The 57,671-nt window shown below is 49.1% G+C and carries 38 protein-coding genes (1 of these 38 running past the window's edge); 24 read left to right on the plus strand and 14 right to left on the minus strand.

Annotated elements, in window-relative coordinates:
• Positions 1 to 207: 207 nt before the first annotated feature.
• Positions 208 to 1,134 (plus strand): LysR family transcriptional regulator, encoded by a 927-nt coding sequence (locus O59_RS20095; RefSeq protein WP_007646085.1) that lies wholly within the window; start codon positions 208 to 210, stop codon positions 1,132 to 1,134.
• Between the two features lie 20 nt (positions 1,135 to 1,154).
• Here the strand turns inward: O59_RS20095 and O59_RS21585 are convergent, their stop codons facing one another.
• Entirely contained in the window at positions 1,155 to 1,319 is a 165-nt protein-coding gene (locus O59_RS21585; protein WP_007646087.1) for a hypothetical protein, read from the minus strand.
• A 261-nt stretch (positions 1,320 to 1,580) separates the two neighbouring features.
• On the opposite strand from O59_RS21585, the gene O59_RS20100 reads away from it, so the two are divergent.
• Together O59_RS20100 and O59_RS20105 are read left to right on the plus strand one after the other, a co-directional pair.
• A complete protein-coding gene (locus O59_RS20100) occupies positions 1,581 to 2,096 on the plus strand; it encodes a DUF6795 domain-containing protein (RefSeq protein ID WP_007646091.1) in 516 nt (171 codons plus the stop codon).
• Between the two features lie 26 nt (positions 2,097 to 2,122).
• The gene (locus O59_RS20105; RefSeq protein ID WP_007646097.1) at positions 2,123 to 3,301 is read left to right on the plus strand and encodes a lipase family protein; all 1,179 of its coding nucleotides are present in this window, start codon (positions 2,123 to 2,125) and stop codon (positions 3,299 to 3,301) included.
• Positions 3,302 to 3,405: 104 nt separating this feature from the next.
• Here O59_RS20105 and O59_RS20110 read toward each other — a convergent pair whose 3' ends face one another.
• Complete coding sequence (locus O59_RS20110; protein WP_007646098.1) at positions 3,406 to 4,623, minus strand: MFS transporter; 1,218 nt, start codon at positions 4,621 to 4,623, stop codon at positions 3,406 to 3,408.
• A 142-nt stretch (positions 4,624 to 4,765) separates the two neighbouring features.
• Between O59_RS20110 and O59_RS20115 the strand changes: the two genes are divergently transcribed.
• Positions 4,766 to 5,554 (plus strand): helix-turn-helix domain-containing protein, encoded by a 789-nt coding sequence (locus tag O59_RS20115; RefSeq protein ID WP_007646100.1) that lies wholly within the window; start codon positions 4,766 to 4,768, stop codon positions 5,552 to 5,554.
• A 29-nt stretch (positions 5,555 to 5,583) separates the two neighbouring features.
• Here the strand turns inward: O59_RS20115 and O59_RS20120 are convergent, their stop codons facing one another.
• The 7 genes from O59_RS20120 to O59_RS20150 all read right to left on the minus strand — a co-directional run bounded on the left by O59_RS20120 (position 5,584) and on the right by O59_RS20150 (position 13,942).
• Positions 5,584 to 6,348: an EAL domain-containing protein gene (locus O59_RS20120; RefSeq protein ID WP_007646102.1), complete on the minus strand. Its 765-nt coding sequence runs from the start codon at positions 6,346 to 6,348 to the stop codon at positions 5,584 to 5,586.
• A 241-nt stretch (positions 6,349 to 6,589) separates the two neighbouring features.
• Positions 6,590 to 7,546: a galactofuranose ABC transporter, permease protein YjfF gene (gene yjfF, locus O59_RS20125; protein ID WP_007646104.1), complete on the minus strand. Its 957-nt coding sequence runs from the start codon at positions 7,544 to 7,546 to the stop codon at positions 6,590 to 6,592.
• Positions 7,539 to 8,561 carry an ABC transporter permease gene (locus tag O59_RS20130; protein WP_007646106.1) on the minus strand — a complete coding sequence of 341 codons (1,023 nt, stop codon included), beginning with the start codon at positions 8,559 to 8,561 and terminating at the stop codon, positions 7,539 to 7,541. Before O59_RS20130 ends, yjfF begins: the two co-directional genes overlap by 8 nt.
• Before the next feature lie 15 nt (positions 8,562 to 8,576).
• The gene (locus O59_RS20135; protein WP_007646108.1) at positions 8,577 to 10,073 is read right to left on the minus strand and encodes a sugar ABC transporter ATP-binding protein; all 1,497 of its coding nucleotides are present in this window, start codon (positions 10,071 to 10,073) and stop codon (positions 8,577 to 8,579) included.
• A gap of 303 nt (positions 10,074 to 10,376) precedes the next feature.
• On the minus strand, positions 10,377 to 11,321 hold the full coding sequence (locus tag O59_RS20140) for an ABC transporter substrate-binding protein (protein ID WP_007646111.1): 945 nt from the start codon (positions 11,319 to 11,321) through the stop codon (positions 10,377 to 10,379).
• A gap of 75 nt (positions 11,322 to 11,396) precedes the next feature.
• Positions 11,397 to 12,167 carry an SDR family NAD(P)-dependent oxidoreductase gene (locus O59_RS20145; RefSeq protein WP_007646113.1) on the minus strand — a complete coding sequence of 257 codons (771 nt, stop codon included), beginning with the start codon at positions 12,165 to 12,167 and terminating at the stop codon, positions 11,397 to 11,399.
• 23 nt (positions 12,168 to 12,190) lie between these two features.
• Positions 12,191 to 13,942, minus strand: coding sequence for an IlvD/Edd family dehydratase (locus O59_RS20150; protein WP_007646115.1), 1,752 nt, complete (start codon positions 13,940 to 13,942; stop codon positions 12,191 to 12,193).
• Between the two features lie 356 nt (positions 13,943 to 14,298).
• Between O59_RS20150 and O59_RS20160 the strand changes: the two genes are divergently transcribed.
• From O59_RS20160 to O59_RS20195, 8 genes are all read left to right on the plus strand, one after another.
• Positions 14,299 to 15,273 carry a glycoside hydrolase family 43 protein gene (locus O59_RS20160; RefSeq protein ID WP_040393811.1) on the plus strand — a complete coding sequence of 325 codons (975 nt, stop codon included), beginning with the start codon at positions 14,299 to 14,301 and terminating at the stop codon, positions 15,271 to 15,273.
• A gap of 132 nt (positions 15,274 to 15,405) precedes the next feature.
• Complete coding sequence (locus O59_RS20165) at positions 15,406 to 17,085, plus strand: ribulokinase (protein WP_007646121.1); 1,680 nt, start codon at positions 15,406 to 15,408, stop codon at positions 17,083 to 17,085.
• The gene (locus tag O59_RS20170; protein ID WP_007646122.1) at positions 17,085 to 17,777 is read left to right on the plus strand and encodes an L-ribulose-5-phosphate 4-epimerase; all 693 of its coding nucleotides are present in this window, start codon (positions 17,085 to 17,087) and stop codon (positions 17,775 to 17,777) included. The genes O59_RS20165 and O59_RS20170 overlap by 1 nt, the downstream gene beginning before the upstream one ends.
• 108 nt (positions 17,778 to 17,885) lie before the next feature.
• A complete protein-coding gene (gene araA / locus O59_RS20175) occupies positions 17,886 to 19,388 on the plus strand; it encodes an L-arabinose isomerase (protein WP_040393840.1) in 1,503 nt (500 codons plus the stop codon).
• A 213-nt stretch (positions 19,389 to 19,601) separates the two neighbouring features.
• Positions 19,602 to 20,204 carry a beta-phosphoglucomutase family hydrolase gene (locus tag O59_RS20180; protein ID WP_007646124.1) on the plus strand — a complete coding sequence of 201 codons (603 nt, stop codon included), beginning with the start codon at positions 19,602 to 19,604 and terminating at the stop codon, positions 20,202 to 20,204.
• Positions 20,205 to 20,360: 156 nt separating this feature from the next.
• Positions 20,361 to 21,734: an MFS transporter gene (locus O59_RS20185; protein WP_007646125.1), complete on the plus strand. Its 1,374-nt coding sequence runs from the start codon at positions 20,361 to 20,363 to the stop codon at positions 21,732 to 21,734.
• Between the two features lie 39 nt (positions 21,735 to 21,773).
• Positions 21,774 to 22,742 carry a family 43 glycosylhydrolase gene (locus O59_RS20190; protein WP_040393842.1) on the plus strand — a complete coding sequence of 323 codons (969 nt, stop codon included), beginning with the start codon at positions 21,774 to 21,776 and terminating at the stop codon, positions 22,740 to 22,742.
• 362 nt (positions 22,743 to 23,104) lie between these two features.
• Positions 23,105 to 23,401 carry a hypothetical protein gene (locus tag O59_RS20195; RefSeq protein ID WP_007646130.1) on the plus strand — a complete coding sequence of 99 codons (297 nt, stop codon included), beginning with the start codon at positions 23,105 to 23,107 and terminating at the stop codon, positions 23,399 to 23,401.
• 78 nt (positions 23,402 to 23,479) lie between these two features.
• Here the strand turns inward: O59_RS20195 and O59_RS20200 are convergent, their stop codons facing one another.
• Positions 23,480 to 26,257, minus strand: a complete 2,778-nt coding sequence (locus O59_RS20200; RefSeq protein WP_007646132.1) for a TonB-dependent receptor — start codon at positions 26,255 to 26,257, stop codon at positions 23,480 to 23,482.
• A 341-nt stretch (positions 26,258 to 26,598) separates the two neighbouring features.
• Between O59_RS20200 and O59_RS20205 the strand changes: the two genes are divergently transcribed.
• Together O59_RS20205 and O59_RS20210 are read left to right on the plus strand one after the other, a co-directional pair.
• Positions 26,599 to 29,982: a LamG-like jellyroll fold domain-containing protein gene (locus O59_RS20205; protein WP_040393817.1), complete on the plus strand. Its 3,384-nt coding sequence runs from the start codon at positions 26,599 to 26,601 to the stop codon at positions 29,980 to 29,982.
• A gap of 275 nt (positions 29,983 to 30,257) precedes the next feature.
• Positions 30,258 to 31,448, plus strand: a complete 1,191-nt coding sequence (locus O59_RS20210) for an RICIN domain-containing protein (protein WP_007646136.1) — start codon at positions 30,258 to 30,260, stop codon at positions 31,446 to 31,448.
• A gap of 119 nt (positions 31,449 to 31,567) precedes the next feature.
• Here O59_RS20210 and O59_RS20215 read toward each other — a convergent pair whose 3' ends face one another.
• The gene (locus O59_RS20215) at positions 31,568 to 33,145 is read right to left on the minus strand and encodes a glycoside hydrolase family 43 protein (protein WP_050977147.1); all 1,578 of its coding nucleotides are present in this window, start codon (positions 33,143 to 33,145) and stop codon (positions 31,568 to 31,570) included.
• Positions 33,146 to 33,669: 524 nt separating this feature from the next.
• Here O59_RS20215 and O59_RS20220 point away from each other — a divergent pair.
• Both O59_RS20220 and O59_RS20225 read left to right on the plus strand, forming a co-directional pair.
• Positions 33,670 to 35,208 (plus strand): methyl-accepting chemotaxis protein, encoded by a 1,539-nt coding sequence (locus tag O59_RS20220; protein WP_007646141.1) that lies wholly within the window; start codon positions 33,670 to 33,672, stop codon positions 35,206 to 35,208.
• A 17-nt stretch (positions 35,209 to 35,225) separates the two neighbouring features.
• The gene (locus O59_RS20225; protein ID WP_007646143.1) at positions 35,226 to 35,513 is read left to right on the plus strand and encodes a hypothetical protein; all 288 of its coding nucleotides are present in this window, start codon (positions 35,226 to 35,228) and stop codon (positions 35,511 to 35,513) included.
• Between the two features lie 73 nt (positions 35,514 to 35,586).
• Here the strand turns inward: O59_RS20225 and O59_RS20230 are convergent, their stop codons facing one another.
• Positions 35,587 to 37,218 carry a sodium:solute symporter gene (locus O59_RS20230; protein ID WP_007646146.1) on the minus strand — a complete coding sequence of 544 codons (1,632 nt, stop codon included), beginning with the start codon at positions 37,216 to 37,218 and terminating at the stop codon, positions 35,587 to 35,589.
• 496 nt (positions 37,219 to 37,714) lie between these two features.
• Here O59_RS20230 and O59_RS20235 point away from each other — a divergent pair, with 496 nt between their 5' ends.
• On the plus strand, positions 37,715 to 40,360 hold the full coding sequence (locus O59_RS20235; RefSeq protein ID WP_007646147.1) for a TonB-dependent receptor: 2,646 nt from the start codon (positions 37,715 to 37,717) through the stop codon (positions 40,358 to 40,360).
• A gap of 117 nt (positions 40,361 to 40,477) precedes the next feature.
• On the opposite strand, the gene O59_RS20240 is transcribed toward O59_RS20235, so the two are convergent.
• Positions 40,478 to 41,983 carry a tryptophan halogenase family protein gene (locus O59_RS20240; RefSeq protein WP_007646149.1) on the minus strand — a complete coding sequence of 502 codons (1,506 nt, stop codon included), beginning with the start codon at positions 41,981 to 41,983 and terminating at the stop codon, positions 40,478 to 40,480.
• Positions 41,984 to 42,081: 98 nt separating this feature from the next.
• On the opposite strand from O59_RS20240, the gene O59_RS20245 reads away from it, so the two are divergent.
• Positions 42,082 to 44,493 carry a glycoside hydrolase family 127 protein gene (locus tag O59_RS20245; protein ID WP_007646154.1) on the plus strand — a complete coding sequence of 804 codons (2,412 nt, stop codon included), beginning with the start codon at positions 42,082 to 42,084 and terminating at the stop codon, positions 44,491 to 44,493.
• 111 nt (positions 44,494 to 44,604) lie between these two features.
• Here the strand turns inward: O59_RS20245 and O59_RS20250 are convergent, their stop codons facing one another.
• Positions 44,605 to 46,662, minus strand: a complete 2,058-nt coding sequence (locus tag O59_RS20250; RefSeq protein ID WP_007646155.1) for a glycoside hydrolase family 97 protein — start codon at positions 46,660 to 46,662, stop codon at positions 44,605 to 44,607.
• 240 nt (positions 46,663 to 46,902) lie between these two features.
• Between O59_RS20250 and O59_RS20255 the strand changes: the two genes are divergently transcribed.
• The 6 genes from O59_RS20255 to O59_RS22265 form a co-directional block, all read left to right on the plus strand.
• The gene (locus O59_RS20255; RefSeq protein WP_007646156.1) at positions 46,903 to 47,937 is read left to right on the plus strand and encodes a LacI family DNA-binding transcriptional regulator; all 1,035 of its coding nucleotides are present in this window, start codon (positions 46,903 to 46,905) and stop codon (positions 47,935 to 47,937) included.
• 415 nt (positions 47,938 to 48,352) lie between these two features.
• Positions 48,353 to 51,247, plus strand: a complete 2,895-nt coding sequence (locus O59_RS20260) for a TonB-dependent receptor (RefSeq protein ID WP_007646158.1) — start codon at positions 48,353 to 48,355, stop codon at positions 51,245 to 51,247.
• A 230-nt stretch (positions 51,248 to 51,477) separates the two neighbouring features.
• The gene (locus O59_RS20265) at positions 51,478 to 52,992 is read left to right on the plus strand and encodes a tryptophan halogenase family protein (RefSeq protein WP_007646160.1); all 1,515 of its coding nucleotides are present in this window, start codon (positions 51,478 to 51,480) and stop codon (positions 52,990 to 52,992) included.
• Positions 52,985 to 54,502, plus strand: a complete 1,518-nt coding sequence (locus tag O59_RS20270) for a tryptophan halogenase family protein (RefSeq protein ID WP_007646161.1) — start codon at positions 52,985 to 52,987, stop codon at positions 54,500 to 54,502. The genes O59_RS20265 and O59_RS20270 overlap by 8 nt, the downstream gene beginning before the upstream one ends.
• 297 nt (positions 54,503 to 54,799) lie before the next feature.
• Complete coding sequence (locus tag O59_RS20275) at positions 54,800 to 55,177, plus strand: hypothetical protein (RefSeq protein ID WP_040393819.1); 378 nt, start codon at positions 54,800 to 54,802, stop codon at positions 55,175 to 55,177.
• Between the two features lie 367 nt (positions 55,178 to 55,544).
• Positions 55,545 to 57,671, plus strand: partial view of a LamG-like jellyroll fold domain-containing protein gene (locus tag O59_RS22265; RefSeq protein ID WP_040393820.1) — the 5' portion only. It continues 243 nt past the right edge of the window; 2,127 of the gene's 2,370 nt are visible here — the first part of the coding sequence; its start codon is at positions 55,545 to 55,547; the stop codon falls past the right edge of the window.

The following is a 57,671-nucleotide window of genomic DNA, read 5'->3' on the forward strand; positions in this document are numbered from 1 at the left end:
TGGCTGTACTCCGTTTTATTGACTCCTATCCTGAGTGGATCAGGCATTGGTTGCTTTTTCTGTTGAATAAGCGGCGGCGATTTTAGCATTGGTTATCCATGCCGGTTTGAGATGTGGGGCATAAATCTATCTAGGGTGGATAAATAGGGGCACTTATTGTATTAAGTAAAGCTTATTAATTGATTTGCAAATTCGGAAGCGAAAACTATGGATACCCTGCGTGGGATTGAATGTTTTGTGCGGGCGGTTGAAGGCGGCAGTATTGCGGCTGCGGCGCGGCGGGTGGGGATTAGCGCCGCGGCGACCAGCCAGAATATCGCTCGCCTGGAGTCTTATCTCGGTGTGCGCTTGCTGACGCGGACTACGCGAAGCCTTGCGACAACTGACGCAGGGCAAGTCTATTACGACAAAGTCTCGCTGCTGATTCACGAGTTGGAGTTGGCGAGATCAGCGGTCACCGACACGCAGCAAGAGTTACAAGGGCGCTTGTGCATCGCCTCCACCGCCGCATTCAGTCGTCATGTATTAGCGCCGCTAATTCCCGCGTTTAACCAGCGGTATCCCCGTTTGGAAATTGAACTTACATCGACTGACCGGCGTGTGGATCACGTGCAGGAATCGGTTGATGTGAGCATCCGCATCAAACAACAGTTGGATGATGGAATGGTCGCACGCAAGATCGCAACGGTTCCCTCTATTTTTTGTGCATCACCGGCATACCTTGAGCGGGCAGGGCGACCATCAACCCCTGCCGATTTGCGCGAGCATGATTGTTTAGTCTTTCGTCTCGCTGTTGATGGGCGATTGCTGCGTTGGGGATTTGTTGAAAACGGGCTGCGTTTTGACGCAGACGTGCGTGCAGCAATCATCAGTGACGATATCGATGTGCTTGCGCGTCTTGCGGCGGCGGGTGGCGGAATTACGCGTTTGGCCTCGTTTGTCGCCAATGATTATTTGCGCAGAGGCGAATTAAAAGAATTATTTACCTGCGACGAATGCACCGGTTTTAATGCGGAAATTGAACCACTGGATTTTTACGCCTGCGTGCGCGACCGCCACCAATTAACACCGAAAGTGCGCGTGTTTATGGATTATTTGGTAGAAGCACTGCCCGCTGAGTGGCGGGCAGTCTAGTCAATAATAGGCGTAAAGTTTTAGGTGTGTTTCATGCGCGGCAGCAAAATAGTGATGATACCGAGCAGTGGTAAAAAGGCGCACCAGTTAAACACATGTTCAATTGAGGTCGCATCCGCTAATGCGCCCAAACCTGCCGCCGCTATACCGCTAATACCAAATATCAAGCCGATTTTAGTGGGCACCAATTTTTGTGCTGGCTCTACAATCGACGAAAATCCCGGAAATTAAAATCGCTAGTAGTTCAGTTGTGATGCCTATCACATTGTCGGGCTAATTCCGTAAACAGAACCCATATTTATTTTTTGGTGGTCTGCGCTTTTAGGACTTTTGTAATATGCTGCTGCGCTACAGATTAGTAGAAGCATGTGCTATCTGTGTGTTACTGATAAATAATGAGGCTTCCGGGGTGTTCCTGCTTAAGTCTACTGTAGAGTCAACGTTTCATGAAAAAACAGATTTTTATCAAATTGACTGTCATTTTTTGCAGTCTTTTTTTTGTTGCTGTTGGAGTTTTTGCCATGAGTTTAGGTGATGTTGGAAAAGTATGTTTGTTTTCAGCGATGTCGGGAACTATTACCTTGGATGGTAAGCCAGTTGCCGATGCCCGCTTGGTGCGTACAGGGGATCGTGATGGCCCCATTGTTGATGAGACTGTCACTGATAAAAATGGCTATTTTGAATTTCCGGCCATGTTTGAACGCACAATCACAAAATTTTTGCCGCAAGAATTTGTAGCTTCCCAGAAGATTGTGGTGTCCCACAATAATAAGGATTACAAAGTATGGAGCTCGGTGAAAAGAAGCCCTAAGGAAAATACAGAGTCAAGGGGTAAGCGATTAATAGTCATTTGCGAATTAAATAGCGAAGAAAAAAGTATTGTGGTGGATCGGGTACCTATTCACAGCTTGTGTGTTTGGGATGTGGCGCCAGACGCTCCGGAAAACTGGGATGAGTTGTAAAAATTAATTAAATAAAGGAGATTTATATGGCTGAACTTACACCAAGACTTTCTGCATCTCTTGCCGAAGGCGTTTATGGATTAACAAAAAATGAGTCAATCGAGGAGGCAGTAAAGGATTTAAATATTCGCTTTAAGGATGTTGCCGGTTTTTCGGATGATGCTATGTTAAAAGCCAAGACTGGCGGCCCCTGGTTCATAAAATGTAGAACGGCTTTTGGGTTTACGTTGATCGGGAAAGGGAAGTTTAGCGGTCAGGCATTTATTCTATTCAGGGGTACACAATATCTTGCAGATTGGTTGACTAATTTTAATATTACTGTTTCCCGTGGCGCATCGGGTCAACCAGTGCATGATGGATTTAATCTTACCTTTAAAACAATGGAACCAAAGCTCAAAGAATTTATGGGTACTTTGGTCAAAAATAAAATAACGCAGATTCATTGTATTGGTCATAGCCTTGGCGGCGCGTTAGCTACTATTTGTGCGGATTGGATTCGTACCTCCTATAAAATAAAACCTTACCTTTATACTTTTGGTAGCCCCCGTGTTGGGTTAATGGGGTTTGCTGACAGCTGCACTACGAATATAGGAGCTGAGCGCATTTTTCGTGCTTACCATAAAACGGATATAGTGCCTTGTATTCCAACCTGGCCTTTTATTCACACACCTAATTCCGGCACTGATTATTATTTGCCTTCCCCGGGGGTTGTTCCCGGTCCAACTTATCATGGGATGGATAAATATATAGAGTCAGTAAGTGGAAAAAATTGGGCTACGCTCGCGGCATTGGATATTGAAAAGAAATCGGAAAGTGGGATTGTTCTTTGGTTGAAGTCTCCCTCTCCTGTTGGATTAACGATTACGGCTTTGGAATGGTTAAATCAGGCATTAGTTTATGTGTTGAAAAAATGTTTAAATGGTGCTGCTTGGGTTATCTCTGGTGCTATGGGAACATCTTTTACATTAATGGACCAGCTTGCCTATGTTTTGCAAAAAGGGATCGATTTATCCGAAAATGTATCATCTTTGATTTTGCATTTGATTCGTAAAATAATGGAAATACTTGGTATGAAGCGAACATTAAAAGCGGTCGATTTGACGCGTGAGTTTATTCGCAATATTTTCATGAGATTGCATGCTAAAGCGAATGAATATGCTAAAGCGGCGTTAAGTGATGCTATGGTTAAAGGGCGTGCTATTTAATCATTAGACGTTGTAAGCAAAAAGGAGCACACAACTGTGCTCCTTTTTTGTTTACAGGTCAGGCATCATAAATGCAGTTAGTATGCTGCATACGACTAAATGAATTACTCGCGCTTCATTGCAGGCAATAAAATAGTAATAATCCCCAGCAATGGTAAAAAGGCGCACCAGTTAAACACATGTTCAATTGAGGTCGCATCCGCTAATGCGCCCAAACCTGCCGCCGCTATACCGCTAATACCAAACATCAACCCAAAAAATACGCCGGAAATCATGCCGATTTTGCTGGGTACTAATTCCTGCGCGAGCACCACAATCGCTGAAAACGCGGAGGATAAAACCAAACCAATTACCACCGACAGCACCGCCGTCCAGAATAAATTGCAGTAGGGAAATAGCAGGGTAAAAGGCGCGGCACCGAGAATGGATATCCAGATGACCGCTTTGCGCCCGACCTTATCGCCAATAGGCCCACCGGCAAATGTGCCGAGTGCCACTGCTGCTAAAAACAGAAACAAAAATAATTGCGCATTGGCGACGGAAGTGGAAAATTTCTCGATCAAATAAAAAGTGTAGTAATTGGTAAACGCCGCCATGTAAATGTATTTGGAGAAAACCAATAGCGCCAATACGGTGAGTGCACCGATCACTTGCTGGCGGGTTAAATGCGCAAAATGCGCGTGTTTTTTTACACTCTTAATGCAAGCGCCGGAGCGAATCGTCCAGCGGCTCACACCAAACAATACCGTCACACCCAGAATTGCAAATAGGGTAAACCAGCCAATGGCACCTTGCCCCTGCGGAATAATAATTGCCGCTGCGAGCAGTGGGCCAAACGCCGAACCCGCATTGCCCCCCACTTGGAAAAACGATTGTGCAAAACCAAAACGTCCGCCTGAGGCCATGCGTGCCACGCGCGAGGCTTCCGGGTGAAAAGTGGATGAACCCAAACCAATCATCGCGGAGGCAATCAGCAACCAGGTGAAACTATCGGCCAGCGCCAGCATCACCAAACCGCACAGGGTAAACAGCATGCCGGTCGGCAGCAGATAAGGTTTGGGGTTTTTATCGGTATACAACCCAATCGCCGGTTGCAACAAGGATGCAGTCATTTGGAAGGCGAGGGTGATCATGCCGATTTGGGTAAAACTCAACTCATAGTTGGTTTTTAGCATGGGGTAGATGGACGGCAAAATCGCCTGAATCAAATCATTCAGCAGGTGCACAAAACTCACTGCACCCACGACGGGCAGAATGGTTTTGGTCGCGTCAAATTCCATAGGTTTAAGGCGCTGGGCGGGAATTGGTTCCAGTTGGGTCATGTCGGTAGCTATCTCCGGGAGTTCTGGGCGCGCACAGTATAAAGTGCTGTAAAAAGCAGATATGACATAAACTGTCGAATAAGTGACATGTTGAGCTATTTTGGGGCATGAATATGTTTTTGCTGGGAAGGGGGATTCGAGCATGAAAATCGTAGAGCAGCGTAGCCCGGAAGGTTTACAGCATGTGCCCCGCCCGATTGTGGCTTGGGGCGGGCGTTATGCCAATGGCGATGAAATTCCCCCGCACACCCATCCGCGTGCGCAGCTGCTTTATGCCGTTGAGGGGGTTATGCGTGTGCTTACCCCCAATAGTGTGTGGACTATTCCCTCCCATCGCGCGCTCTGGGTACCACCGAATGTTGAACATCACTCGTTCATGATGAGTGATCTGGAAATGCGCACACTCTACGTGAGTGAGGATATTTCCCGCGCGCTCGGTACTGAATGCCGGGCGATTTCGGTCTCGAGTTTATTGCGCGAGTTGATTTTGGGGCTGCTGCAAGAACCGGCGGAATATCCTATTCCGGGGCGGGGAGAGCATTTAGTGGCCTTGATACTAATGGAAATTAGTGGTGCCGCCGCCCAAGCCGTGGAGATTCCCTGGCCGCAGGATCGACGTTTACAGCGGGTGTGCCAATTTGTGATGAATGCCCCCGGTGTCAGCCATACGATTGACGATTTGGCTGCGATGGTAGGTGCGAGCGCGCGCACCTTAATCCGTTTGTTTCCCAAAGAAACTGGTTTGAAATATCGGCAATGGGTACAGCAGGTACAACTGGCGGAAGCGATTTGTCGGTTGGAGCGCGGTGAAGCCATCGCACGCATCGCCAATTTTTTAGGTTACAGCAGCCCAAGCGCGTTTACCGCGATGTTTAAACGCAGTTTTGGTGTGGCGCCGAATCAGTATTTATTAAAACAAGTTCCGGGTTGATTGGTTGTTAATTGGTTGTTGAAAGGATTTTAAAAAACCTCGGCAGGCACTTGGGCCAGGCTTTGAAACGCGGGGCGCGCAAAATAATAACCCTGGAATAAGTCGATCCCCATATCGCGCAGCACGGCATATTCTTCGTAGGTTTCTATGCCCTCGGCAACCACAGTCATACCCAAATCGGTACAGACCTGCACAATGCCGCGCACAATAATCTGGCTGGATTTGCGCGTATCAATATTGCGCAGCAACGCCATATCCAATTTCATAATATCGGTTTGGATCTCGGCGAGCAGATTCAAGCCTGCATAACCTGCACCAAAGTCATCGATTGCGGTTTTAAAACCACGCTGGCGATAGTAATCAACAATATTGCGCACATGCGCCAAGTCATCGACCTTTTCACTTTCGGTAATTTCAAAAATAATTTGCTCGATGGGGAAATTGTATTTTTCCGCCGCGGCTAAAGTGGTGCGAATACACAGCTCGGGTCGGTACACGGCATTGGGCATAAAATTAATGCTGAGCAAGCTTTTCATGCCCAGCTCTGCGGCGAGCTTGATGGCTTTGGTGCGACAGGCCTGATCAAAACGGTAGCGATTACTGTCGTTCACATGCTCAAAAATTTGCCCGGCACCTTCATTGTTTAAGCCGCGCACCAGCGCTTCATGCGCAAAAATCTCGCGTGTACGGCAATTCACAATTGGCTGAAACGCCATGGTGAAGTCAAAATCCAGGCCTTCGCCGTTTTTGCATTCTTCGCACCCGGTTGGGCCGCAGTGTTCGTCTTTGCTCATGGTCGATTCATTTATTCACTAATGTGGGTAGCTAACTCGCGGAGGGGACAATCTCTATTGAGCCACTTTTAGGGCAAGCCTGAAGCCCAGTATAGGCGATGAATGTCTATTCGCCCATGTGTGAGATTTTTTGAGGGTGGAGGCGGGTAGGGAGAAAAACAAAGCCCGGAGTGGTTGACGCCGGGCTTTTGAAACAATCTGTCGGAAGTCGCTGTGCCCTTCTGTTACACAGAAAGGCAATCTATTTAGGTCTTGCGCGCACCAAGAGTTGTTGCAGGGCGATGAAACAGAAGAGTAGCAGGCCAATCACGATCTTTGTCCACCAGCTGCTTAAGGTGCCATCAAACGAAATGTAGGTTTGCACTACGCCCATGATGAGTACACCAATCAGGGTGCCGAACATGTAGCCGTAACCGCCGGTGAGCAGGGTGCCACCGATAACGACCGCGGCAATTGCATCCAGCTCTACACCGACTGCGGCGAGGGAATAACCGGAGAAGGTATAGAAGGAATAGACAATGCCGGACAGCGTCGCGAGGAATGCGCTGATGGCATAGATGCGGATGGTCGTGTGTGCCAGCGGAATACCCATGAGTGCTGCGGAGTTCATATCGCCACCCACGGCGTAAACGCGGCCGCCAAAGCGGGTGTAGTGGGCCACAATAATCGCGGCGATTAATACCGCTACCGCAATCAGGGTAGAGGTTCCCACCCAGGCATCACCCGGCAACATAAAACCAAACTCGGCGACTTGATTATAAAATTCATGTTCAATCGGAATGGACTCTTCGCTAATTACACTCGCCAAACCGCGCGCAAAAAACATTCCTGCGAGCGTGACAATAAACGGCTGCATTTTGTAGTAGTGGATAATTGCACCCATGATCGCGCCGAAGGCGGTGCCGCCCACCAGAACGATGGGAAATACCACCAGCGGATGCATGTTGTATTTGCTAATTAATACACTGCACACCACCCCGGTGAGTGCGATAACCGCGCCTACCGATAAATCGATACCGCCCGATAAAATCACGAAGGTCATGCCGACAGCGGCAATAATTAAAAACGCATTGTCGCTCAGTAAATTAAAAAATACCCGAGAGCTGCCAAAACCTTCAAATTGCACCGAACCTATTCCGAACAATACAAAAAATAAAATGCAGGTGACGGCGAGGGGAATAAATTTGGGATTAAGCACGGTTAATCTCCTTGTTGTTTTTCTTAAAGAAGTTCAACTGACTTAATTGCTGTTGGAAGCGCGGCGATTGCATCAGCAGCACTAAAATGATGGCGCTGGCTTTAATCAGCAGATTAAATTTGGGTTCAATGCCGCTCAAAATAATAGTGACGGTCAGGGTTTGAATAATCAGCGCGCCGATGATCGCGAGGAAAATAGAAAAGCGCCCGCCCATCAGCGATGCACCGCCAATCACTACCGCGAGAATGGCATCCAGCTCCAACCACAAACCGGCGTTGTTAGCATCGGAACCGCGAATATCGGCCGCTGCAATCATGCCTGCCAGCGCTGCACATAAACCGGCAACAGTGTAGACGGATAATTTAATCGCTTTGGCATTCAGCCCCATGTAATGACTGGCCGATGGGTTGGCACCCACAGCTTCAATATATAAACCCAGTGCCGTGCGGCGCGTGAGCAATTGCACTAGCGCAAAAGTGATAATTACCAACACCACAGGGAAGGGCAGGCCGAGAAAATGACCGGTGCCCAAAAATGCAAAACCGCTGTGATCAAAGGTGACGATCTGGCCTTCGTTAATTAATTGCGCAATACCGCGTCCGCCTACCATTAAAATCAAGGTGGCAACAATCGGCTGGATGCTCATATAACCCACGAGAAAACCATTCACTATGCCCGCAATTAAACCGGCAATTAAACCTGCACCGATAATCAGTGCAAGGTTGTCCACGCCTTTGGTGATGTAGTACGCACTCACCGCACCGGCGATGGCCATAATAGAACCGACCGATAAATCCACCCCGGCAGTAGCAATGACTAATGACATACCAATTGCCAAGAGCGCAACGGGCGCAGCGCGGTTAAGTACGTCAATCAAACTGCCGTAGAAACGACCATCTTTAAATTCAATATTGAAAAATTCCGGTGCAATGATGGCGTTGATAATCATCAGCACCAGCAAACCCGCGCAGGGCCATAAATAGCGGCGCAGATTTTGGTTCTTGGTAAAATTCATAACAGCCTCTATCAATTAATTCGACGCAATCGCCTGCATAATGCGTTGTGGGTTGATATCGTCGCCTTGCAGCTCGGATACTTTTTTGCGATCGCGCAGCACTACCACTTTGTTACTGAATGCAACCAGCTCTTCCAGTTCGGAGGAGGCGACTACCAGTGACAAACCATCGGCGCAGAGTTTGCGAATCAGGCGAATAATTTCGGCGTGCGCGCCAATATCAATACCGCGTGTAGGTTCATCCAGAATTAACAAGCGTGGATCAGCTGCCAGCCAACGCGCGAGAATGACTTTTTGCTGATTGCCACCGCTTAATTGTTCAATCGGTTTTTCAATATCCGAGGTGGCGATGTTCAACTCTTTCACGTAACGATTGGCGATTTCTTCCTGCTCTTTACGCGAAATAAATTTCCACCACCCCTGTTTAATTTGGCGGGCGAGAATCATGTTTTCGCGAATCGATAATTGGCCGAGAATGCCATCGTGTTTGCGGTCCTCCGGGCAGAGACCCATGCCCGCAATAATGGCTTCGCGCGGCGCGGAGAAATTGACTGGTTTGCCATCCAGCAATAATTGGCCGCTGTTGCGTTTATCGATAGCAAATAATAAACGGCACAGTTCAGTGCGGCCGGAGCCGAGCAGGCCGGCAAGACCAACTACCTCACCTTTACCAACGGTTAAATCCATCGGCGATAAATTGGTGTTGTGGCCCAAGGCTTTTAATTCCACCAGCGGTTCACTGCTGCTGTGACTACTCTGCGGTTTGTGTTCGCCCAACGCTGCTAATTCTTTGCCGAGCATATGACCGATTAATTCCGGGCGCGACAAAGTGGCCGCTTCAAATTCACCGACGAGTTCTGCGCTGCGCAAAATAGTAATGCGGTCGCATACGGCGTAGACCTGATCTAAAAAGTGGGTGACAAAAACAATGCCAATGCCTTTGCTGCGCAGGTCGCGCATGATGCGGAAGAGCGACTGTACTTCGTCGGCGTCCAAACTGGCGGTGGGTTCGTCCAGAATTAATACTTTGGCCGACATGTCCACACCGCGTGCGATGGCAATTAATTGTTGCACCGCGATGGAGTAGGTGGAGAGCGGTTGGGTTACGTCGATATCCAGGTCGTAGCCTTTTAATAATTCCGCTGCATCGCGATTCACTTTGCCCCAGTTAATTAAACCAAAGCGGCGCGGCTCACGGCCCAAATAAATGTTTTGCGCCACGGTTAAGTTGGGCAGCAAATTCACTTCCTGATACACAGTGCTTATACCAAGCGCTTGTGCATCGCCCGTGTTAGTGGGGAATATGGGTTGACCGTCTAATAAAATATCGCCGCCGTCGCGTTGATAAACACCGGTCATGACTTTAATCAGTGTGGATTTCCCTGCGCCGTTTTCACCGAGCAGCGCATGAATTTCACCGGCGCGCAGAGTGAAATCCACTCCTTTAAGCGCATGCACACTCGGGAATTTTTTATGAATTCCCTTGAGTTGTAAAACTGGATTTGTGTTCATAATTTTATGTATCTATTTAGGTGCCTTTTGTACTTCGTAGTCCGTTTGTCACCGGCATTTATGTTTCGAAAACGCATAAATACATCCCTGTAGCTCCCTCAAGTCGTCCCTGACTTGAGGGTTTCGAAACATAAATGCCAGTAACAAACTCGAAATGTGCTCAATTGATACTTGGTACATTCTCTCGGGGTGCTAGCGAATAGGGTTGGGAGACCATCGGAGACATGGATGTCGACGATGAGCCTACATGGATGTATTCACGGCGTGTCTCACAACCCTATTCGCTGGCATCTGCGCACAGTTTTATTTAGCGCCGCGTTTAGCCAATTCTGCCGCTGCATTTTCTTGAGTGAATACTGCACCACCCATACGAATCCACTTTTCAAAATCTTTTTTGCCAGCGCGTGCTTGATCAATTACATCAAACGCCGGGCCGCCGAGGTGCGGGCTGAGTTCAACGGAGACATTAATTTCACCGGACACGATAGATTTCAACGCGTCATCCACCGCATCTACCGACACGATTAAAATATCTTTACCCGGCTGCAAACCCGCTTCTTTTACCGCTTGAATTGCACCCAGTGCCATTTCGTCGTTATGCGCCCAAATCGCACAAATATTTTTGCCGCCACCTTCGGCTTTGAGCATGGTTTCCATTACTTCTTTGCCCTTGGCGCGGGTGAATTCAGCAGTTTGGCTGCGCACAATTTTGGTCTCGGGGAATTTCGCGATGGTGTCGTTAAAACCTTTCATGCGGCCGATAGCAGCGCTTGAGCCAACAGTGCCCTGCAGTTCCAAAATGTTGCACTTGCCCTGGGTTTTTTCGGTCAGCCAGTTTGCTGCGCGTTGGCCTTCCACTTCAAAATCGGGGGCAATGCGGGTGAGGTAGAGCGATTGATCGGTGACGGATACATTGCGATCCAGAATTACCACCGGAATACGCGCGCGTTTGGCTTCCATCAACACTGGCTGCCAACCGGTTTCCACTACTGGTGCAATTAAAATCGCATCCACCCGTTGGGCGATAAAACTGCGTACCGCTTTAATTTGGTTTTCCTGTTTTTGTTGCGCATCAGAAAACTTTAAGGTGATGCCACGTTTTTCGGCTTCAGCTTTTACCGATTCAGAAAAACTGGTGCGCCAGCCGGATTCAGAACCCACCTGCGCAAAACCCACGGTTAAGGCATTGGCAGTGGCGCTGATGCCGATAGCGGCAGCGAGGGTCAGGGTTTTAAAAATAGTTTTCATTGTTATTCCTCGAGTTATTCAATTTATAAATTAAGTGATAAAGCAATAAAACGGTAAAGCGAATTCTTGTGCTGATTAAATCCAGCCGCCGTCCACAATAAAATGTTGCGCGGTACACATACGGCTATCGTCTGATGCTAAAAATAATGCCATAGCGCTAATGTCTTCGGGCATTACCGATTTTTTTAGACACTGGTTATCCAAAATGTTGCGCGCAGTCTTGTCTTGCGTGAGCATCGCTACTTGGCGATCCGTCATCACCCAACCGGGTACCAGCGTATTTACGCGGATATTGTCACCACCCATATCGCGCGCAAGGCCGCGTGTTAAACCTTCAATCGCTGCTTTGGAACTGGTGTAACCGGGCATACCGCCTTGGGTGGCGTACCAACTCATGGAACCTAAATTGATAATCGATCCGCCGCCCAATTCGAGCATTTGAGGGTACACCGCTTGCGCGGCAAAAAAATGGTGGCGCAAATTCACCGCCAAACGCTCGTTCCAGTAATCAACCGTAACAGTGCGAAAATCGTGGCGCGTATCGTTGGCGGCATTGTTAATCAGCACATTAATGGCACCGACATCGCTATAAATTTGTTTGATGGTGGCCTGCAACTTGGGAATATTGAGCAGGTTGCAGCGATAGTAGCGCGGTGGTGTGCTGCTTGTGCTGTGACTCAGTTGCTCCACCAATTTGTGCGCATCTTCATCGCGGATATCGATAAAACACACCTGCGCGCCCTGTTTGCAAAATGCCTCCACTAAGTTGGCGCCAATGCCGGATGCACCGCCGGTGATCAGTACTACTTTGTATTTCAGGCTTGGATATTGGTTGGTGATTGCCATAGTTGTTGACCTAATAAATCACCTTAATGTGAGTGGCCGGGCACTGCAGAGCCGCGACAACCCACTAAAAAATCAAAGTCGCAGCCTTCGTCGGCCTGCATCACGTGTTCTATATAAAGCTGTAAATAACCACCGGTTTTTTGCTGCGTTTTTTGGGCGCGTAATTGCTCAAGACGCGCGGCAATTTCCATATCGCTCACTTCCAAATGCAGCGAGCCATTTTCGGCGTCCAGTGCAATCCAATCGCCATCTTCTACGGCGGCGAGTGGGCCAAACTCCTGCGCTTCGGGCGCAACGTGTAATACCACTGTGCCGAACGCCGTGCCGCTCATGCGCGCATCGGAAATGCGCAGCATATCGGTCACACCTTGTTTGAGTAGTTTAGGTGGTAAACCCATATTGCCTACTTCCGGCATGCCGGGATAACCCTTGGGGCCGCAGTTCTTTAAGACCATTACGCTGTTGGCGTCTACGTCCAGGCTGTCATCCATAATGCGCGTTTTGTAGTGATCAAAACTGTCGAATACTACGGCGCGGCCGCGATGTTTCATTAATTGCGGTGACGCGGCACTGGGCTTTAATACCGCACCGCGCGGCGCGAGGTTGCCGCGCAAAATACAAATGCCGCCGTTGTCGCACAGTGGGTTGTCGAGTGGGCGGATGACATCATCGTTGTAGCATGGTGCGTTCTGGTTGTTTTCCCACAGGGTTTTGCCGTTAGCGGTGAGGCAATCCTTGTGCAGTAAATTGGCATCACCCATGCGTTTTAACACGGCCGGTAAACCGCCTGCGTAATAAAAGTCTTCCATTAAAAATTGGCCGGAGGGCTGCAGGTTGACCAGTGTCGGCACTTGATGGCCATAGCTGTGCCAGTCGTCCAGCACCAAAGGAATATTTAACCGTGCGGCGATGGCTTTTAAATGAATCACCGCATTGGTTGAGCCGCCAACAGCAGCGTTGGTGCGAATAGCGTTAATCACACTCTCACGGGTGATTAATTGCGAGAGGCATAAATCTTCATTCACCATCTCGACGATGCGCATGCCCGAGGCGTAAGCCAGGGTTTTGCGGCGCGAATCCACCGCTGGAATCGCGGCGTTTTGCGGCAGCGATAGCCCGAGTGATTCCACCATGCAGGCCATAGTGCTGGCGGTGCCCATGGTGTTGCAGGTGCCGGTGGAGCGGGACATGTCCGCTTCGGCATCCATAAATTCTTGCAGCGAAATCTTGCCGGCTTTGTAGTCCTCGCTCATGCGCCAGACCAGGGTGCCTGAGCCGACATCCTTACCCTTGTGTTTGCCGTTGAGCATAGGCCCACCGGTCACCACGATAGTAGGCAGGTCGCAACTCGCCGCGCCCATGACTAATGCGGGGGTGGTTTTGTCGCAGCCGACTAATAACACCACGCCGTCAATCGGGTTGCCGCGAATCGATTCTTCCACATCCATCGCCGCTAAATTGCGGGTGAGCATGGCGCTCGGGCGCAAATTGGATTCACCACTGGAAAACACCGGAAACTCTACCGGCACGCCGCCAGCCTCCAGAATGCCGCGGCGCACGCTTTCGGCCAGGTCGCGAAAGCTGCTATTGCAGGGGGTGAGTTCAGACCAGGTATTGCAGATGCCGATAATAGGTTTTCCCTGGAAATGATGCTCAGGAATGCCCTGATTCTTCATCCAGCTGCGGTACATAAAGCCATTTTTGTCTTGCGTGCCAAACCATTGCGCGCTGCGCAGGGCTTTGGTGGTAGATCTGTTGTTATTGTCTTGGCTCATAAAGGCTACTTCGTTAATACGCCACGCCAGTGGAATCTGCTCCTGCCCGTTGCCGCAGGTATATCAATATAGAGATACTTGGAACAGATGATTATTATTAATGTATTACAATATAAGTTTTCGGCAGCCTCTCTAGCAATCCAAATTGTGAGGATTTACGAACAATAACCCTGACGCTTGCGAAGTTTGGGGGCTTTTGTGATGGCAACGTAAAAATTTGAAAGGGATGCTTGATTTAATTGTAATATAATATCAATATAAATCAACCCCACCTGATGGGGCTTGTTGATAATCAGCCGCTGCGTCGTTTGGCGTGCACAATAAACAGAAGAAAACACAAGAAAGAGGAATCTCCTATGCGTTCATTCATCAAACCCTTGGTCGTGGCAGTGGCATCTTGCTGTGCGGCATTCACACAAGCAGCCAACCCCATTTTTACCGATGTGTTTACCGCTGACCCGGCGGCGATGGTGCATGACGGCAAGGTCTACCTTTACACCGGTCACGATGAAGCCAAAGACAATACCAAGTTTTTTGAGATGCACGACTGGCTGGTTTATTCCTCGGATGACATGGTCAATTGGGAAGCCCACGGCCCCCTGTTAAAGGTTAAAGATTTCAAATGGGCCAAGGGCGATGCCTGGGCCAGCCAAATTATTGAGCGCGACGGCAAGTTCTACTGGTACATCACTGCGCGCCACAACGACACCAAACCCGGTTTTGCCATAGGTGTGGCAGTGGGTGATAGCCCACTTGGCCCCTTTAAGGATGCGCGCGGTAAGGCGTTGATTACTAACGACATGACCACCGCCACCAAAAATGACTGGGATGATATTGACCCCTCGGTTTGGATTGACGACGACGGCCAGGCCTATTTGTTCTGGGGTAATACCAAGGCCTACTACGCCAAACTCAAGAAAAACATGATTGAGCTGGACGGCCCGATTATGGAGATCAAGGGGCTGCCTGAATTCACCGAGGCGATCTGGATTCACAAGCATCAGGACAACTTCTATTTGTCCTATGCCATGGGCTTCCCCGAGAAAATCGGCTACGCCATGAGCAAGAACATTAATGGCCCTTGGGAGTACAAGGGAATCCTCAATGAAGTAGCGGGCAATACCCCCACCAATCATCAGGCAATCATTACCTTTAACGACAAGCACTACTTTATTTACCACACTGGCGCCGGTCGCCCGGATGGCGGTCAATTCCGCCGTTCAGTAAGCATTGATGAACTGTTTTATAACCCGGATGGCACCATCAAACGTATTGTCATGACTAGTGAAGGTGTTAGCGCTAACAAAGCGGTTAAAAACAGCAAAAAATAAGTATTTACACTGCATCCAGCCCCCTAAAACCAATTGACAGGGGCTGGTCTTGCTGAGATTATATTGTCATACAATATTAATATCCTTTGATGAGGCAATAGCTCATCAAACAGTACAACAATAGGTGAAGTTATGACGTCCTACGCCTTGGGGCTGGATTACGGTTCTGATTCGGTTAGAGCCCTGTTGGTAGATGCCCTGACCGGCAAAGAAGTAGCAAGCAACGTGGTCTATTACCCGCGTTGGAAAAAAGGCTTGTTCTGCGTACCCGCTAAAGACCAATTCCGCCAGCACCCGCTCGACTATCTGGAAAGCCTGCAGCAGGTAGTGCAAGGCCTATGGGACAAAGCGCCAGCCGGTGCGGCTGCGCAAGTTGTTGGTATAGGTTTCGATACCACGGGCTCAACCCCCGTCGCGGTGGATAGCGAAGGCGTTGCCCTCGCGCTTAAACCCGAATTTGCCGAAAACCCCAATGCGATGTTTGTGCTCTGGAAAGATCACACCGCCGTGAAAGAGGCACAGGAAATTACTGCTGCTGCCGGTAAGGCAAGAGAAAACTATTTGAAATACGAAGGTGGTATTTATTCCTCCGAGTGGTTCTGGGCCAAAACCCTGCATGTACTGCGGGAAGACGCCGCCGTCGCCAAAGCTGCCTACCTCTGGGTAGAGCATTGCGATTGGATGTCGGCGGTACTCACTGGAACTACTCACCCGAGCAAATTGCGTATGGGTCGCTGCGCGACGGGCCACAAATTGATGTGGCACGAAAGCTGGGGCGGTTATCCACCCAACGATTTTTTTGTGGGTATAGACCCACTGCTGGACGGCCTGCGCGACAAGCTGCCCGCTGAAACGTTTACCTCTGATCAAACCTGCGGCCAATTAATTGGTGAGTGGGCTGAACGCTTGGGTCTGCCGGTTGGCACTCCTGTGAGCTTCAGCGCGTTCGATTGCCACATGGGGGCGGTTGCCGCCAATGTAAAACCGGGCGTGCTCACCAAAATTATGGGCACTTCCACTTGCGATATTACCGTCGCCACCTACGACGACATTGGCGATAAATGTATCGCCGGTATCTGCGGTCAGGTTGATGGTTCAGTCACACCGGGCTTGGTGGGCTTGGAAGCAGGACAGTCAGCTTTTGGCGATTTATATGCCTGGTTCCGCAATTTGGTGAACTGGCCGGTAGCCAACCTGTTGCAAGATTCAGCACTGCTGGATAACGCGACCAAACAAAAACTCGCACAAGAAATTGAAGACAACACTTTGGTTGCGCTGAGTAAAGCTGCAAGCCAATTAGCCATCGGTGAGTCTGGCATTACCGCACTCGATTGGGTTAATGGTCGCCGCACCCCCGATGCGGATCAAACCGTGGCTATGGCGATTGCCGGTTTAAAAATGGGCAGCAGCGCGCCGCATATTTTCCGCGCTTTGGTTGAAGCTACCGCTTACGGCGCACGCGCGATTATCGAACGCTTTAAACAAGAAGGTGTGGCGATTAATTCCGTGGTGGCAATTGGTGGTATCTCTAAAAAATCCGACTTTGTAATGCAAACCTGCGCCGATGTATGGAACTGTCCAATCGAAGTATTAGAGAGCGAACAGAGTTGTGCCTTGGGCGCAGCGATTTTTGCCGCTGTAGTAGGCGGCGTTTATCCAACCGTAGAAGCCGCGCAAAAAGTCATGGCCTCCACTGTGTGCAAAACCTATCAGCCTAACGCACAAGCAGCAGCGGCTTATGAAGCCTTGTATCAGCAATATCTAACGCTCGCTGCGTTTGAAAATGCAGGCGGTGTGGGAGGTAAAGCCTAATGAGCTACACCGAATTAAAGCGCGAAGTCTTTGAAGCCAATATGGAATTAAACCGCCGCAATCTGGTGGTGTATACCTGGGGCAATGTGTCGCAAATTGATCGCAGCAAAGGTGTGATTGCGATTAAACCGAGTGGTGTTTCTTACGAGGTGATGACCGCAGAAGACATAGTGATCGTGGATTTGGAAAATAAAATTGTGGAAGGCAAGATGCGCCCTTCTTCCGATACCAAAACCCACACCCATTTGTATCGCCATTTTGAAACCATTGGCGGTGTGACTCACACTCACTCCACTTACGCGACCGCGTGGGCACAAACCCAGCAGGCAATTCCCTGCTACGGAACCACCCATGCCGATTACGCTTACGGTGAAATTCCCTGCACGGCAGTGATGACCGATGCGCAAATTGAACGCGATTACGAAGAAGAAACCGGCGTACAAATTACTGATTGTTTTAAAGATCGCAGCCCGATTGAAGTACCCATGGTAATTGTGGCCGGTCACGCGCCATTCACTTGGGGAAAAAATGGTGCGGATGCCGTGTACCACGCGGTGATTCTGGAAGAAATTGCGCGCATGGCTTATTTGACCAAAACCTTGCAGCAAAACACGCCGCCGCTAAAACAGGGCATTGTGGATAAACATTATTTACGCAAACACGGGAAAAATGCCTATTACGGGCAGAAGTAAAATTTTATTAAGTTGTATAGGTTGGGTCGGGCCGCGTAGGCAGCCATGTCCAACAACCAAAAATTGAAAATCGACAAAAAATTGAAAATATTTCCTGAGGAAAACAGCATGAAAATTTACGGCGACAAAGAAGTCTGGTTGGTAACTGGCTCACAAGATTTGTACGGCCCCGGCGTATTAAAACAAGTCGCCGAGAACAGCAAAGCCATCGCAGCGGGATTGACTGAATCCAACAATATTTCCATCAAAATTGTTGCGCAAGACACGGTTAAATCGCCGAAAGAAATTTTGGCGGTATGCCAAGCGGCGAATAGCAATCCCAATTGTGTGGGTTTGATTTTGTGGATGCACACCTTCAGCCCCGCAAAAATGTGGATCGCCGGTTTGAGTGCATTGAGCAAGCCTTATATGCACTTGCACACCCAGTTCAACGCTGAGCTGCCGTTTGCTGAAATCAACATGCACTTTATGAACCTCAACCAATCTGCCCACGGTGACCGCGAATTTGGTCACGTGAGCACCCGTTTGCGTCAAGAGCGCAAAGTGGTTGTGGGTCACTGGGCAACGGATTCTGTGCAAAAACAAATCGACAGCTGGTGCCGCGTGGCTATGGGTTGGTACGCCAGCCAGAATTTGAAAGTCGCCCGCTTTGGCGACAACATGCGTCAAGTAGCCGTAACCGACGGTGACAAAGTTGCTGCGCAAATTAAATTTGGTTACGAAGTTCACGCCTACGGTTTGGGCGATTTGCAAAAAGTAGTAGACGCAGTAACCGACGAACAAGTTGCTGCACAAATTGAAGTGTACAAAAAAGATTACGATGTAAACCCCGCGATTTTTGATGATGAACATCAATACCAAATGCTGAAAAATGAAGCGCGTTTGGAGCTGGGCATGCTGAAGTTTTTGACCGACGGTGAATTCGGTGCATTTACTAACTGCTTCGAAAACCTGACCGGTTTAACTAACCTGCCGGGCTTGGCTACCCAGCGTTTAATGGCAGCCGGTTTTGGTTACGGCGGTGAAGGCGATTGGAAAACCGCAGCCATGGTGCACATCTGCAAAGTGATGTCCAAAGGCCGCGAAGGTGGTTCATCCTTTATGGAAGACTATACCTATCACTTTGGTGCCGTGGATCAAGTATTGGGCGCGCACATGTTGGAAGTGTGTCCATCCATCGCTGCTGCAAAACCAAAACTGGAAGTGCATTTGCACACCATTGGTTGCCGTAATGATATCGCGCGTTTGATATTCACCGGCAAAGCAGGTCCTGCGCTGTGTATTTCTTTGATTGATATCGGCACTCGTTTCCGTGTAATCATCAACGAAGTGGATACCGTAAACCCACCACAAGAACTGCCGAAATTGCCAGTAGCTAAAGCCCTTTGGGAACCGCGCCCCAATCTGGAAATTTCCGCTGCTGCGTGGATTCAAGCCGGTGGTGCACACCACAGCGCTTACACCCAGGGTGTAACGGCTGATGAAATTGTTGATTACGCTGAAATGGCTGGCATCGAAGCGGTTGTGATTGGTGCAGATACCACTGTGCGCAATTTCAAAACCGAATTGCGCCACAACGCTGCTTACTTTCACCTGAAAGATGGTGTTTAAGAGCGCATAGGTGAGGGGATTGGGTAGAGGTTTGTGTGACTGTGGCCGACATGGATGTCGGCGACAAGCCCCCAGGGAAGGGTTTACGGCGTGTCTCACAAACCTCTGCGCAATACCCGCACCGGTTTGCGCAACGAGAAGATTTTAATTTCATTTCGAGTTAAGTCTGGATCTGTGCTCTAATTTCCGTCCAACCGGCAAACAAGAGAGCAAATGATGTACGACCATTACGATGCGTTGATTTTTGATATGGACGGCACCCTGGTAGACAGCGGCCAACTCCATGAGCATGCATGGACTGCAACACTGAATAAATATGGCATTCCGATTGATCGCCCCTTTATGCGTTCACTGGCCGGTGTGCCCACCAAGGGAACTATTGAAATCCTGCTGGAAAAATTTGGCATTACCGCCAGCGCCAGTTTGGATGAAATGAACGATTTTAAAGAACAGGTGGTGCACGACTCTATGCACCTCTATGTAAAACCAACGGCATTGATCGACGTTGCCCAGCGCTATCACGGCAACAAACCCATGGCGATTGGCACGGGTGCTTACACCGAAGAAGCCCGGAAAATTTTGGCGCTGTGTGGCTTGGATAAATACATAGATGCTGTAGTCGGGGCCGATCAAGTACAAAACCCCAAACCCGCACCGGATACATTTTTACGCTGCGCAGAATTGTTGGGCGTTGATCCGAAAAAATGTGTGGTATTTGAAGATTCAAAGCTCGGGCTGCAGGCGGCAGCCAGTGCTGGTATGGCGGGTATCGATGTGTTGTTGGTACACGCGGTGGAAAATGATTATTTTTTGTAACAAAAAAATAATCCATCACTCCTGCGATTGTAGGAGTCGTAGACCAGCGTAGCTAATCCGGAATGGTGAGAGAAATTAAAGGAAGCGGCAATTACTCCCAAGCGTATTGCCGCTTTTTTTACACTTGTAGTAAAAATTCACGAGGCGAAAATAATAATGCAATCAACCCCAGCAACTAGCGCGAATAGCGAGAAGTTATCTATCACCGAGAAAATCGGCTTTGGCGCGGGCGATATGGCGTTAAATGTGGTTATCTCCTCGATGATGTTGATCATCACTTTTTATTACACCGATATTTTTGGATTAACCCCCATGGATATGGGCATACTGTTTTTCACCGTAAAAGTAGTGGGCGCTATTTCTGATTTGGTGATGGGCCAAATTACCGACCGCTTTACCTTTTTACAGGGCCGCTATCGCCCCTGGTTGTTGTGGTTGGCCATTCCCTATGCAGTCAGTGTGTTTTTTGTATTCACCACACCCAATTGGGAATACGACGCGAAATTAATTTGGGCCTACTCCACTTATATCATGATGACCTTCATGACTTCCGGTGTTGGCATTCCTTATATTTCATTGCCCAGTGCACTCACCAGTGACCCCAAAGAAAAACTCTCGGCCAACGGCTACCGTTTATTCCTCGCCAAAATTGGTGCCTTTATGGTGGCCATTGTGGTGCCGCTGGTAGCGGGAATGTGGACGGATAAAGCGGTAGGTTATCAAGTGGCTATGGCGATTATGTCGGCTATTGGTGCGGCGATGTTTTTATTCTGCTACTTCAAAACAACCGAACGTGTAGTGCACGTAGTGGAGCCGCAACCGCTGCTTAGCCAGTTTTTGCAATTATTAAAAAATGATCAGTGGTTAATTCTGGTGGGTGTGTGTATTACCGGCACCATTGGTTATGTGATTCGCGGTTCAGTGGCAATTTATTACGCTAAATATTATTTGGGTGGCGACGATGCCACAGTGTCAGCATTTTTATCCACCGGGGTGGCAGCAGCTATTCTGGCGATGATCGCCTCCACCTGGATCACCAAGTTCTACTGCAAAATCAATTTATTCCGCTACACCCAATTGATTGTTGCCGGTTTAAGTGTGGCGATTTATGTATTTGTTGGCCCGCAAGATGTATTGCTGGCGTTTATTTTGTATTTCCTGTTGTCGTTTGTAGTGGACTTACATGCCCCGGTATTCTGGTCAATTATTTCGGAAACCATTGACTACGGTCAGGTAAAAAATGGCAAACGCGTTTCCGGTTTTGCCTACGGCGGTATTTCGGTCGGGCAAAAAGCCGGTATGGGTATTGCCGGTTTGATGGTGGGTTGGCTGTTAACCTATTTCCAATACGTACCCAACCAGGAGCAATCCGAAACCTCAATGATGGGTATTGCTTTGATGCTGTCGATTATTCCCGGTGTTTTCCACGGCTTAATGGGGTTGCTGATGTTTATGTATCGTATCAACGACCGCTATTACGCCGAATTAAAACGCACCATGATTGTTAAAGGCTATATCGCACAACATTAATGCGTGTGCATGAATCAAAAAAATGTTTGGAGATTTTTTGTGAGTGAATTATTAAAACCCCTGATCCCACAGCGCGCTGATCCGTTTATTTATAAACATACTGACGGCTATTATTATTTCACTGCATCAGTGCCGGCGTATGATCGCATTGAATTGCGCCGCGCCAAAACCATTGCCGAATTAGCTACAGCACCCACTGTGGATGCTTGGCACAAACCTGACACTGGCCCTTACAGCGAATTGTTGTGGGCACCGGAAATTCATTTCAACAAAGACCCGGAATCCGGCGAATCAGCCTGGTACGTGTATTTTGCTGCAGCACCCAGCCGCGAAATTAAATTCGATTTGTTTCAGCATCGCATGTATTGCGTGCGCAACAAAAATGCTAACCCGCTTGAAGGCGAGTGGGAATTTATGGGCCAGATTGACAGTGGTATAGACACATTCTGTTTGGACGCTACCACCTTTACCCACAAGGGTGTGCTCTATTATTTGTGGGCGCAAAAAGACGTGAACATTCGCGGCAATTCCAATTTGTATATCGCGCCCATGAAAACGCCTTGGCAGTTGGCGGGTGAGCCAGTGCTATTAAGCAAACCGGAATTCGAATGGGAAATTCGCGGCTTTTGGGTAAACGAAGGCCCATCGATTTTAAAACGCAACGGCAAAATTTTTATCAGCTACTCCGCCAGTGCCACCGACGAAAACTATGCAATGGGTCTGTTGTGGGCCGATGAGAATGCGGATTTATTAAATCCCGCGTCCTGGGAGAAATCCAAAGAGCCAGTGCTCTGTTCGGATATTCCTAATAAAATCTTCGGCCCCGGCCACAACAGCTTCACCTACGGCGAAGACGGCGACACAGTAATGCTTGTCTACCATGCGCGCACCTACACCGAAATCGAAGGCGACCCACTGTGGAATCCGGATCGCCACACCTTTGTAAAACCCCTCAAGTGGAACGACAAAGGCATGCCGGTATTTGGTAAGCCATCGATGATTGATTAAGCGGCTCTGCCCGATTGCAATGAGAAAAGCCCCGCTGCGGTGAGCTGCAGCGGGGCTTTTTGTTGCCTGCCGAATCAATTGAGGCATAAGGTTTTTTTGCCTGGATCTGCGCCGGTATTTTGTCGCATTTTTCATCATTGCTGGTGCGTCTTCTTAAAAAGACAATACCACGTCGTTTTTGGTGTTTTTATTCCAATTAAATAAAAAAATCAAAAATAAATGCTTATTTATTATAAAAATGGAATAAAAAATAATGATTTTTATGCCAGCTCTGCTAATCTTACTCTCAGGTTTGTGACCTTGGTCACGGTTGTGGTTGAGCGTGTTTTTAATTGTCGATCTACTTTTCTAGAGGAAGGTTTATGAAATCGTTGGTTGTTGCTGTTGGTTTTGTTGCTTCTTGTATGGTGTCTTCACTGGCCTCGGCGTGCGCCAAGCCCGCTGCCAAACCAGAAATTCCCGATGCTGCCACAGTGGTTACCGCACAGATGGTTAAAGCAAACAACGATGTAAAAGCCTATGTGCAAGGCGTGCAGGACTACTTGGGCTGTGCCGGTTTGGCGCGCAGCGAAGAGAAAAAAGAGTTGGATGATTTGAAAAAATTTGCCGATGACTTCAACCAGGTTATCCGCGATTTCAAAGCAAGATCAGCCAGTTAAGTTAATCTGCTGGATCGGACATAAAACAAAAAGGCCGCTGGAAACAGCGGCCTTTTTGTTTGCGTTACTCGCCAGATTTTAGAACGAGTAACGCGCACCTAAAGCATAAGTACGGGCAAAAATGGAGGCGCCGTTGTTATACAAATAATCGTCGGTGTAGTAGCCCTGATAAATTTCATCGGTAATGTTGGTGGCATCGAAGGTGACTACCAGATTATCGGTTATGTCATAGCTAAGCTGGAAATCCATGCTCGCTTCTGAGGCCGACCAAACACCGCCGGGCATAGCGCAGCAACCGTTAAAGCCGGTTTTGAAATCGTCGCGCCATACATAGGACAGGCGGGCGTCAAAACGTTCTTTTTCATAGGCGAGCACCACACTGTAAGAGGTGTCAGACACACCGTACATATCATTGGTGGTGCGCTCGACTATGTTGTTGTTTTCATCAAATACCGGGTCGTAGGTTTCGCCGTCAAGCAGGGTGAAGCTGGCCTGCACACCCAAACCGTCCAGCAGTTCTGGCAGGTTGTCAGGGAAATACACCAAGCCTACTTCCACACCATTCAACTGACCATTAGAGGTATTGGAGGGGAGGGTTAAGCGGTATTTGCCGTTTAGGTCCGGGTTGGCGTTGCCGGTTACTTCAATGTTGGTGACTGCACTGGCGACAAAACCTTCTACATCGCGACGGAACAGTACCGCATAGAGCGAGCTGGATTCGGCGAAGTAGTATTCCAGCGACCAGTCATAGTTCACTGATTCTGCAGGTTTCAAGTCTGGGTTGCCGCCGCTGGCAGTGCCAAATTCCAGGCCAGTGGTGGTTGGGCGGTAGGTGCGTGCCGGGTTGAGATCACCATAACCGGGGCGACGGATAGTTTCGCCGTAGGTAAAGCGAGTGATCAGGTCATCGGTAAATGAGTAGCGAATAACCAGATTTTTCAGTGCACGGCTTTCACTGGCTTCGTCATTAATCGGAGCCCAGGTTACGCCGTCACCGTTTGCGTTTTCAAAGAAGTCCATGTCGGTATCAACTTGCACAAAACGCACGCCGACTTGGCCGTCCAATGGTTTATCAAACAGTGAGAATTCGTAATCTGCTTGTAAATAGGCGGAGGCGGTTACTTCATTAATATTGAAAATACTGCCGGGTTGATAATCCGAGCCGCCCGCCTGGAAACCGTAGAGCGCACGGATTTCATCGGAGTTTTCCAGCAGGTAATTGCCGTCTGCCGCCAACCATTGGCTGGGTACATAGGCTTTGCCTTCAAAGAAGCCGGATTTACTGATGTTCACCAAACCTGGCAGCAACGTCAGATCACAACCCGTTTCTGATTTACAGCCACCGCTCTGGTCTTTGTATTTGGATTTTGCACCGCGATCGTCATAGCGCAAGCCGGCGCTGAGCTGTTTGATGGGGCCCCAATCGGTCTCGTAATCGGCATCGATATTAAAGGTGGTTGCTTCACCGCTATCGGTTGGGCCGTTGTCATAAGCGGTGCTCATGCTCCACTCGGCGGGATTGGTTAAATCACTTTCGTCGATATTGGGTGTGTTTTCGTCATCCAGGAATGCCACCAATGGCAAGCCATCGTCGTAATTAAAGTCGACCACTAAGCGATCGCGTACCGAGTCGGTGCGCATGGCAAAAAAGCGGCCTTCGTAGTCGCTGGTCTGATGGACAATTTCAGATTCCACTTTCAGGCGATCATTAATCTCCCACTTACCGCCCAGTGCATAAACCCAGCTGTCGGTATGGCCACTTGAGCCATCGCCCGAGGTGAACATATTGGCGTTATTAATGTAGTTGGTTTTTACCACGTTGGAATTGGGGTAAAGATCGGGATTGCGGAAATGGCTCGCGCCGTTGGTATTGATGAATACCAACGAGTTAAATGCCTGGTTGCGATAACCGTTGTAAAAGGTTTCAAACAGATACTCAGAGTTGTCATTAGGTGCGTACTGCAGTGAAATATTAGCGGCCGGACGCTCGCGTTTACCGGTGAAATCGGTGAAGCCCATGGCATCGCGCAGCAATACATATTCGGTAGGAACGCCGTTGACATTCAGGGTAGAGCCGGGGGCTGATGATAGTCCCTGATCAGTTCCCGCTTGATAACCGCCTTCGGTACTGCGAATCACACCATAGGTGTCGGCGTTGTAGGGGTCGAGCGAACCGATCCAGATATTTTCATCGCGGTAGTTGGTTTCGGCATAAGAGAGGTTAATCAGTGCGCCGAACTCACCAACACTGGTTTCCCATCTATCACTGGCCAGCATGCTGACATTGGGATCGATTTCTTCCGATGTGGATTGGTAAATGCCTCGCGCCGCCATCACGACTTTGGTGTCGTCAAAATTGAAAGGGCGGTGGGTTTTGATATCGATATTGCCGGCAATGCCGCCTTCGAGTTGATCGGCGGAACGGGTTTTATACACATCAACACGGTTAAGCAGGCTTGCAGGGATATCCGCAAGTGCCACCGAACGGCCGGTAGAGGTAAAAATCTGGCGACCATTAACGGTAGTGGATACGTCGCCCAGACCGCGAATAGTCACGCCGTCTACTTCACCGCCGCCGCGGCCGGTGACCTGTACACCGGTGACACGTTGCAGTGCTTCAACGACGTTGTTATCGGGAAATTTGCCGATGTCTTCTGCAATGATGGCATCGACGATTTGAATTTCATTGCGCTTGATATCAAGTGCTTTGGTTAAGCTGCCACGAATACCGGTAACAACAACTTCTTCCAAATCGGTTTCGTTGTTAGTGGGTGCGCTGTCTTGTGCATAGAGCGGCTGGCTGGCCAAAGCTACGACAAAAGTAATAGCGCTGCTGAGCGCGGAACGCTGGAACATGGGGTGACCTCACGTGTAGTTGAGTTTTGCGGCTCTTTCTCAGTACCAGCTTGTCGATCCTGCAGGCAGGTGCCGGCAGAAGGGGGAAAGTTTGGCCTGAGGGCTGTCTGTGCGTGGCCACAGACAAAAAGAGCCTAGTTATATTTATCTTTCAAATATAATACTATTGTATGACTATTTTGGTGTCAACTGATGAAATTGCTTTCATAGGTGTTTACTCGCTGAAAACTTTGTGACACCATAATTGTTAGTATTATTGTATGACTAATGATGTGGCTCATCAGTTACTACCTAATATCTGACCCAACTAATAAGTAATAACTACAGTGAGAGGTTACCCGATGAAACTTCATAAACTAGCGCTCCTCATAGGTGGCGCCGTGCTGGTCACCGCCTGCGGTGGTGGATCGGACAACAAAGGCAGTGAAATCCCTGCCAATGTTGTACCTGAAAACGTGAGCCTACCTAACCCTACCGTCAATGCCGAAGCCATTGTTTACAACGACATGGCGGTGCATGACCCTTCTGTTATTAAAGCAGCTGATGGCACTTTTTACGTGTTTGGCTCGCATTTATCAGTGGCAAAATCCACTGATTTGATGTCTTGGACACGTGTGGCTGACGGTGTAAACGACCAAAACCCGCTATTCAATACCTATTCATCTGAGATCGCCGAAGGTATTGCCTGGACCGATGGATATGTCGGTAACTGGGCTGCCAATGTGATTCAGGCGCCCAACGGCAAATATTGGTTTTATTACAACCACTGCGGCCAAAACGACCCACGGGAAGTTGTACCCACAGAGGTGTGTTTCCATCGTTCGTATTTAGGCTTGGCGGAGTCAGACTCCATTGAAGGGCCTTATGTCGATAAAGGCATATTTTTACGCTCTGATTATCGTTCGCCAGAGGAGTTCGCCAGTTTTCCGCTGGACAACGGTCAAACCACCTATGATCGTTCCAAGGATCCGAACGTGATTGACCCTACAGCCTTCTATGACAAAAACAATCAAATGTGGATGGTCTACGGTTCCTATTCCGGGGGCATTTTCATCCTGAGAATGGATGAAACCACTGGCAAACCTGAGGCTGGTCAAGGTTACGGTAAGCCTTTGACCGGAGGCGGCCTTGCTGCGGTTGAAGGGTCTTTTATCGTCTACAACCCGGACGCCGACTACTACTACATGTTCACCTCAATCGGTGGTTATAACGCAACCGGTGGCTACAACATCCGTGTTTCCCGCTCCAAAAATCCCGATGGCCCCTATTTGGATGCGGCAGGTAATGACATGTTACTCGCCAAGACCAATACCGAAACGCTTAGCAAATACGGTGTGAAGTTAATGGGCGGCTTTAACTTTGTCTCTGAAGTGGGCGATGTTACCGACAGCTGGGGTTATTTGGCGCCAGGTCATAACTCTGCTTACTACGATGCAGCAACCAAAAAGACTTTGTTAGTCACCCATACGCGGTTTCCGAATCGCGGCGAAGAGCACTCGGTGCGTGTGCATGAAATGTGGGTCAATAAAGACGGTTGGTTAGTCTCCTCTCCACAGCGTTATGCGCCTATCGAGGGTACTAACGTGGTGGATGCTAATGATCTGGTGGGCGATTACCGTTTCATCAATCACGGCCTGGATACTAATTCTGTCGCTCATAACTCGGTTTATATCCGCCTGAACGACGACCGCACCATCACTGGTGAAGTGAGTGGTTACTATCGCCTGTCGGACACTGACAACAAGCGCATTACCCTGGTGTTGGGTAGTGATACCTATGAAGGTGTAATGGCGTGGCAGTGGGATGCAGCGGCAGCGCGTTTGGTACCAACTTTCTCTGCGATATCGACTAAAGGTGTGTCGGTGTGGGGCTCCCAGTTGGAAGCGCGTACTACCGGCGAAAACCTGACGGCAATTGCAGATGATTTGTCCTTGCCTGCGGAATACGTAGATCCAACCATGACTGTGCCATTGCGCGGTACCCGTGCAGCCGAGATTACCTGGGTATCGAGTAATCCGGCGGTGATTAACCTCAAGCGGGACAAAAAAACCGGTGAGTTAACTGGTGTCGCTCACGTCAATCGCCCCAGTGCAACTGCCGGTGATCAGGATGTAACCCTGACTGCCACTATCACCTTGAATGGTCAAACCCAAACCAAGAGCATGGTGGTAAAAGTATTGGCGTTGCGTTTGGCTCCAGCGACCGCGCAATTCAAGTTTGATGGTGATTTGGTCGATGCTACCGGCACTTTCGCCAGCGCTACCACAACGGGCGATCGTATCGACAATACCGGCGGAGTGGCGGCTTATGTTGAAGGGCGCGATGGTCAGGCCATCAGCCTCAATAACTACGGCGTGCGCCTGCCCGATGGCATTATCAATAACTACCAATACACCATCTCTTACTGGTTGAAACCTGCTGCCAAAACCTGGTTTACCGCCAGTTTCTTTGGTGCTGTTGGTTTTGATTGGATCAGTCTGCCATTGGAAACCTGGTGGGATCAAACCTTCAAGGTATGGCATATATCCACTGCCGTTGGAGTAGGTGATACCTGGTGTGCTTCTGGTGTGGCACTGCCATTAAATGAGTGGACTCAGGTTACGCTTTCAGTAGATCAGGGCCTGGCCACGGTTTATTTGGATGGTGTGAAGAAATGTACGGCTAATGGTGTAGTCGATTTATTTAGCAACAATGTTGGCATCTTTGGTTTAGGTGTGAACTACTGGGATACTCCCTACAACGGTCTGATTGACGACTTCAAAGTCTACAATACCGTGCTGACTCCCGAAGAGGTTGGTTTGCGTGAGCCAGGCAATATGCCCGCTGTTGATGTACTTGCTGCCGCCAAAGCGGGCTTGGAGCTGGGCGACCTGTCGGGCTTGAAGAGCGATATAGATCTGCCATTGGCGGGTGCTTATGGTGTGGCCATCAGCTGGTCCTCCAGTAATCAAAGCGCAATAGATGCCGTAGGAACCATTACCCAGCCCAGTGCTACCGAGCCGGATGCAACCGCAACACTTATGGCAACCCTGAGCTACGGCGGCCTCACCGAAACGAAAGCGTTTGAAGTGGTGGTGAAATCCAAGGCGCCTCCAGTGCCACTGGCTACTTTCTCATTTGAAGATGATTTGAGCGAAACCAGCGGTGTGTATGCAGACGGCACAGTGGTAGGCAATCGCGTCAATGTCGCTGGCGGTTCAGTCAGCTATGTGGACGGCGCCAAGGGCAAGGCACTGGTGCTGGATGGTAACTCGGGTGTGCTCTTGCCTGACAACCTGATCAACGATCACTCTTATAGTATCTCGATCTGGCTGAACTTGGCTGCGGGAACCCAGTACACACCGGCGTTCTTTGGTTGGGCGACTGACTCTAGTTGGATTAGCGTGGTACCGCGTGGCCCGGGTGATGCGCAAAACACTATGCTCTGGTCAGGTACTGCTTGGTATGACGGGACATTCAACGCCAAGATCCCAACCGGCAGCTGGAGTCATTTGGTGATGGTAGTGGAAAACGGCAGGTTGACTACCTACATCAACGGTGCACAAACCAGCACTATGGCGGGATTCCCCGACGTATTTACCCCTGCAGGTGATACTCACTTTGCATTGGGTGTGAACTATTGGGATATCCCCTATAACGGTCAAGTTGACGAGCTGAAAATCTATGACGAAGTGTTAACTGCAGATGACGTAGCAATTATTAACGCACGGGACTCTGCGGAGTAAGTCGTCTTGATAAGTTCATAAATCGGTACAAAAAGGCACCTTCGGGTGCCTTTTTGTTGCATGTGGTTTTGTGTGACTAAATTTTGCTCAGCAGAGTGGCTGCTATTTACAAGCCATCCCCCAAGCTCTATCGTCACTTAAAAATATAATAATACTAATAAGGCGTAATTTTATAAGGCAATAGACCGGTCGATCCAAAGAGGCATTCCCGCCTTGCTGCTTATCAATCCTGATAAGTGGATTCCCTAATAAAGATAAAAGTGGAGATCGAATCAATGAAACGTATTTCGTTATTTTTTGTATTGGCGTTCAGCATGCTGCTGAGTGCCACCAGCCATGCGGCGCTGTCTTCCGGGCGCTACGTCATAGTATCCAAGCTCAACGGTAATGCGTTGGACGTCGCCAACTTCAGCACGGCCGATGGTGCGGATGTAATGCAATGGTTCGTGTTAGGGGGTAATAACCAACAGTTTGATGTGACTGCCCTGAGCGATGGCACCTATTCAATTCGTGCTGTACACAGCGGTAAAGCGCTGGATTTATACGGTTGGAATACTAACGACGGTGCAGAAGTTCGCCAGTGGACTTACACCGGTGCCGATAACCAGCGCTGGTACATTAACGACACCGGCAATAATTATTACTCCATCACCGCCAAACTCGGCGGCCGCGCAATGGATGTGTGGCAAATGAATATGTATGCCGGTGCGGAGGTGAATATGTTCAGCTACTGGGGTGGAGCCGGGCAGTTATGGGCTTTCCAAAAAGTGGGTAGTGCCAGTGAATGTGTTGCGGGCGCCACGCTAACCAATCGTTTTGTTAATTGCGGTGGCAAAACGATTGGCTTGAGTTGTGCCAGTAACAGCGAAACCCAGCTGGCGGTGTTAACCCTGAGGAACTCATCCATCCGCAATGTGAAGCTTGCGGCCAATGGTGGTTCGGACGGTATTCACTGCAACAGCGGCAACTGCACCCTGGCGGACGTGGTATGGAATGACATCTGTGAAGACGCGGCGACTAATAAATCTGAAGGGGGCACTATGACTATCGTGGGCGGATCGGCCTATAACGCCTCGGGCAGTGGGTACGGTGGCACACCCGATAAAATCTTCCAGCACAACTCCAAAAACAGCACCACCATTGTGGCTGGCGGCTTTACCGCCACCGGCACCAACGGCAAGTTGTGGCGCTCCTGCGGTAACTGCTCAAGCAATGGCGGCCCGCGCAATCTGTTGGTTTACGATGTGAATATCAACGGGGCGATAGGCAGCATCGCCGGTGCGAACCGCAACTTTGGCGATAAAGCGACTATCCGTCGCTTGAAGATTAAAAATTACGTGCGCGGTAAACCACCGGTGTGTGAAGAGTTCCAGGGCGTGCAAAGTGGCAGTTCATCCACCAAGTACGGCGAATACTGGAATACCGCCAGTTGTGATGTTTCTACGGGCGATGTAACCGCGTTGTAAGTTAAAAACTCGTGAAGTTGAAAAACTAACGGGGGGAAGTGCCTCTTTGTACTTAATAACCGGGCGTTGCGCCCGGTTTTTTTATGGATACCCGCGTTCGCGGGCATGATGAAGGAGGTTTAATTATTCCGGCTGCCCCACACAGAAATACCAGCAGTTGATTGTGCACTGAATGTCACCACGAAGGTTTTGCTGTTGGGGTTCCACTGGCGCGATAAAACACCTTTAAAACTCTCATTGCCAAGTGTCAGGTCAATTAAATTATTGCCCTGCGCGCTCCAGCTACCACTCACCGCGCCAGTCACACTGCCATCACTATTAAGGGTAATAGTGGATGAGGTTTTCAGCGTGGCGCTGATGTCTTTACCGTGGTTGATGTATTTGTAACTACCCGCTACTTCACTGTCAGCAATGGTTTTATCCAATGTGGTCGGATTGCTGCTGAGCGGTACATAGCGATAGGGCGCCGCGACCGGCCAGCCATCGGCATTAAAAAACAGTTCGTGGGTGCGAATTTCATGTTGCTCGCCACGGCCGGGGAAACGGGTGTGGAAGATCAGGAAATATTGATCCGACTCTTCCTCGTAATAGGCCGAGTTGTGCCCCGCAGAAACATAACCGTGTTGTGTGCCTGTCTCGCCAGCGGCTAGCGCGAACTGGAAATTGCCCATCAGCTTTTGCCCGTGAGGTGCGTAGAGCACGTCGTCAAACAGTTTGTTGGGGTTGCCTTTTACCGTGGACATGTCGGTGCCCGCGGCATCCAAATAAGGGCCATCAGGGTTCACCGAGCGCGCGACGCGCATGTTGTAGGCACCAATTGCATCCAGCCCGCCAAAAGAGGTGAACATATAGTAGTAACCGGTTTGCGCGTTATAGAGCACATAAGCGCCCTCGATGCGCGCGTGATGGCCGCCTAACAGGTGTTTGCCGTAGCCTTGGCCGGGTTTGGCAAGGCCGGTGGTTTCATCCAGCTCCAGAATAAAAATGCCGCCGGAGTAGGAACCATACATCATCCACAGCTTGCCGTTTTTATCAAAGAATACATCCGGGTCTACTGCGTTGGGGTGGACTTGGGCGTCGTATACCGTGCCGTCTTCACTGGCCTGACCCCACATGCCGGACTTGAGCATGATTTGTTTGTTCACATAAGGGCCTTCAATGTTGTCGGCTACCGCTACACCCAACGCCGAGCGGGGTGAATCGCCCTTGCAGGAGTTGTAGTAGAAATAGAATTTGCCATCGTCCAGCTGGATAACATCCGCGGCCCACAAGCCGGTTACCTCTGACCAGGTAAAGGTGTCTGCCAATTCGGTAGTGACCTTATTGCCGAACAAGGGGTTTTGGTTGTTCACGCCATCGGCCACCTTGGTCCAGTTCATCAGGTCGCTACTTTTGGCGGCAGCCAGATGCGAGCCAAACACATAGTACTCACTGCCTACTTTTACCACTGATGGGTCGTGTACCGCCGCGTTGGTAAAATTGATATTCACGGTTTCACCGGCGACTGCACTGCTACTGGCCATGCTGGTCGCGCTGCTACTAGTGGCCATTTCGCTGCTGCTTATGGTTGCCGCACTGCTGGCGGGGGTGGGGTTGTTTGCACTGGGTGAACCACCTCCACCGCCACCGCAGGCAGCAAGTGCCAGCGCCACTGAAAAGGGGAGGAGTTTTGCGCTGTGTTTTAGTAAAGGCTTCATTGTGGATACCTTGGGTTAAAAATTGCTGGATTACTTTTAATATTTATATATAATAATACAAATGGTGGGGCACAAAAGATAGCGATATCGATACAGTGCCCACCGTTATCGATTGTTGTATGTGTCCCGAGTCTTATCCCTTTGTCGTTGGATGATGTTATTTTTATTAATGACATCACTTTTTATGCCGCTAACACTTGTGTCAGCGGCTTTTTTTTGCCTGTTTGGCTCGCGTTGGCTATAAAGAAAAGGACGGATTTATCTGATATGTGATTTTTTTGTGATGAATGTCGCAGGAAACTACTCTATCTTCACTTTTTATTGCTTTTTTGACTAACAGGTTTTCTGTAAATAGCAATTACCGATATTGACCTATACTTAAACATCAGCGCTTTCATCGAAACTAAAGGATAAATTCTGGTTAATACGGCTTTTTTATAAAGCTTTATTTGACTGACAAATTATCCGCTGGTGCGGTAGTGCTGGATCATAGCGACATAAGAAAAATTATCTGAGAGGTTGGTGTGAATAATTTATCGCTCAAAATGAAAATCCTCCTAAGCGTCACGCTTAGCTGCGTGGCAGCAGTGGTGGCTACGGCAATAGTAACGGCTCAATCGGGTATCGAGACGGCGCGCGATACCATTATTAAGGATACCCAAACCCTGGCCCAGGTATTGGGTGAGGCCAGTGTAGGTGCAATCACGTTCGATGATGCGGCAACGGTAGCGGCGTCACTCAATGCTTTGAAACTCAGCCCCCGTGTGCAATCGGCGGCCATTTACAGCGGCGGTAAACCCTTCGCTTGGTATGTGCAGGGTGTGAGCGAGGCCGATGCCAAAAGCCGCATATCTACACAAGCGCCTTCCGTGGGCATGACGGAAGCTAAAGGGCAGTTAACTATTACCGAGGCAATTCAGTCCGACGGCCAAACCCTGGCGTACATCTCCATGGTGATTGATATGGCCGAGGTGCAAACCATTGTGGCTCAGGCGTTTAATCGCTCGTTGGTAGTGGTGATTGTGCTCAGCTTGCTGGCCTTGGCGGTGTCATATGCCGTGCAAAAAAGTATTGTTGGGCCAATCAATAACATAGTGGAAGCACTGCGCAATATTTCGGAAGGTGAGGGCGACCTGACTCGTCGCTTGCCAGTTTCTGGCCGCGATGAAGTGGCAGAATTGGCCAGCTGTTTTAATCGCTTTGTAGAGCGTTTGCAGGGCATTATCGGCAACGTGATTCAAACTGCCGCAAGTGTGCGCAAAGATGCACAGGTATTGTCCGCCACCGCGCGTGAAAATGAATTGGCAATCCAACATCAACAAAACGAAATCCAGCAAATTGTTACGGCGATTCGCGAGATGGCGGCGGTGGTAGATAACGTTAGCCAAAGTGTGAGTGAAACCGCCAACCAATCACAACAAGCCGATAGTGCTGCCGCTTCTGGCAAACAAACAGTGGCGCTCACTATGGGGCAAATCCAATCCCTCTCTAACGATATTAAAACGGCTGCGGGTGTGATTGATCAGTTACAACAGGAAACCCAAAGCATTGGTTCGGTGTTGGATGTCATTCGCGGCATTGCCGAGCAAACCAACTTACTTGCACTGAACGCGGCAATTGAAGCGGCGCGCGCCGGTGAACAGGGGCGTGGTTTTGCGGTAGTGGCCGATGAAGTGCGCACCCTGGCTTCGCGCACGCAAACATCCACCACCGAAATTCGCGAAATGATTGAGCGCTTGCAATCCGGTTCGCACAAAGCAGTGGAAATGATGTCGGCGGGCAACGCACAAGCGGGTGCTTCGGTGGAACAAGCGGGGCAAGCGAGTGTATCGCTGGAAAATATTACCTCCATCGTGAGTGTGATTCGCGATCGCACCAACCAAATTGCTGCCGCGTCCGAACAGCAAAGTGCTGCAACACGCCAAATCGAAAAAAATGTGCAGCGCATTTCCAATGTGGCCGTGGAGTCGGCACAAAGCTCCAGTCGCATTTGTACCAATACTGAACATCTGGCAGCCGCAGCCGACCAGCTTTCCGAGTTGGTGAGCCGCTTCCGCGTATAAAGCAGAGGAGAGAGACAATGAAAAAATATGTAATTGCGTTGACACTAACCGCCGCCTTATCCAGCGGTGCTTATGCTTGCAGTAAACCGGCCACCAAACCGGAATTTCCGGACCCGGCAACGGCAGTAAGTGCACAGATGGTCAAAGCAAACAACGATGTAAAAGCTTACGTAAAAGCAATGCAGGATTATTTAGGTTGCGCTGGGTTAAGCCGTTCAGCCGAGAAAAAAGAATTGGATGACTTGAAAGCCTATGCAGAGAGTTTTAACGTAATTATTCGTGCTTATAAAGCGAAGGCTGGTTAAATCCCTCCCTCTCCTCCCCCTTTGAAAAAAGGGGGTGAGAGGGATTAGCTTGTAAAAAAAGATTTAAATATCGCTACCAAAACCGGACATAAATCGCTGCTGTAATCCCCACAATTATCAGGGTATGAATCACATCCCACTTATCAATACCGGCACGAATTTCAGCGCGCTGTGCCGCAGAAATTGAACCATAGGTTAACCCTTGTAATTGCTCATCGCTCGCGACTTTGGTGAACAGGCTTACACCAATAACTAATACACAAATCACAACAAATAATAATGAGCAGTAGTAGAGCCAATTCATGGCCACCAAGCTGTACAGGAAGCCATCGGGATCGAGTTGATCTTTAAAAATGGTCAGCACTAAACGCAAAATGCCCAATACAAATCCGCTTACCAACCCGATAAAACCGGCAGCAGGTGTAATGCGTTTTGAAAATACACCCAGCAAAAATACGACAGCAATGCCCGGTGCAATCAACGCTTGCACTAGCTGTAAATATTCGTAGAGCACATCGGACACCATTTGCATTACCGGAATCCACACTATGCCGAGTAAAACCACCACTACAGTGGCGGTGCGCCCTACGCTCAAGAGTTTTGTTTCGCTTGCGTGTGGTTTGAACTTTTTATAAAAATCGATGGTGAATAAGGTGGCGGAGGAATTAAACAGCGAGGCCAGGGAGCTCATCAACGCAGCGAGTAAGCCGGCAATCACAATACCCTTAATGCCTGAAGGCAATAGTTCCGATACCAGAGCCGCAAAGGCTTGGTCTGCACTCTCAATATTTATTTGCCCTTGTTGATGCAACGCATAAGCGATCATGCCGGGAAACAGGAAAATAAATACCGGCAACAATTTTAAGTAGCCCGCAAAAATAGTCCCGCGCCGCGCCGCTTGAATCCCTTTGGCGGAAAGCACACGCTGCACAATGTATTGATCCGTACACCAATACCAAAAGCCGATAATAAACGAGCCAAAAATAACACCCGGCCAAGGAAAATCCGGGTCACTGGCAGCGCGAATCAAATGCATTTTTTCGCCATTGATACGTTCCAGTTCAGCAAAGCCGCCCACCTTCTCCAAGCCTACGACCAGAATGACCAGTGAGCCGATAATCAACACCGGTGTTTGCAATACCGAGGTCCACATAATGGCTTTCATGCCGCCCAGCACGGTGTAAATCCCGGTCACTACCACCAAACCAACAGCCGCGATCCAAAAGAAATCGATACCCCACATACTGTCAATGCCGAGTACTGTTTTCAGTACCACACCACCGGCATACACAGTGACCGATACTTTGGTTAGCACATAACTCACCAGCGAAATAAACGACAAAAAAGTGCGTGAGTTGGACGAGTAACGGCGCTCCATATACTCGGGCATGGTGTACACCTTGCTGCTCCAGTAAAACGGCGCAAACATCCAACCGAGCAACAAAATAATCCAGGACTGTAACTCCCAGTGCGCCATCGCCATGCCCGTTTGCATGCCTGCGCCCGACAGCCCGACCAAATGTTCCGAACCGATATTGGAGGCAAAAATGGATGAACCAATTACCAGCCAGCCGGCATTGCGGCCTGCCAGAAAATAGTCAGAGGTGTCTTTTTCTTTTTCAAATAGCGACCAGACCACTACCGCGACTAGCAACAGCATAAAGCCAGCTAGCACAGCCCAATCGAGCGTGGAAAAGTGAATCATGCGGGTTACCTTTTATTCTCAGTCTGTAGTTATTGTTGGGGCTATTGTGACGCCCTGCGCCAGGGTAAGCCCGGCATAATCATACGTAAAGCAAGGTATTATTGTAATATAAAAATTGTATCAAATAGCGATTTGCAAGCCTTTCTTGCTGTTCCCAAATGAATAACCCTCCATCGCGATAAAACCTTGTTTTCTGCACACTTGGCGCTAGCTCTCGGGTGAAAGTGCTACTTTTGGTAATGCTCCGGTGTTTTTACATAAAAAATACTTTTCATTTGTTGACGGAAAATGCCGTGAAGACTAGTATTTTAATTGTCTTACAATATGCCTAATTATTAGGCGCTGGCTAACAAAAACGAGCCTGATCGTTTTGTGCGGAGCAGGCAGAAATACCGCGCCAGACTAAGACAGTGCTGCAAGAACACCGGTTTTAATAATAACAATCGCTCCATCGGATACTCCGAATAAAAAGGGCGATTGACCACGGGAGATAGTCATGTTCAAGAAAAAAACACTCAGTTTATCGATTGCAATGGTTGCAGCCTTGGGTTCGTCCTACGTGGCTGTAGCGCAGGAAGACGACGGCCTTGAAGAGGTTGTTGTTACCGGTATTCGCGGCAGTATGTCCAAAGCGTTGGATATCAAACGCGAGAACACCCAAATTGTTGATGCAATTGTTGCTGAAGACATTGGTAAATTCCCTGACAACAACGTAATTGAAGCTATGTCACACATCACTGGTGTGCAGGTGGGTGTGGATGTTAAAGGCGAAGGTAGTAGCGTAGTAATTCGTGGTTCTGGCGACATTGTTACAACTATTAATGGTCAGCAAGTATTTACCGGTGTCGGCCGCGGTATGGCACTGCAGGATATTCCTGCAACTCTAGTAGCAGGTATCGAAGTTTATAAGTCCACTTCTGCCGATATGATTGAAGGCGGCGTAGGCGGTGTTGTTAACGTGCGCATGCGTCGTGCATTTGATTTTGATGGTTTCAAAACTGCAGTTTCTTTGAAAGGAACTTACAACGATCAGTCTGAAGAAACCGATCCAAACCTGAGTGCATTGGTTAGTAATCGCTGGGATACCAGTGCGGGTGAATTCGGTGCATTACTGAACGTTGCTTACATGGAAAGTAATTATCGTGAAGAGGCAGTATGGGGCGGCGGCTTTTTCCCCTACACAGAAACTGGTGTGCCTATTGCTGGCTCCACACCTGGCGTAGCGCTGGACACTTCACCCGACAATGATTATGTATTGATGCGCGATGCGGCGGGTGCGTGGGATCGTTACGGCTTGAACAAGCGCCCTGCAGTGAATGTGTCATTACAGTGGGCGCCGAGTGACAGCCTGGAAACCTATCTGGATATGTCATACCAAGGCTACGAAGGCAAAGGCAATATGTCCTTCCTGTTTACTCGTACCGATGCGCAACAAAAACCTGGCACAAGTTACACCTATCATGAAGGCACTAATGTTGTTAAAACTGCCCAAACCGTTAATGCATTTTTGCTGACCAGTACGCAAGCATATGAAGCTGAAACTGAAAGTATGCAGTACACCACGGGTTTGAACTGGGATGCGAATGACAAGCTGAATGTCAAAGCTGACTTGAATTATCAAACATCTACCTTTGATAACACCGGTTTGATTCTCGATTTCACCAGAAATGCGCCTACCCTGAATGTTGACTTCAACCAAAATGGTGCAGTGGCGTTGGATTACGGTGATCTCGATTTAACCAGCATTGACGGTGTGGGTGTTGCGACCTTCTTTGATGGTTGGACTCATTCCAAGGGCACAGCTTACGCTGCGAAAGTGGATGCCGATTATCTTGTTGACTTTGGGCCGATTGAAAAATTTGAATTTGGTGTGCGTTATAGTTCGCGCAATGCGGAAAATCAGGACGTGCAAAATGTGCGTTGCTGCGGCCCATTGCTGTCCGATCCACGTCTGAATGGCATTGTTGATAAGACGCCGGGCAATTTCATGAGTGGTGTAGTGACATTTCCTCGCCAGTGGCTGACACCATCAGTTGACTGGATGTTGGATGCAGAAAATCAGGATACATTGCGCAACCTTGTGGGTTTCAACTACACCGGCAGACCGGCGTATGACCCTACTCGCTACTTCGATATTACTGAAGATACTACGGCGATCTATGGACAATTCCACTACGCATTCGATGTGGCTGGCAAAGCAGTTGATGGTGTGGTGGGAAGCCGTGTTGTAAACACCTCTTCTGATTTGACAGGTTTCCAAATTGATGGCGACACCAATGTTGCCACCCAGGTAACCTTGAATGCTGACGACACAGTGGTATTGCCAAACGCGTCTTTCCGCATCAGTTTGACCGATACGCTTACTGGTCGTATTAACGCCTCACAAACACTGACTCGTCCTGCTTTCGGTGATTTGAACCCTGCATTGACCTTGCGTGCACCTATCGCTGGTCAAATCAATCAAGGCACTGGTAGCGGCGGCAACCCGAATCTTGAGCCCATTGTGGCAACTAACTTTGATGTTGCTTTGGAATGGTATTTTGCAGAAGACAGCGCCCTGACCGGAACTATTTTCAATCGCAATTTCACCGACACTATCGTGCGTAAAACTACCATCGTTGATATCGGTGGTGTGCCTTACCGATTGGATCGCCCTGAAAACTCTGGTGAAAGTGACTACACCGGTTATGAAGTGGGCTTCCAATATTTCCCGGATAACTTACCGGCGGTATTGCAAGGTTTGGGTGTCCAATCCAGCTACACTTATATTGATGGTGAGTTGAAGCCTGAGTCAGGTGCTGCGAAGACCGAGCTGTTTAATGTATCCAAAAAATCTTATTCGGTGGCATTAGCCTATGAAAAAGAAAAATTCGGTGCACGTATTTCCTACGTCTATCGCGATGCATTTAAGGGCGGTGAAAACTTCTGTTGCAGTATGCCAATCGAAATTATGGCGCAAGACTACGGTTCAACTGACGTGAGCATGAGCTACAACGTGACCGACGATATTATCCTGACCTTGGATGCTACCAATATCTTTGGTGACAACTTCCAGGATTATTTCGGCGATGCCACTTTGTTTAACCGTGATACCGTTCGTTTTGCTAAAACTGTTTCTGCTGGTATTCGCGCTTCTTTCTAGGTTAGCCGAATAACTGTTGGAAATGAAAAGGCCGCTCAATTTGAGCGGCCTTTTTTATAATTAATGAATTGAAAATTTAAAAATAAAAACGAAGTAATAGAAAAGCCATTGTAAATATTAGCAATGGATGTTCAAACGTTTTTTGTGATCAATAAAATATAAATTGCCGATGTTGTTTAATTTTTCCTGCAAGGTTAACTCTATGTTGGTTGGCGTTATGTTTGCTTTGGTTGTGCGTAAATGGGTAAAACGCCCCATGCCCGCGAAAATGCAAAACCAAGATTCAGGTTTATACACTTTTGCGCGTTGCTGCTTGAACAACAAATCCATAAAATCACCTTGGTTATCCCAGCAGGAAATTAAGGCTTCCAGCTTGGTCGATGGTTTGGCTTGTTCGCGGCAAGCGCGCCAGTAGGTGGTATCGGTTCGGGTGTTGAGCAGATAATGGGTAACAATGTAATCGCGAATTCCGTCAATTAATTCGTTAATGTAATTGTTGTAGTTTTCTTTGGTTGTTTCGCTAACTGGCTGGTCAAAACAATCTACAAAATTTTCCAACGTGGATTGCACGATTGCCAGAGCTGTAGCCTCAAGTGGTTCGATAAAGCCTTGGGATAGCCCAACCGCCAAACAATTCTTTTTCCAGTGATTATGAATGCGACCAACGCGCATGGTTAAGTGACGTGCCGGTGAATCTTTAGCGACATCGCCCAAATGATTGCGCAATTCCTGCTCGGCCTGTTCGGGGGAGATGAAATCCCGGCTGTAAACATAGCCATTACCGTAGCGGTTAGTGAGTGGGATTTTCCATGCCCAACCATAACCTAAAGCAGTTGACCGTGTGGCTGGTACGATCTCTTCATCAATCGCTGTTGGTAGTGTTACCGCTGCATCATTAAATAAATTTTCTTTGAACGATAAAAAAGGTTCCAGCAGGGTTTTACCCATCAACAAACTGGCAAAGCCAGTGCAATCGATAAAAAAATCAGCACCTATGCTGCCGTGTTGTCGGGTTTGGATACTGCTTATGTCACCCTCAGCGGTAAGTGTTACTTGTTCTACATTGTCGATGAGGTGGGTCAGTCCCAGTTGTTTGGCGCGGTCACGCAAAAACTTTCCCAGCAACGCTGAATCAAAGTGATATCCGTAATTGACCTGATTACCCAGCTGCGGATCAACAGGTAGGGGTGCTCTGTTTGCCTGTGCAAGGTGATAAGCGAGGAAATAAGGGTTGGGGTGTGCCTGCTGATTATTGCCCAGTCGCTGTGAGTTGGCCGCTGCTACAAAAGCGTAAGCACCTTCCTGATCCCAAGCGGTATAAAACGGGTGGAAATAACTTTCATATCCGGGAGTTTCGCCCCAATTATCAAAATAGATTCCAGCTTTATAGGTGGCGTTGCAGGCGGGCATCCATTCTTTTTCGGCAATGTGCAGATAGCTAAAAAATTTTCGCAGCGCAGGTGTTGAACCTTCACCTACGCCAATAATGCCAATGTCCTCAGACTCAACGAGCGTGATTTCCACTTGGTGTGTTTTCCACGCGTGCAACAATATTGAAGCCGCCATCCAGCCGGCAGTGCCGCCGCCAACAATAGCAATCGATTTGGGTATTGCGGTTTGCATTTTTTAACCTCTGGCAGAGCGGGTTTTTGATCTTATAATGGTAGTATTGTAATACAAAATAATGCACCAACATAAATATACCACCAGAGAATACCACCATGTTTTTGATCAAGCCTTTTTGTCATCTGTTGCTAGCGACTGGTTTGCTAGCCGCTTCTGCTTCCGCCCTTGAACTAGCCCCCGCCCGCGATGTGCAATTGCTCGATAGCCCATTTCTGCAAGCGCAAAATACCAACAAAGATTATTTAATGGCGCTGGATACCGAAAAATTACTGGCACCATTTCGCCGTGAGGCGGGCTTGCCGTTTAAAGAGACTTACGGCAATTGGGAATCCACCGGGCTGGATGGCCACATGGGCGGGCATTATGTGACGGCGCTGGCCTTGCTCTATGCCGCGACCAAAGACGACGTGGTGCTGCAGCGGTTGAACTATGTAATTGCGGAATTAAAAAAATGCCAGGACAAGCTAGGCAGTGGTTACATTGGCGGTATTCCTGACAGCAATACAATGTGGAGTGAAATTGCGCGCGGTGATATTCGCGCCGACAACTTTTCCACTAACGAGCGTTGGGTGCCCTGGTACAACCTGCATAAAATCTATGCTGGCCTGCGCGATGCTTATTTATATGCAGGCAACGAAGACGCCAAAAAAATGTTGGTGCGTTTGTCTGATTGGACTATTGAACTCACCAAAAAATTATCACCTGAGCAAATGCAAACCATGCTGCGCACCGAACACGGTGGTATGAATGAAGTATTTGTGGATGTGGCAGAAATCACGGGCGATAAAAAATATTTGAAACTGGCGGAGGCTTTTTCCCACCAAGCGATATTACAGCCGCTGGAAAAACAGCAGGATCAATTAACCGGCCTACATGCCAATACCCAAATTCCCAAAATTATTGGCTTTAAAAAAGTAGCCGATGCGACGCACAACGAAAGCTGGAATAAAGCCGCAGAGTTTTTTTGGCAAACTGTAGTAGACAAACGCACCGTGGCGATTGGTGGCAACAGTGTGAAAGAACACTTTCACGATAGCCATGATTTCACGGCGATGATTGAGGATGTAGAGGGGCCAGAAACCTGCAATACCTACAATATGCTCAAACTCACCCAGTTGTTGTTTTTATCTTCAAGGGATAACTCAGCAGCGGATATGAAAAAAAGTAAAAACAATCCGGCGATGAAATACGTGGATTATTACGAACGCGCCTTGTACAACCATATTTTGTCCTCCCAGCATCCACAAACTGGCGGCTTGGTATATTTCACCTCTATGCGCCCCAATCATTACCGCAAGTATTCGCAAGTGCATGACGGCATGTGGTGCTGTGTGGGTTCTGGTATAGAAAGTCATTCCAAATACGCCGAATTTATTTATGCGCGTGACCTGGACAAAAAAATACCCGAAGTATTTTTGAATTTATTTATTCCCTCGCGTATGACCTGGGCAGAGCAGGGTATAAGCTTTACCCAAAATACCCAATTTCCTGATGCAGAAACTACCGAACTGGTAATGGAAACTAGCAAGCGTTTTCGCTTGCAATTGCGCTACCCACGCTGGGTGGAGGCCGGTCAACTGCAATTACGGGTAAACGGAAAAACTGTGAGCGTAAAACAACAACCGGGCGATTACATTGCGCTCGAGCGCCGTTGGAAAAAGGGCGATAAAGTGCAATTGGCGTTGCCTATGAAACCGCGCTTGGAAAAATTACCCGACGGTTCAAACTATTACGCGGTGCTCCATGGCCCGATTGTACTTGCGCTGAAAGCCCAGCCATTTGTGACCGAAAAAATTAGCTATTTTGCGGATGATTCACGCATGGGGCATATCGCTTCCGGTCAGGTATGCCCACTGGAAGCCGCGCCATTTTTGTTGGGTAATAGCGATGAATTTATCCAGCAATTAAAACCCGTCGCCGGTAAACCGCTCACCTTTAACGCCAGCGGTTTAATCAATGGCCAGAATCTCCAGCAGATCGAATTAGTCCCGTTTTTCCGTGTACACGAATCGCGTTACGCACTGTACTTGCCCTACAGCACCGCGGAGGATTTAGAAACGTCTCGCGCCAAAGCCGCTGCTGAGGAAAAAGCGCGCTTGGAGTTGCAAGCCAAAACCATCGATCAGGTTGCCCCTGGTGAACAACAGCCAGAGTCAGACCATTTTTATAAAGGCGAACAAGCGGAAGCGGGTTTATACAATAATCGTCACTGGCGCCATACTCGCGCGTGGTTCAGTTATGAATTAAATGATAAAAAACAGGAAGCCAAAACTTTGCGCATCACCTACGCAGGAATTGATTCCGGCAGAAAATTTGAAATTCAGTTGAACGATGTGGTGATTGCCAAGGTGGAATCCACCGGCAATACGCAGGAGTTTTTCACCGTTGATTATGCGATACCTGCGGAATTAGTAAAAAAAGCCAAAGGTAAATACACCCTGAAATTTGTCGCGGCACCGGGTTCAATTGCGGGTGGTATTTATGGGGTGAGGTTGTTGCGGGAATAGCTTTTTAGCGGGTGAAATCCTTAGATCAATCCTTGGTTAAATAGATGAATGTCGCGAGGGTATTCCCTCGCGCATTCCCTCTGTATTTTTAAAAAGAGGCGGGGTGAAAACCTAACGCCGCTTAAACCGAATCGCCGTTCCCCCGCCCGGTTTTAAATCCAGCTCCAAGGTGCTTTTTGCAGTCACATTTATCCGTTTGATTTCATAGGCTTCCGGGTTGGTTTCCCAATCGGCGTCTTTGCCGTCGCGGTATATCTGGGCTTCATAGCGTGCTTTGGGGGCGAGGAAGTCCAGTTTTACTTCAAGTTTGCGCGCGTCCTGATTGGTGATGGCGCCCAGGTACCAGTCGGGGCTCTGTTTATCTTGGCGGGCGACTACCAAATACTCTCCCACTTCACCTTGCAATGCGCGGCTCTGTTTCCAATCGGTGGGTACGTCATCGATAAACTGGAAGGCGGGGTGGCCGGCATAGTTCTCGGGTAAATCGGCCACCATTTGCAGTGGGCTGTAGAGCACCACGTAGAGCGCTAGTTGGTTGGCGAGGGTGGACGGGACGCGGTTGTGGGGGCGATGTTTTTTGTAATCGAAGTTGAAGATGCCAGGGGTGAAATCAATCGGGCCGGACAGGCCGCGCGTGAAAGGGATGATAGTGGTGTGGTCGGGCATATTGCCAGTGTCAGGGCTGCCGCCGTTGTACTCCATGCCGCGTACACATTCGCGTGTCATCAGGTTGGGATAGGTGCGGCGCAGGCCGGTATCGGTCACGGTTTCGTGGGCATTAACCATCACTTTATGGCGTGCAGCGGTATCCACCACTCGCTGGAAGTGGTTGACCATGTATTGGCCGTGGTGCCATTGGTCGCCATCAATACGGGTGCCCACGTAGCCCATTTTCACGCTGTGGATACCGAGTTTTTCATAGTAGCCAAAGGCGGCATCCATCTGCTGTTCGTAGTAGGTCACACCGGCGGCGGTCTCGTGATGGCCGATAATTTCCACGCCTTTTTCGCGGGCGTAAAGGGTAACTTCTTCCAAATCCAAGCCGACGACAGGCTCATCAAAAATAAAGGTCGGCGTGCGCTTCCACCATTCACCTTCCCAGCCTTTGTTCCAACCTTCAATCAGCACGCCGCTAATGTCGTGCTGGGCCGCAAAGTCGATATATTCCTTGGCGCGCGCAGTAGTTGCACCCTGTTTGGGGCCTGGGCTCCAGTCTTTTTCGCCGATGTGCATCTCCCACCAAATGCCCATATATTTTCCCGGTTTGATATAGGTGCCTGGTTTGATGTAGCTGTTGTTGCTCTTGAGTGTTTCAGGTTTGGGCGGTTCGTTCAGGTTTAAGGTTAAGTAGGAGTTGAGCAGGTCGATGGCTTTGGGCGCGATTTGAATCGTGCGCCAAGGGGATTGCATGGGCGCGGCAGTGCGCACCTTGTCGCCATTGGGCCAGGGCACCAGATCCACTTTCAGGGTTTTGGTGTTATCGCTCACCATGCGCAGGGTCATGCTGGCGTAGTTCACCAGCGCCGCCTCGTGAATAGCCAGCGCATAGTGGCGCGCTTCCAGGGTGATGGGAGTGAAGGCGACATCTACCGAGCTGAGCGCTGATTTTAAATATTGGTATTCCGGCCCCCAGTTGCGATAGGCGGGCAGCCACCATGCATGGCTGTTTTCCGCCAGTACAAACTCGGTGAGTTCATCCTCAATCACAAATTCTTTCAGCTTCGCTTGGGTGGGAATTTCGTAACGCAGGCCAATGCCGTCGTTAAAGGCGCGCACTACCAGGGTTAATTGCCGTGGGCTGGCGCTGGTTTCAATCAACTCCAGCCGTAATTCACGGTAGTGTTCGTTGATGGTTTGCTGTTCGCCCCAGGGCTGTTGCCAATCCTGGTTGTATTCGCGCTCGCTGTGTTTGCGCAGCACCATCTGCTCGCCCAAGGCTTGTTGGCCTTTGATTTTTAACCCGAGGCGGGAGCGATTCACCACCGGCCTGCCGGCATAAGACACGGCGTAAAACACCCCCTCCGGTTTCACTTCCACTTGTAATTGGATCTGTTGATCCGGTGAGCTGAGAGAGTAATGAGGTGTGCTGACAACTGTTTCGGCATGGCTCAAACCTGCCAGCAAGGCAATGGTGCCCGCTAAAAAGACGAATAAAGAACACTTGTGCATGGGGCATCCTCGCGGCCGGGGGATAGTTGATAAGAGTTGTTTTTATACTAGACGCTATTTTTAATTTACTAATTAAACCAATGTTATTAAATTGTGGCAAGTCAATCCGTGTCGGTTCCAGGCCAGCTTGCAACCGGTTGTATGGTTATTGTCAATAAAACAAATTATGATGCCAATTGAGATCTGCGTTTTATCCCTTTGAAATTGCTTCATTAATTCGTGACTGGTAATTGGTGTGTTATGGCAATAGCAGAACCCGGCGTCAAAAAATCCGCCCTGAAAATGACCGACCTTGCCCGTATGGCGGGGGTATCTAAATCCACTGTGTCGCGCGCGCTGCAAAACAGCGAGCTGGTGAATCTGGAAACCCGTGAAAAAATTCAGGCGTTGGCCAAAGAGCACAATTACCGGCTGAATACTCAGGCGCGCAATTTTCGCTTGAAAGAGTCGCTTACCATCGGGGTAGTGATTCCCTCCGCGGAGAGCGCCAGTTGGCAAATTACTGACCCGTTCTTCCTTGAATTGCTCGGTGCAATTTCTTTCAATTTGATCGAACAAGGGCACGAGATGTTGTTCTCGGGGCTGAGCCTGCATGCGGTCGCCAGTGGCGATGATGGTTTACGCCGCATCAACTGTGACGGTTTGATTGTGGTGGGGCAGGCCGATTGCCACGAGGATTTGAATCGTATTGCCGATGGTCATACCCCTATGGTGGCCTGGGGTGCCAAGTTACCAGATCAACGCTATTGCACCGTCGGTGGCGACAACCGGCGCGGCGGTGAATTAGCAACCCAGCACCTGTTGGCGCGCGGCTGCAAACGCATTGCAATTATTGGCGATTGGGGTACACCGGAAGGATTGCTCCGTTACGAGGGCTATCGCTCGGTATTGGCAGAGGCCAATATTGCACCTGAACCGGCGCTGGAAATTATTCTGGACAGCGCCCGCGACAGCCATCGCCAAGCCGCTTTGCGCCTGTTGTCGAGCGGCCATGAGTTTGATGGGCTGTTCTGCCTGAGTGATGCCATCGCCATGGCGGCGATTAATGCACTCAATGAACACGGCGTGGCAGTACCGGGCGACGTGGCCGTGGTGGGGTACGACGATATCTCCCTGGCGCGCTACTACACGCCCTCCATCACCACGGTGTATCAGGATCGTGAACTCGGCGGCCGCTGGTTGGTAGAAAAACTGCTGAAAATGATTGATGGCGATCTGGTTGAATCTGCCTACTTACCCACCGACATAGTGCTGCGTAATAGCAGCCTTCGCTAGATACTCTCCAACAAAGGCAACCGGCACACTCGCATAAGCGAGTGTTCTGGTTTGCGATAACAATCCCCGCCAGTGATCTCCGCACTCGCAACGGCAGCACCTGCCCGCAAACTCCTATTTCCACCCGTTTTCTTCCCTAAAGCAGTCATTGTTGCACCCAAAATAGCGCTCAACTGCTGTTCAATAATTACTCTCAAATGCTAACTAATGTAACCACTGTTGTTTTTGTCGCTTAATACAACCGGTTGTTTCTTTGGGTAGCACTGGTTTTTCGCTAATCGATGGTCAAATTGTAACCTTCCGTAGCAATGCTAAATATTCGCGGAACTTTTTTTGCTTTCGGCCTCAGTTGTTCTACATTACAACCGGTTGCAAAGAATTTTTGCGGCACATAAAAACACATCGGGAGAGAGACATGAAACACAACACACTATTCAAGCCTGCCATTTTGTCACTGGCTGTCGCGGCAGCGACCAGTGGTTCCGGCTTGGTATTCGCACAAGACACTACCAGTCAGGACGCCTCAAACGTAGAAGAGGTGATGGTGACCGGTATCCGTGCGAGCTTGATGCGCGCCCAGTCGATGAAAATGGAAAACACCTCCATTTCTGAAGCCCTGGCGGCGGAAGATATTGGTAAATTGCCCGACTCATCCATTGCCGAATCGCTGGCACGTCTGCCAGGTTTGGCCGGTGAGCGTAAAGGCGGCCGTGTAAGCGGTATCTCTGTGCGCGGTTTTAAAGAAGACTTCGTGGGCACCACCCTGAATGGCCGTGAGTTGCTGGGTATTGGTGACAACCGCGGTGCCGAGTACGACTTGTACCCTTCTGAAATTATGTCTGGCGCGGTGATTTACAAATCATCCGAAGCCAAATTAACCACCACCGGTATTGGTGGCACCGTGGATCTGCGCACTGCGCGCCCACTGGATGTATCCCCCACCGTGACTTTTAACGGTTCTTACGAAATGGCGTCGCAGGGTTCAGATAACCCCGAGTTCGACGACGATGGCAACCGTTACGCTATTGGTTTCTCACAACGCTTTGCCGATGACACCATCGGTTTGGCCATGGCCTACGCCTCTACCGAATCGCCTACCAACCAACGCAAATACGGCGTTTGGGGTTACAACGAAGATGAAGACACCGGTCGTTTTGTGCCGAGCGGTTTGGACATCATGGCGATCTCCTCCGTGTTGGAGCGCGACACTGTGTCGGCGATTTTCCAATACCGCCCCAACGATGATCTGGATATAGTCATCGATGCATTGGATATCGACTACAGCGATTACGGTGTGATTCGCGGCTTTATCGAACCCTTCTCAGTGGGCTCTCTCACTGCAGGTTCAGGCGCTTTTGATGCAACTGGCACCCAGGTTAATGCCAACCCGGTATTGCGTACCGACCCTAAAGAGATCCTCGGCGAACTGCAAACCGTGGGCTTAAACCTCAAATACAAACTGAACGATGTTTGGTCTGTTCATTTGGATGTGGCTGACAGCGAATCCAGCAAAACCGATACCCGCGGTGAAAGTTATGCCGGTTTGGGCCGTTCAGGTTCCTTGACCAACGCTCAACTGGGTTCACGTACCTTTGAAATGAGCCAGGGTGGTGTGTTCTTTACCGGCATTTCCGGTATGGATTTCAGCGATTTCGATGCCATTAAACTGACCGGCCCACAAGGTTGGGGTGGTTCTTTGGCGGCTGAAGCCGACGTGTTTGAATCCAATGTGGAAAAAGCGGCGGGCGGCGGTGTTTACACTTACGAAAACGCGCAGGACGGCTTCCTCAACTCCGGCGTATTTGATGAGAGCTTAACCACCATCAAATTTGAAGTGGCTGCAGAGTTGGATACCAGCTTCCTCACCGGCGTAACGGTTGGTGCTTACTACAGCGATCGCGAAAAATCCAAAGTGAACGACGGCTTCTTTGCCACCTCACCCACATACCCCTACGGCAATGGCACCGGTGTAGTGGATGAAGTGATCCCCGAGAAATACCGCTACGGTCTGGCTGACTTGACCTGGGCTGGTTTGGGCATGGTTGTCGCCTATGACGGTTATGCACCCTACAAAGATGGCTATTACTACCAAACCTCAGCGGCAACGCTGGAGCCGGATCGCTTGGGCGATACCTATGTAGTCACTGAAGAAGTCACTACTTTCTACGTTCAAGGTGATTTCAATACCGATGTCAGTGGCATCAACGTATTTGGTAACGCCGGTTTACAAGTCGTGGATACCGACCAGGCATCGACCGGTTTCATCGGCTTGGTGAATGAAGAGTTCCGCGTTGATCCCATCGTGGCTGAAGGTGGCGCTAGCTACACCAAAGTGCTGCCTAGCTTGAACGTCAGCGCTGAAGTAGCCGAGTCGCAGTTTGTGCGTTTTGGTGCATCCAAAACCATCAGCCGCGCGCGTATCGACCAAATGAAAGCCTCCGGTTTCGTGAAATACGACCAAAACATCGACATCCTCTTGTCCGAGGATTACGAAGCGGAAACGCCATGGTCCAAGTTCCAGGGCGCGCCTACACTGCGTCCGTTGGAATCCAACAACCTGGATCTGGCATACGAAAAATACTTTGCGGAAGACGGTTATGTATCCGTAACCTATTTCTACAAAGACCTGGTTAACTGGACCCGTGAAGGCCAAACCGTTATCGATTTCACTAACGATGCGACCAATGACGGCGCCAACTACTACATCCCGGCGTTCCACAACAAAACTGTACAAACCGATGGTACCTACGGCCCGAACGATGTGTTCCTGACTGCCGGTACTGTAGTGGCACCTGCACAGTTCCAAGGTTACTCATCATCGTTTGAAGATGGTTTGAAAGGTAATGTGGACGGTTGGGAGCTGACGGCTAACGTACCGCTGAACCTGTTGAGCGATGCATTGGACGGTTTCGGTTTTGCAGCATCCAGCGCGTTTATCGATGCCAAACTGGATGATGGCTCTGCCATTCCCGGTCAATCGGATGAGGTTCATTCGCTGACCGTTTACTACTCCATGAACGGTTTTGAAGTGCGTGTGGCGGGTACCGATCGTAGTGATTTTGCAACCTATCAACGCGGTGGTAGTAACAAAATTGAAAACGCCAATCGCAATGGTGTGCAGTTGATCGACGCCCAAATCAGTTACGACTTCTCCGAGTCCAACTTCACCGCGCTGGACGGCTTGCGTATCTCGTTACAAGGTACCAACCTGACCGACGAGGATGAGGAAGATGTAGGTGATCAAGGTATAGTGACTGCTCGCCGCGAGTTTGGTCCAACCTACATGGTGAACGTGAACTACTCGTTCTAAGTTTATTGTTGTAGGTACGAGCAAGTTGTTTTGGAAAACCTCACAGCGCAATCTGTGAGGTTTTTTTATGGCGCGGGCTGAATAATTAGGCTCGCGCTGAAATACCAACTATTGTTAAAAGCATAAGTAACCTCTAGGTATGTTGATAAATATACCTATCGTCATGGCCGCGAATGCGTGTATCTACGTAGCAGTGCAACAAAAATAATAGGCAGCAATACGGAATCTGAATGAACAACATCATTAAAAAAATTGTGATTGCCGGTGGCGGTACCGCTGGCTGGATGACGGCAGCGCTATTAAAAAAAGTGTTGCAGCAGCGGGTAGAGATTCAACTGGTGGAGTCGGAAGAGATCGGCATCATCGGTGTGGGTGAAGCGACTATTCCGCCCATCCAAACCTTTAATTCTGTGCTCGGTTTACATGAACCGGAATTTTTGCGCGAGACCAAAGCCACCATCAAAATGGCCATCCGTTTTGATAACTGGAAACAGCAGGGCGATAGCTACTACCACACCTTTGGCGCCCCCGGCACCACTATCGGTTTTAGCGCCTTTCAACACTATTGGCTGCGCGCACAAAAACAAGGTTGGAACACACCAATTTGGGATTACGATTTAAATTATCTCTGCTGCGAGGCCGGTGTATTCGGCAAATTCGACGGCAAAGATCCGCTCTATCAAGTGCCTTACGCCTACCACTTTGACTCTGCACTTTACGGCCGCTATTTGCGCAAAATCAGCGAGCAGGCGGGTGTTGTGCGCACCGAAGGAAAAATCCGTGAGGTGCGGTTGAATGCTGACAGTGGTTTTGTGGAAGCGCTGCTTATGGAAAACGGCAGTGAAATTCAGGGCGATTTATTTATCGATTGCAGCGGAATGCGTGGTCTGTTAACTCAAGGAGCATTGCAAACCGGTTATGAGGATTGGAGTCACTGGCTGCCGTGCGATCACGCGCTGGCAGTGCCCTCGGAACGCTTTGAAAAAACCTTGCCCTATACGCGCTCCATTGCACACAAAGCTGGTTGGCAGTGGCGCATTCCGCTTACCCATCGCAATGGCAATGGTTTGGTCTATAGCTCACACCATTTAAGTGACGATGAAGCGACCACTATTTTATTAAGTAATTTGGATTCAACTGCGCTCGCCGAACCTAAACCGATCAAATTTAAAACCGGCCGCACTTTACAACAGTGGAACAAAAATGTGATTGCAGTGGGCTTGTCTAGTGGATTTTTGGAGCCGCTGGAATCTACCAGTATTCATTTAATTCAATCGGCGATTGTGCGGTTGTTAAAACATTTTCCCAATGCGGGCATCAGCCAAACGCAAGTGGATGAATACAACCGGGATTCCAAACACGAATACGAAACCGTGCGCGATTTTATTATTCTTCACTATCACTTGAATGAGCGCGACGATAGCGAGTTTTGGCGCTACCTGCGCAATATGCCCATTCCCGAACGCCTTGCGCACAAAATTGCGCTGTTCCAAGAAACCGGCGCAATCATGAATGATCCCGGTGATATTTTTCTGGATTCTTCCTGGCTGCAAGTGATGATGGGGCAGGGCATTATGCCGCGCGATTATCATCCCACGGCGGATATTCCCGGCGCGGAACAATTGCAGTCCATGCTTGCGCGTATCGCCAGCGCGAAACGCCAGCCACTCACACAATTGCCTAGTCACGATGAATTTTTGCATCAATACGCTGGCGTAACACGCGCAGGTATAAACCGTGGATAAACTATTGCGCATCGTTATTTTAGGCGGCGGTACCGCCGGGTGGATGGCTGCCAATTTATTTGCCAAACGCTGGCCGCGTGAACAAGTGCAAATCACGCTGATGGAATCCCCTGAAATTCCTATCATTGGTGTAGGTGAAGGTTCAACGCCCTCGTTAAAACGTTTTTTTAAACAGTTGGATTTACCCGAACAGGAATGGATGCCCGCGTGCCACGCCACTTACAAAACCAATATTCGTTTTGTGGGCTGGAGCCCCGCGTCGGGCATGCAGGAATATTCACATCCCTTTTATTCCCAGCCTGACGTGTTTAATGAGCGCGCATTTTTTACCAACTGCCGCACCCGCCGTTTAGGGTTGGATGTAGTCACCGACCCGGAAAAGTTTTTTATCAATGGTGAATTGGCGCGGCAGGGAAAGGTGCCCACCGCGTCGGCTAATTTTCCCTTTCAAATGGAATACGGTTATCACTTTGATTCGCAGTTGCTGGGCCGTTATTTGGCTGGTGTGGCTACGGCGCGGGGAGTGATTCATCACCAAGCGAAATTGGCTGAGGTACTGCGCAATGATCGCGGTGAAATTACCGCCCTGCAAACCGATGGGGGGGATTTACTTGCGGGTGATTTTTTTATCGACTGCACTGGTTTTGCGTCGCTGTTAATGCAAAAGGCATTGGCGGTGCCATTTCATTCATATCAACAGCAATTATTTAATGACAGTGCAGTGGTAATGCCCACGCCTGCATTTGAAAATCCACCTGTAGAAACCCGCTCCACTGCGTTAAGCGCCGGTTGGTGTTGGCAAATTCCCCTTACCCATCGCACCGGCAATGGTTATGTATATAGCAGTCAATTTATCAGCCGCGATCAAGCCGAAGCAGAATTTCGCGCGCACATCGGCATGAGTGAAAGTGCGCAGGAGTGTCGCCATTTAACCATGCGCGTCGGGCAATTAGCGCAACACTGGTCGCACAATTGTGTGGGGCTCGGATTATCGCAAGGTTTTATTGAACCGCTGGAAGCCACCGCATTGCATTTGGTGCAGCTCACCATAGAAGCCTTAATGGACGCCCTGGATGAAAACAATTTTACGAGTAATGGGCGCGATAATTTTAATCGCACCGTCGCCAATCATTTTGACGGTGTGCGCGATTACATAATTGCGCACTACAAATTAAATACCCGTGGCGTAAATAATTCGCTCGGCAGCGATTACTGGCGCGCGAACCGCGACAACAAACAACTGCCCGAGTCGCTACTGCAAATTCTGGATGTCTGGTATCGCTGCGGTGATTTGGCTGCAGAGCTGGCACAGCGGAAAATCAAACCAGCATTCAACACCGCCTCCTGGCATTGCCTACTCGCCGGTTACGGCGCATTTCCACCACTCGCCGCTAATCAACCGGGGCAGGGCAAGGGAGATTTATATCGCGAATGCGAAGTGAAAAAATTTGTGGAAGGCTGCGCGCTGAATTTTCCGTTGCAGACGGACATGATAAAAATGGCGCGTTAACTGTGTGTGCCTGCTAACTTTGATTACGGTTTCTGGTGATTTTCTCTCCAAGGAATATCAAAGAAAGTAATGCACGCGATATCATTAGACTTTTTGTGGTTTTTTGAAAATTCGTCAATCAAAAAAACTATTTACCGTTTGGCCGTTTAATAGGTTTACAGAAGAAAATCCATGAAATATTTTTTTATTTTTAATAAATTTTTTAATTGGCTGTTTCGCCATTAGCTATTTTTATTGTGCTGTAAAGGATCACTTAAAAACCATCGCCATCACCATCACAGAAATCACTATAAATTTATGAAAACTTCTATCTTGCTATTAACACTATTTTTTTCCGAGGTTGTTCTAGGCCAATTAAAAGTAGCTTGGCCTGACTTGTCAGCCATTAAATATGTATCTAAAAGACACGCTGTAGAGTCAGACATTAACAGCGGTGCTGCGGTATTCCTTCTGAAATCAAATGGAATAAATATCGGAACGCCAATAGACATTGAAATCCCCCAATATGCTATTCACTTGGATGGTGAGACTGGCATGAGATCTAATGTGGTAATTATCCAGGCCGAAGAGGCTAACGGGCAACAAGTTGTTGGTGCTTTAAATGTGAAAACTCAAAAGTTTATAGCGGGTTTTTTAAATGAGTTTGAATTGTTAGGAACAAATAAACCTGAATAGTAATCCGCTAACAAGCGTTGCGGCTAAAAGTTAATACCGTAACCCTGCTTCTGCTTGGCTTCCCCTTCGTAACCGGGTATGCATCCTGATTTCCACAACGCTCTAAAAACCCCTGATACTAACAACTACAAATTATAAGATAATAATAAATTATGATTGAGATATGTTTTGGCGCGTGACACACTAATCCGGCTATAAAAATAACGCTTTTATATCGTTTCAGCTAAAAAACCCTGTTTTTGTACAGATTATCTGCAGTTTTTCTTGGCGATCTTATCGCTGGGTGAGTTTCTGTACCTGTTAGTTTTTAAATTGTCAGACATTAAGGCGAAATAATCATAATTATTGCTACTTCTGGAGAGAATCGATGAAGTTCATAACCCAACCCCAATCCCGACGTTTGGCGGCTTTGTTGGCTTCGGCCTTAGCGCTGGGCGGCTTAGTGACCAGTATGAGTGCGCAGGCCCAGTTGGCGCCGGTGAGTGCGCCCACCTTTCTGAACGCCTCAGTACACGATCCTTCGGTTATCCGCGTGGATAACAATTACTACGTGTTTGGCTCCCATTTGGCAGCGGCCAAGTCGCCAGACTTGTTGCAGTGGACATCCATCGCCGATGGCGTTAGTCCGCAAAACCCGCTGTTTACCAATGTAGTGACCGAGCTGGCAGAGACCTTCAGTTGGGCGGAGACGAATACCTTATGGGCAGCGGATGTTGTTCGGCTCGCCGATGGCAAATTTTATATGTACTACAACGCCTGCCGGGGCGATGCGCCGCGTTCGGCGATGGGTGTCGCGGTGGCTGATTCGGTGGAGGGGCCTTATGTGGACAAGGGGATTTTCCTCAAGTCCGGCATGTGGGGTTTGCCCAGTGAAGACGGCACCATTTACGACGCACGCAAACACCCTAATGCGGTTGACCCGCATACTTTTTTTGATGCGCAGAATAATTTGTGGATGATTTACGGTTCTTATTCCGGCGGGATTTTTATTCTCAAACTTGATCCGCAAACAGGTAAGCCGCTGCCCAACCAGGGTTACGGTAAACACTTGATGGGCGGTAATCACAGCCGTATTGAAGGCGTGTATGTGCTCTACAGTCCGCAAACCAATTATTACTATATGTTCAGCTCCTTCGGCGGCTTGGATGCGGTGGGTGGTTACAACATGCGTGTTGCGCGTGCGACTGCGCCGGACGGCCCTTATTACGATGCGCAGGGCAACAATATGGCGAGCGTGAAAGCGAATCCCGCGCTGCCTATTTTTGATGACGCAAGCATCGCGCCCTTTGGTGTGAAACTGATGGGCAACTTTTTGTTTGAGCGCAAACTCGGCGAAGTGGGCACCGGTATAGGCACAGGTTATGTATCGCCCGGTCACAACTCGGCGTACTACGATGCCGCGAGCGGAAAATATTTTTTAATTTTCCACAGCCGTTTCCCCGAGCGCGGCGAAGCGCATGAAATTCGTGTGCATCAGATGTTTATGAATGCCGATGCATGGCCGGTAGTTGCGCCTTATCGCTACGCCAATGAAACGCTGGGTACCGTGCGTCGCGATTTTGTGGTGGGCGATTATTTGTTGGTGAATCACGGTAAAGATATTTCCGCGACCATTAAAAAATCCCAACATATCAGCTTGAATAGCAATGGCACAGTCACTGGCGCGGCAACCGGTAGTTGGTTATTGGTGGGTAATAATCAGGTGGAAATTAATCTGGCCGGTGCACCTACTTACAAAGGTGTGGTGGTGAACCAGTGGGATGAAACGGCAAAAACTTACACCCTGACTTTCTCCGCGTTATCCAATCAAGGCGTGGCGATTTACGGCAGTAAATTATTAAAACGCACTGATTTGCAAATCGTGAATGCCATTAAAGCGGAATTAAACCTCGGTGATACTTCAGCCATCACCAGCAACCTCACCCTGCCAACCAGCGGCGCACGCAATGCCACTATTTCCTGGACATCATCGAACCCGTCAGCAGTTAGCACCACGGGTGTGGTGACTCGCCCCGAAAATGGTGCGGGTGATGCCATGGTGACACTCACCGCGAGCATCAAAAAAGGCACTACCACAGCGACGAAAAATTTTGTGGTAGTGGTACGTGAGAAATCGATCGGCGGCCTGATTGCACACTATGCGTTTGATAATAATTTGAATGATGCAACCGGTGTATTGGCGGCAGGTAATGTAAGTGGTGCGCGTATTGATTGGCTCGGCGGTAACCTGAGTTACACCAGTGGTGTGCAGGGTGCAGCAGCGGTGTTTGATGGCAATACCGGCGTGCGTTTACCCAACGGTATTATCAGCTCCAACAATTACACCGTTTCACTTTGGTTGAACCCCGCGGAACTGAATGCGTTTACCACCAGCTTTTTTGCTGCACGCACTACCGATTCCTGGGTGAGTTTATTGCCAATGGGTCACGGCTGGGTTAATGGCAATACCATGCTCTGGTCGGGCACCGCGTGGTACGACGCAGGTTTGGGCATG

This window comes from Cellvibrio sp. BR (genome assembly GCF_000263355.1).
In the GTDB taxonomy this organism is placed as follows: domain Bacteria; phylum Pseudomonadota; class Gammaproteobacteria; order Pseudomonadales; family Cellvibrionaceae; genus Cellvibrio.

What these genes read in the sequence shown, in the direction of transcription:
- O59_RS20095 (WP_007646085.1), top strand. Translation starts at nt 208, where the DNA reads ATGGATACCCTGCGTGGGATTGAATGTTTTGTGCGGGCGGTTGAAGGC.
- O59_RS20100 (WP_007646091.1), top strand. Translation starts at nt 1,581, where the DNA reads ATGAAAAAACAGATTTTTATCAAATTGACTGTCATTTTTTGCAGTCTT.
- O59_RS20105 (WP_007646097.1), top strand. Translation starts at nt 2,123, where the DNA reads ATGGCTGAACTTACACCAAGACTTTCTGCATCTCTTGCCGAAGGCGTT.
- O59_RS20110 (WP_007646098.1), bottom strand. Translation starts at nt 4,623, where the DNA reads ATGACCCAACTGGAACCAATTCCCGCCCAGCGCCTTAAACCTATGGAA.
- O59_RS20115 (WP_007646100.1), top strand. Translation starts at nt 4,766, where the DNA reads ATGAAAATCGTAGAGCAGCGTAGCCCGGAAGGTTTACAGCATGTGCCC.
- O59_RS20120 (WP_007646102.1), bottom strand. Translation starts at nt 6,348, where the DNA reads ATGAGCAAAGACGAACACTGCGGCCCAACCGGGTGCGAAGAATGCAAA.
- O59_RS20130 (WP_007646106.1), bottom strand. Translation starts at nt 8,561, where the DNA reads ATGAATTTTACCAAGAACCAAAATCTGCGCCGCTATTTATGGCCCTGC.
- O59_RS20135 (WP_007646108.1), bottom strand. Translation starts at nt 10,073, where the DNA reads ATGAACACAAATCCAGTTTTACAACTCAAGGGAATTCATAAAAAATTC.
- O59_RS20140 (WP_007646111.1), bottom strand. Translation starts at nt 11,321, where the DNA reads ATGAAAACTATTTTTAAAACCCTGACCCTCGCTGCCGCTATCGGCATC.
- O59_RS20145 (WP_007646113.1), bottom strand. Translation starts at nt 12,167, where the DNA reads ATGGCAATCACCAACCAATATCCAAGCCTGAAATACAAAGTAGTACTG.
- O59_RS20150 (WP_007646115.1), bottom strand. Translation starts at nt 13,942, where the DNA reads ATGAGCCAAGACAATAACAACAGATCTACCACCAAAGCCCTGCGCAGC.
- O59_RS20160 (WP_040393811.1), top strand. Translation starts at nt 14,299, where the DNA reads ATGCGTTCATTCATCAAACCCTTGGTCGTGGCAGTGGCATCTTGCTGT.
- O59_RS20165 (WP_007646121.1), top strand. Translation starts at nt 15,406, where the DNA reads ATGACGTCCTACGCCTTGGGGCTGGATTACGGTTCTGATTCGGTTAGA.
- O59_RS20170 (WP_007646122.1), top strand. Translation starts at nt 17,085, where the DNA reads ATGAGCTACACCGAATTAAAGCGCGAAGTCTTTGAAGCCAATATGGAA.
- araA (WP_040393840.1), top strand. Translation starts at nt 17,886, where the DNA reads ATGAAAATTTACGGCGACAAAGAAGTCTGGTTGGTAACTGGCTCACAA.
- O59_RS20180 (WP_007646124.1), top strand. Translation starts at nt 19,602, where the DNA reads ATGATGTACGACCATTACGATGCGTTGATTTTTGATATGGACGGCACC.
- O59_RS20185 (WP_007646125.1), top strand. Translation starts at nt 20,361, where the DNA reads ATGCAATCAACCCCAGCAACTAGCGCGAATAGCGAGAAGTTATCTATC.
- O59_RS20195 (WP_007646130.1), top strand. Translation starts at nt 23,105, where the DNA reads ATGAAATCGTTGGTTGTTGCTGTTGGTTTTGTTGCTTCTTGTATGGTG.
- O59_RS20200 (WP_007646132.1), bottom strand. Translation starts at nt 26,257, where the DNA reads ATGTTCCAGCGTTCCGCGCTCAGCAGCGCTATTACTTTTGTCGTAGCT.
- O59_RS20205 (WP_040393817.1), top strand. Translation starts at nt 26,599, where the DNA reads ATGAAACTTCATAAACTAGCGCTCCTCATAGGTGGCGCCGTGCTGGTC.
- O59_RS20210 (WP_007646136.1), top strand. Translation starts at nt 30,258, where the DNA reads ATGAAACGTATTTCGTTATTTTTTGTATTGGCGTTCAGCATGCTGCTG.
- O59_RS20215 (WP_050977147.1), bottom strand. Translation starts at nt 33,145, where the DNA reads ATGAAGCCTTTACTAAAACACAGCGCAAAACTCCTCCCCTTTTCAGTG.
- O59_RS20225 (WP_007646143.1), top strand. Translation starts at nt 35,226, where the DNA reads ATGAAAAAATATGTAATTGCGTTGACACTAACCGCCGCCTTATCCAGC.
- O59_RS20230 (WP_007646146.1), bottom strand. Translation starts at nt 37,218, where the DNA reads ATGATTCACTTTTCCACGCTCGATTGGGCTGTGCTAGCTGGCTTTATG.
- O59_RS20235 (WP_007646147.1), top strand. Translation starts at nt 37,715, where the DNA reads ATGTTCAAGAAAAAAACACTCAGTTTATCGATTGCAATGGTTGCAGCC.
- O59_RS20240 (WP_007646149.1), bottom strand. Translation starts at nt 41,983, where the DNA reads ATGCAAACCGCAATACCCAAATCGATTGCTATTGTTGGCGGCGGCACT.
- O59_RS20245 (WP_007646154.1), top strand. Translation starts at nt 42,082, where the DNA reads ATGTTTTTGATCAAGCCTTTTTGTCATCTGTTGCTAGCGACTGGTTTG.
- O59_RS20250 (WP_007646155.1), bottom strand. Translation starts at nt 46,662, where the DNA reads ATGCACAAGTGTTCTTTATTCGTCTTTTTAGCGGGCACCATTGCCTTG.
- O59_RS20255 (WP_007646156.1), top strand. Translation starts at nt 46,903, where the DNA reads ATGGCAATAGCAGAACCCGGCGTCAAAAAATCCGCCCTGAAAATGACC.
- O59_RS20260 (WP_007646158.1), top strand. Translation starts at nt 48,353, where the DNA reads ATGAAACACAACACACTATTCAAGCCTGCCATTTTGTCACTGGCTGTC.
- O59_RS20265 (WP_007646160.1), top strand. Translation starts at nt 51,478, where the DNA reads ATGAACAACATCATTAAAAAAATTGTGATTGCCGGTGGCGGTACCGCT.
- O59_RS20275 (WP_040393819.1), top strand. Translation starts at nt 54,800, where the DNA reads ATGAAAACTTCTATCTTGCTATTAACACTATTTTTTTCCGAGGTTGTT.